The sequence below is a fragment of the Arthrobacter gallicola genome (genome assembly GCF_014836775.1).
In the GTDB taxonomy this organism is placed as follows: domain Bacteria; phylum Actinomycetota; class Actinomycetes; order Actinomycetales; family Micrococcaceae; genus Arthrobacter_B; species Arthrobacter_B gallicola.
Window position 1 is genome coordinate 1 of sequence record NZ_JACSQD010000004.1, and the last position, 55,945, is coordinate 55,945.

55 protein-coding genes and 1 tRNA gene (1 of these 56 cut by a window edge) are annotated in these 55,945 nt (G+C 64.9%); 19 read left to right on the top strand and 37 right to left on the bottom strand.

Translation table 11 applies throughout. The annotated features are described in order from the left end of the window. The 3 genes from H9639_RS09450 to H9639_RS09460 form a co-directional block, all read left to right on the top strand. The coding region (locus H9639_RS09450) for a transketolase-like TK C-terminal-containing protein (RefSeq protein ID WP_404799744.1) at positions 1–1,530 on the top strand (1,530 nt) is incomplete at its 5' end. A gap of 631 nt (positions 1,531–2,161) precedes the next feature. Next, positions 2,162–3,070, top strand: a complete 909-nt coding sequence (gene pucL / locus H9639_RS09455; RefSeq protein WP_191807853.1) for a factor-independent urate hydroxylase — start codon at positions 2,162–2,164, stop codon at positions 3,068–3,070. Positions 3,071–3,300: 230 nt separating this feature from the next. Then, positions 3,301–4,827 (top strand): nucleobase:cation symporter-2 family protein, encoded by a 1,527-nt coding sequence (locus H9639_RS09460; RefSeq protein ID WP_191808125.1) that lies wholly within the window; start codon positions 3,301–3,303, stop codon positions 4,825–4,827. Between the two features lie 80 nt (positions 4,828–4,907). On the opposite strand, the gene H9639_RS09465 is transcribed toward H9639_RS09460, so the two are convergent. Then, positions 4,908–5,663: an IclR family transcriptional regulator gene (locus H9639_RS09465; protein WP_191807854.1), complete on the bottom strand. Its 756-nt coding sequence runs from the start codon at positions 5,661–5,663 to the stop codon at positions 4,908–4,910. A gap of 214 nt (positions 5,664–5,877) precedes the next feature. Between H9639_RS09465 and H9639_RS09470 the strand changes: the two genes are divergently transcribed. The 9 genes from H9639_RS09470 (at position 5,878) to H9639_RS09510 (ending at position 15,256) form a co-directional block, all read left to right on the top strand. Next, positions 5,878–7,284, top strand: coding sequence for an NAD(P)-dependent malic enzyme (locus H9639_RS09470; protein WP_191807855.1), 1,407 nt, complete (start codon positions 5,878–5,880; stop codon positions 7,282–7,284). Between the two features lie 3 nt (positions 7,285–7,287). Beyond that, positions 7,288–8,562 (top strand): DUF6986 family protein, encoded by a 1,275-nt coding sequence (locus H9639_RS09475; protein WP_191807856.1) that lies wholly within the window; start codon positions 7,288–7,290, stop codon positions 8,560–8,562. A 13-nt stretch (positions 8,563–8,575) separates the two neighbouring features. After that, on the top strand, positions 8,576–9,388 hold the full coding sequence (locus H9639_RS09480) for a bifunctional allantoicase/(S)-ureidoglycine aminohydrolase (RefSeq protein WP_191807857.1): 813 nt from the start codon (positions 8,576–8,578) through the stop codon (positions 9,386–9,388). A 189-nt stretch (positions 9,389–9,577) separates the two neighbouring features. Continuing rightward, the gene (locus H9639_RS09485) at positions 9,578–10,378 is read left to right on the top strand and encodes a hydroxypyruvate isomerase family protein (protein WP_191807858.1); all 801 of its coding nucleotides are present in this window, start codon (positions 9,578–9,580) and stop codon (positions 10,376–10,378) included. A gap of 44 nt (positions 10,379–10,422) precedes the next feature. Then, a complete protein-coding gene (locus tag H9639_RS09490) occupies positions 10,423–11,301 on the top strand; it encodes a 2-hydroxy-3-oxopropionate reductase (protein WP_191807859.1) in 879 nt (292 codons plus the stop codon). Between the two features lie 88 nt (positions 11,302–11,389). Continuing rightward, the gene (gene gcl / locus H9639_RS09495; protein WP_191807860.1) at positions 11,390–13,168 is read left to right on the top strand and encodes a glyoxylate carboligase; all 1,779 of its coding nucleotides are present in this window, start codon (positions 11,390–11,392) and stop codon (positions 13,166–13,168) included. A 70-nt stretch (positions 13,169–13,238) separates the two neighbouring features. Further along, positions 13,239–14,423 carry a glycerate kinase gene (locus H9639_RS09500; RefSeq protein WP_191807861.1) on the top strand — a complete coding sequence of 395 codons (1,185 nt, stop codon included), beginning with the start codon at positions 13,239–13,241 and terminating at the stop codon, positions 14,421–14,423. A 46-nt stretch (positions 14,424–14,469) separates the two neighbouring features. Continuing rightward, on the top strand, positions 14,470–14,967 hold the full coding sequence (gene bcp, locus H9639_RS09505; protein WP_191807862.1) for a thioredoxin-dependent thiol peroxidase: 498 nt from the start codon (positions 14,470–14,472) through the stop codon (positions 14,965–14,967). Positions 14,968–14,977: 10 nt separating this feature from the next. Continuing rightward, positions 14,978–15,256 (top strand): putative quinol monooxygenase, encoded by a 279-nt coding sequence (locus H9639_RS09510; protein WP_191807863.1) that lies wholly within the window; start codon positions 14,978–14,980, stop codon positions 15,254–15,256. Positions 15,257–15,336: 80 nt separating this feature from the next. Here H9639_RS09510 and amt read toward each other — a convergent pair whose 3' ends face one another. From amt to H9639_RS09560, 10 genes are all read right to left on the bottom strand, one after another. Further along, complete coding sequence (gene amt / locus H9639_RS09515) at positions 15,337–16,923, bottom strand: ammonium transporter (protein ID WP_318242048.1); 1,587 nt, start codon at positions 16,921–16,923, stop codon at positions 15,337–15,339. Between the two features lie 343 nt (positions 16,924–17,266). Beyond that, positions 17,267–18,493 carry a formaldehyde dehydrogenase, glutathione-independent gene (gene fdhA / locus H9639_RS09520; RefSeq protein WP_191807864.1) on the bottom strand — a complete coding sequence of 409 codons (1,227 nt, stop codon included), beginning with the start codon at positions 18,491–18,493 and terminating at the stop codon, positions 17,267–17,269. Between the two features lie 536 nt (positions 18,494–19,029). After that, a complete protein-coding gene (trxA, locus tag H9639_RS09525; protein ID WP_066296175.1) occupies positions 19,030–19,428 on the bottom strand; it encodes a thioredoxin in 399 nt (132 codons plus the stop codon). 66 nt (positions 19,429–19,494) lie between these two features. Next, positions 19,495–19,941, bottom strand: coding sequence for a MarR family winged helix-turn-helix transcriptional regulator (locus tag H9639_RS09530; RefSeq protein WP_191807865.1), 447 nt, complete (start codon positions 19,939–19,941; stop codon positions 19,495–19,497). A gap of 135 nt (positions 19,942–20,076) precedes the next feature. Then, a complete protein-coding gene (locus tag H9639_RS09535) occupies positions 20,077–22,890 on the bottom strand; it encodes an alpha-L-rhamnosidase (protein WP_191807866.1) in 2,814 nt (937 codons plus the stop codon). Beyond that, positions 22,890–24,623, bottom strand: coding sequence for a glycoside hydrolase family 3 protein (locus H9639_RS09540; RefSeq protein WP_191807867.1), 1,734 nt, complete (start codon positions 24,621–24,623; stop codon positions 22,890–22,892). Before H9639_RS09540 ends, H9639_RS09535 begins: the two co-directional genes overlap by 1 nt. Beyond that, the gene (locus H9639_RS09545) at positions 24,620–25,474 is read right to left on the bottom strand and encodes an ATP-binding cassette domain-containing protein (RefSeq protein ID WP_191807868.1); all 855 of its coding nucleotides are present in this window, start codon (positions 25,472–25,474) and stop codon (positions 24,620–24,622) included. Before H9639_RS09545 ends, H9639_RS09540 begins: the two co-directional genes overlap by 4 nt. Next, a complete protein-coding gene (locus tag H9639_RS09550; protein WP_225219445.1) occupies positions 25,471–27,261 on the bottom strand; it encodes a dipeptide/oligopeptide/nickel ABC transporter permease/ATP-binding protein in 1,791 nt (596 codons plus the stop codon). The genes H9639_RS09545 and H9639_RS09550 overlap by 4 nt, the downstream gene beginning before the upstream one ends. Continuing rightward, on the bottom strand, positions 27,258–28,199 hold the full coding sequence (locus H9639_RS09555; RefSeq protein WP_191807869.1) for an ABC transporter permease: 942 nt from the start codon (positions 28,197–28,199) through the stop codon (positions 27,258–27,260). The genes H9639_RS09550 and H9639_RS09555 overlap by 4 nt, the downstream gene beginning before the upstream one ends. Positions 28,200–28,256: 57 nt before the next feature. Beyond that, positions 28,257–29,786 (bottom strand): ABC transporter substrate-binding protein, encoded by a 1,530-nt coding sequence (locus tag H9639_RS09560; protein WP_191807870.1) that lies wholly within the window; start codon positions 29,784–29,786, stop codon positions 28,257–28,259. A 115-nt stretch (positions 29,787–29,901) separates the two neighbouring features. On the opposite strand from H9639_RS09560, the gene H9639_RS09565 reads away from it, so the two are divergent. Next, complete coding sequence (locus H9639_RS09565; protein ID WP_191807871.1) at positions 29,902–30,510, top strand: TetR/AcrR family transcriptional regulator; 609 nt, start codon at positions 29,902–29,904, stop codon at positions 30,508–30,510. 80 nt (positions 30,511–30,590) lie between these two features. On the opposite strand, the gene H9639_RS09570 is transcribed toward H9639_RS09565, so the two are convergent. Both H9639_RS09570 and H9639_RS09575 read right to left on the bottom strand, forming a co-directional pair. Further along, positions 30,591–30,672, bottom strand: a tRNA-Tyr gene (locus H9639_RS09570). Positions 30,673–30,764: 92 nt separating this feature from the next. Next, positions 30,765–31,145: a hypothetical protein gene (locus tag H9639_RS09575; protein ID WP_191807872.1), complete on the bottom strand. Its 381-nt coding sequence runs from the start codon at positions 31,143–31,145 to the stop codon at positions 30,765–30,767. 136 nt (positions 31,146–31,281) lie between these two features. Between H9639_RS09575 and H9639_RS09580 the strand changes: the two genes are divergently transcribed. Further along, on the top strand, positions 31,282–31,773 hold the full coding sequence (locus tag H9639_RS09580; protein WP_191807873.1) for a YajQ family cyclic di-GMP-binding protein: 492 nt from the start codon (positions 31,282–31,284) through the stop codon (positions 31,771–31,773). A 111-nt stretch (positions 31,774–31,884) separates the two neighbouring features. Here the strand turns inward: H9639_RS09580 and H9639_RS09585 are convergent, their stop codons facing one another. The 4 genes from H9639_RS09585 to H9639_RS09600 all read right to left on the bottom strand — a co-directional run bounded on the left by H9639_RS09585 (position 31,885) and on the right by H9639_RS09600 (position 35,190). Continuing rightward, on the bottom strand, positions 31,885–32,568 hold the full coding sequence (locus H9639_RS09585) for a histidine phosphatase family protein (RefSeq protein WP_191807874.1): 684 nt from the start codon (positions 32,566–32,568) through the stop codon (positions 31,885–31,887). A 54-nt stretch (positions 32,569–32,622) separates the two neighbouring features. Further along, positions 32,623–33,495, bottom strand: coding sequence for a zinc metalloprotease HtpX (gene htpX, locus H9639_RS09590; RefSeq protein WP_191807875.1), 873 nt, complete (start codon positions 33,493–33,495; stop codon positions 32,623–32,625). 147 nt (positions 33,496–33,642) lie between these two features. Then, entirely contained in the window at positions 33,643–34,911 is a 1,269-nt protein-coding gene (locus H9639_RS09595) for an MFS transporter (protein WP_191807876.1), read from the bottom strand. Positions 34,912–34,992: 81 nt separating this feature from the next. Then, positions 34,993–35,190: a hypothetical protein gene (locus tag H9639_RS09600; protein WP_225219446.1), complete on the bottom strand. Its 198-nt coding sequence runs from the start codon at positions 35,188–35,190 to the stop codon at positions 34,993–34,995. A gap of 118 nt (positions 35,191–35,308) precedes the next feature. Here H9639_RS09600 and H9639_RS09605 point away from each other — a divergent pair, with 118 nt between their 5' ends. Then, entirely contained in the window at positions 35,309–36,052 is a 744-nt protein-coding gene (locus H9639_RS09605) for an MBL fold metallo-hydrolase (RefSeq protein WP_191807877.1), read from the top strand. A gap of 62 nt (positions 36,053–36,114) precedes the next feature. On the opposite strand, the gene H9639_RS09610 is transcribed toward H9639_RS09605, so the two are convergent. Together H9639_RS09610 and H9639_RS09615 are read right to left on the bottom strand one after the other, a co-directional pair. Further along, positions 36,115–36,846, bottom strand: coding sequence for an esterase/lipase family protein (locus H9639_RS09610; RefSeq protein WP_225219447.1), 732 nt, complete (start codon positions 36,844–36,846; stop codon positions 36,115–36,117). After that, complete coding sequence (locus H9639_RS09615) at positions 36,843–37,613, bottom strand: alpha/beta fold hydrolase (RefSeq protein ID WP_191807878.1); 771 nt, start codon at positions 37,611–37,613, stop codon at positions 36,843–36,845. Before H9639_RS09615 ends, H9639_RS09610 begins: the two co-directional genes overlap by 4 nt. A gap of 110 nt (positions 37,614–37,723) precedes the next feature. Here H9639_RS09615 and H9639_RS09620 point away from each other — a divergent pair, with 110 nt between their 5' ends. Further along, positions 37,724–38,197 (top strand): Fur family transcriptional regulator, encoded by a 474-nt coding sequence (locus tag H9639_RS09620; protein WP_191807879.1) that lies wholly within the window; start codon positions 37,724–37,726, stop codon positions 38,195–38,197. Positions 38,198–38,238: 41 nt separating this feature from the next. Next, positions 38,239–39,729 (top strand): catalase, encoded by a 1,491-nt coding sequence (locus tag H9639_RS09625; RefSeq protein WP_191747360.1) that lies wholly within the window; start codon positions 38,239–38,241, stop codon positions 39,727–39,729. Between the two features lie 59 nt (positions 39,730–39,788). On the opposite strand, the gene H9639_RS09630 is transcribed toward H9639_RS09625, so the two are convergent. Genes H9639_RS09630 through H9639_RS09650 form a run of 6 tightly spaced genes read right to left on the bottom strand, consistent with a single transcriptional unit; the run spans position 39,789 to position 45,039 of the window. After that, complete coding sequence (locus tag H9639_RS09630; RefSeq protein ID WP_191807880.1) at positions 39,789–40,679, bottom strand: prenyltransferase; 891 nt, start codon at positions 40,677–40,679, stop codon at positions 39,789–39,791. Then, on the bottom strand, positions 40,676–41,011 hold the full coding sequence (locus tag H9639_RS09635) for a lycopene cyclase domain-containing protein (RefSeq protein ID WP_191807881.1): 336 nt from the start codon (positions 41,009–41,011) through the stop codon (positions 40,676–40,678). The genes H9639_RS09630 and H9639_RS09635 overlap by 4 nt, the downstream gene beginning before the upstream one ends. Then, complete coding sequence (locus tag H9639_RS09640; RefSeq protein WP_191807882.1) at positions 41,008–41,388, bottom strand: lycopene cyclase domain-containing protein; 381 nt, start codon at positions 41,386–41,388, stop codon at positions 41,008–41,010. Before H9639_RS09640 ends, H9639_RS09635 begins: the two co-directional genes overlap by 4 nt. Further along, a complete protein-coding gene (crtI, locus tag H9639_RS16840; protein ID WP_225219448.1) occupies positions 41,388–43,055 on the bottom strand; it encodes a phytoene desaturase family protein in 1,668 nt (555 codons plus the stop codon). Before crtI ends, H9639_RS09640 begins: the two co-directional genes overlap by 1 nt. After that, a complete protein-coding gene (locus H9639_RS16845) occupies positions 43,052–43,969 on the bottom strand; it encodes a phytoene/squalene synthase family protein (protein WP_225219449.1) in 918 nt (305 codons plus the stop codon). The genes crtI and H9639_RS16845 overlap by 4 nt, the downstream gene beginning before the upstream one ends. 2 nt (positions 43,970–43,971) lie before the next feature. Further along, positions 43,972–45,039 carry a polyprenyl synthetase family protein gene (locus H9639_RS09650; protein ID WP_191807883.1) on the bottom strand — a complete coding sequence of 356 codons (1,068 nt, stop codon included), beginning with the start codon at positions 45,037–45,039 and terminating at the stop codon, positions 43,972–43,974. A 35-nt stretch (positions 45,040–45,074) separates the two neighbouring features. Here H9639_RS09650 and idi point away from each other — a divergent pair, with 35 nt between their 5' ends. Continuing rightward, positions 45,075–45,605 carry an isopentenyl-diphosphate Delta-isomerase gene (idi, locus tag H9639_RS09655; protein ID WP_191807884.1) on the top strand — a complete coding sequence of 177 codons (531 nt, stop codon included), beginning with the start codon at positions 45,075–45,077 and terminating at the stop codon, positions 45,603–45,605. On the opposite strand, the gene H9639_RS09660 is transcribed toward idi, so the two are convergent. Then, entirely contained in the window at positions 45,553–46,326 is a 774-nt protein-coding gene (locus tag H9639_RS09660; RefSeq protein ID WP_191807885.1) for a glycosyltransferase family A protein, read from the bottom strand. The two genes, idi and H9639_RS09660, sit on opposite strands and share 53 nt — an antisense overlap. Before the next feature lie 95 nt (positions 46,327–46,421). On the opposite strand from H9639_RS09660, the gene H9639_RS09665 reads away from it, so the two are divergent. Continuing rightward, complete coding sequence (locus tag H9639_RS09665) at positions 46,422–47,054, top strand: hypothetical protein (protein ID WP_191807886.1); 633 nt, start codon at positions 46,422–46,424, stop codon at positions 47,052–47,054. Here the strand turns inward: H9639_RS09665 and H9639_RS09670 are convergent. From H9639_RS09670 to exaC, 11 genes are all read right to left on the bottom strand, one after another. After that, the gene (locus H9639_RS09670) at positions 47,013–47,822 is read right to left on the bottom strand and encodes an ABC transporter permease (protein ID WP_318242049.1); all 810 of its coding nucleotides are present in this window, start codon (positions 47,820–47,822) and stop codon (positions 47,013–47,015) included. The genes H9639_RS09665 and H9639_RS09670 overlap by 42 nt on opposite strands. Further along, on the bottom strand, positions 47,795–48,607 hold the full coding sequence (locus tag H9639_RS09675; protein ID WP_191807887.1) for an ABC transporter permease: 813 nt from the start codon (positions 48,605–48,607) through the stop codon (positions 47,795–47,797). The genes H9639_RS09670 and H9639_RS09675 overlap by 28 nt, the downstream gene beginning before the upstream one ends. Then, on the bottom strand, positions 48,604–49,440 hold the full coding sequence (locus H9639_RS09680) for an ABC transporter ATP-binding protein (protein WP_191807888.1): 837 nt from the start codon (positions 49,438–49,440) through the stop codon (positions 48,604–48,606). The genes H9639_RS09675 and H9639_RS09680 overlap by 4 nt, the downstream gene beginning before the upstream one ends. Beyond that, positions 49,441–50,511, bottom strand: coding sequence for an ABC transporter substrate-binding protein (locus H9639_RS09685; protein WP_191807889.1), 1,071 nt, complete (start codon positions 50,509–50,511; stop codon positions 49,441–49,443). A 169-nt stretch (positions 50,512–50,680) separates the two neighbouring features. Next, positions 50,681–51,865 carry a TerC family protein gene (locus H9639_RS09690; protein WP_191807890.1) on the bottom strand — a complete coding sequence of 395 codons (1,185 nt, stop codon included), beginning with the start codon at positions 51,863–51,865 and terminating at the stop codon, positions 50,681–50,683. 181 nt (positions 51,866–52,046) lie between these two features. After that, positions 52,047–52,670 (bottom strand): nucleotidyltransferase family protein, encoded by a 624-nt coding sequence (locus H9639_RS09695; protein ID WP_191807891.1) that lies wholly within the window; start codon positions 52,668–52,670, stop codon positions 52,047–52,049. A gap of 102 nt (positions 52,671–52,772) precedes the next feature. Next, entirely contained in the window at positions 52,773–53,072 is a 300-nt protein-coding gene (locus H9639_RS09700) for a DUF4193 domain-containing protein (protein ID WP_191747393.1), read from the bottom strand. A gap of 196 nt (positions 53,073–53,268) precedes the next feature. Further along, positions 53,269–53,643 carry a YtxH domain-containing protein gene (locus H9639_RS09705; RefSeq protein ID WP_191807892.1) on the bottom strand — a complete coding sequence of 125 codons (375 nt, stop codon included), beginning with the start codon at positions 53,641–53,643 and terminating at the stop codon, positions 53,269–53,271. Positions 53,644–53,754: 111 nt separating this feature from the next. Beyond that, a complete protein-coding gene (locus H9639_RS09710; RefSeq protein ID WP_191807893.1) occupies positions 53,755–54,165 on the bottom strand; it encodes a DUF779 domain-containing protein in 411 nt (136 codons plus the stop codon). Continuing rightward, complete coding sequence (adhP, locus tag H9639_RS09715) at positions 54,165–55,175, bottom strand: alcohol dehydrogenase AdhP (RefSeq protein ID WP_191808131.1); 1,011 nt, start codon at positions 55,173–55,175, stop codon at positions 54,165–54,167. Before adhP ends, H9639_RS09710 begins: the two co-directional genes overlap by 1 nt. 55 nt (positions 55,176–55,230) lie before the next feature. Beyond that, positions 55,231–55,945, bottom strand: partial view of an acetaldehyde dehydrogenase ExaC gene (gene exaC, locus H9639_RS09720; protein ID WP_191807894.1) — the final stretch only. The gene runs 809 nt beyond the window's last position; only the last 715 of its 1,524 coding nucleotides appear in the window; the start codon falls outside the window, past its right edge — the gene reads right to left on this strand; it ends in the stop codon at positions 55,231–55,233.

The window sequence follows — 55,945 nt, forward strand, 5'->3', positions numbered from 1 at the left end:
GTCAAGGGCTACGGCCTGGGCACGCACTTCGAGGGCCGCAACGCGACCCACCAGATGAAGAAGCTGACCCTGGAGGACCTCAAGGCCTTCCGTGATCACCTGCGGATCCCCATTACGGATGAGCAGCTCGAAGCCGATCCGTACGCCCCGCCGTACTACCACCCCGGTGTTGACTCCCCGGAGATCAAGTACCTGCTCGAGCGCCGCCGCGAGCTCGGCGGCAACGTGCCCGAGCGCCGCGAGAAGCACGCCCCGGTCAAACTGCCGGCAGCCAGCTCCTACGCGGTCGCCAAGAAGGGCTCAGGGAAGCAGATGGCGGCCACCACCATGGCCTTCGTCCGCCTGCTCAAGGACCTCATGCGGGACAAGGACTTCGGTGACCGGCTGGTTCCCATCGTGCCGGATGAATCGCGCACCTTCGGCATGGACGCTTTCTTCCCGTCCGCGAAGATCTACAACCCCGATGGCCAGAACTACCTGTCCGTGGACCGCGACCTTATGCTCGCGTATAAGGAATCACCCGCCGGGAAGCTGATCCATCCCGGCATTAATGAGGCCGGAGCCGTCGCGGCCTTCACCGCTGCCGGCACTGCCTACGCCACCCACGGCGAACCGCTGGTACCGGTGTACGTGTTCTACTCGATGTTCGGCTTCCAGCGGACGGGCGATTCGTTCTGGGCGGCGGCCGACCAGCTGACCCGAGGCTTCGTCATTGGCGCGACCGCCGGACGCACCACGCTGACCGGCGAGGGACTGCAGCATGCCGATGGCCACTCGCCGATCCTGGCCTCCACCAACCCCGCGGTGAAGACCTACGATCCGGCTTACGGCTACGAGATCGGGCACATCATGCGCCGCGGCCTCGAAGAGATGTATGGCGAAGGATCCGAGGACCGGAACCTGATGTATTACCTCACGGTCTACAACGAACCGATTATCCAGCCGGCCGAGCCGGAGAACCTGGATGTGGAAGGTGTCATTAGGGGCATTTACCGAGTAGCTGAATCGGCGGCCGAGGGCCCCAAAACCCAGATCCTGGCCTCCGGCGTCTCTGTTCCATGGGCACTGGAGGCGCAGAAGCTGCTGGCCGAGGATTGGGGAGTCTCCGCCGATGTCTGGTCGGTGACATCCTGGACCGAACTGCGCCGCGACGGCCTGGCCGCCGAGGAGGAAGCGTTCCTGAACCCGGGCGCCGAGCGGCGAGTACCCTTCGTCACCCAGCAGCTCGCCGGAACCGAAGGCCCGGTTGTCGCTGTCACCGACTATATGAAGGCTGTTCCGGACCAGATCCGGCAGTTCGTGCCGAACGAGTTCGCGTCACTGGGTGCCGACGGCTTCGGGTTCTCGGATACCCGTGCCGCCGCCCGCCGCTACTTCAAGAACGATACGCACTCCATAGTGGTCCGCACCCTGGCACTGCTGGCCGCAAGCGGCTCCGTTGGCTCGGACATCCCCGCCTACGCCATGGACCGCTACAAGCTCCTGGAGGTCAACGCCGGGACCACCGGCGGCGCCGGCGGCGACGCGTAAACCCAAAACGCCCCCGAAGGGGTGGCCCTGACTCAGGGGCACCCCTTCGGGGGCGTTGCCGGTTCTGCAGGACATCTACTCCGCAGCACGCCGGCGGTTGAATGGGCGCCACTTCAGCCAGCGGAAACGCTCCACGGTACCTTTCCGCCGGATGGGCAGGAAAAAGTCCGGATCTGCACCCCCGCCTGCCGGGAAATAGAATTCCTGGGCCGCCACGGACTTCAGTACCGGCGGCTTAGCTGTCTTCTCTGTTTCAGGGGACACCTTGACTCACTTCCTTCCACAACTTCTTGCTTCCACAAAGTGGAAAAAGATTCTTGTTCTGTGAAAAACAGTAACTCCCGCCGCTTTGACTGGTCAAGGGGTCCGCACGCAAAAGGGATTCTTAAAACACCAGGCAGAAAAACCGGCAGAGGGGATTTACGTGGCAGGGCGCCTCGGGTACTGTGAAGGCTACTTCGTGACCCACGTCACGTAACCTGGGAGCAGCAGGCAGGGTTGTAATGAGCTGACATCTATCGATGTCGGCTCATTTTTTATGGGCCGATCCAAAGGGTGTGTAGATACAGAGCTTCATACCCAATTTCAGTATGAAAACTTGTTTCCATATAGCGGAAGTTTGGAGAAGGTCATGAGCAGCAAAATCATCTTGGGAGACAACCAGTTCGGCAAAGCCGAAGTCCGGGTCGTCAAGATCTCGAGGGACACCGCCCGGCACGAGATCGAAGATCTCAACGTAACTTCCCAGCTGCGGGGCGATTTTTCCGCGGCCCACCTGGAGGGCGACAACGGCCACGTAGTCCCCACCGACACCCAGAAGAACACCATCTACGCCTTCGCCCGGGATGGCATCGGGGCACCGGAGTCGCTGCTTCTGCGCCTGGGCGACCACTTCACCTCCAGCTTCGACTGGGTCACCGGCGGCCGCTGGGAAGCCGAGGCGTACAGCTGGGACCGTATCCAGGCCCAGGGAACCGGGCACGACCACTCCTTTGTGCGCAACGGCCAGGAGGTCCGCACCGCGGTCCTGGTCCGCGAGGGCGACACCAACCACCTGATTGCGGGGCTGCGGGACCTCACCGTCCTGAAGTCGACGGAATCGGGCTTCACCGGTTATCCGAAGGACCGCTACACCACCCTGCAGGAGACCACCGACCGCATCCTCGCCACGGACATCGCCGCCCGCTGGCGCTTCAAGACGGGCACGGACTTCAGCAAGGTGGACTTCAACAAGAGCTACAACGACGTGCGTGGCTTGCTGCTGGAAGGTTTCACCGAGAAGTACTCCCACGCCCTGCAGCAGACACTGTTCGACATGGGAAGCAAGGTCCTTGAAGCGCACAGCGACATCGACGAGATCAAGTTCTCCATGCCCAACAAACACCACTTCCTGGTGGATCTCTCCCCGTTCGGTCTCGATAACCCCAACGAGGTGTTCTTTGCCGCAGACCGGCCCTACGGACTGATCGAAGCCACCGTCACGCGCGAGGACGCCGCCAGCGCAGACATCGCGTGGACCGGCATCGCTGGATTCTGCTAAGCCGGGGGCCGTCCCACTCAGCGGCACAAGCCGCTGCACCGCACCACAAGCAATACGAGCAATACAAGCAGTACAGGCAACACAGCGTGCTTTGAGCACACTCACTCCGCACCACATCCAAAGGGTGCACCGCCGGCACCGGCGGTGCACCCTGCAGCCTCATTTTGTTAGCCAGACCTTTTCAGATAGACGAAGACGTCTGCCATGAACCAAGGAAGTCTGCTATGACCATGAAATCCCGCCGGAACGGCGAAACCCTGCAGCGTCGCAGCCACCAACCCTCCCACCGTCCGGAAGACGAACGGCTTCCCCTCGGAAGCACCTTCGCCTACGGCTTCCAGCATGTCCTGACCATGTACGGGGGCATCATTGCGGTTCCCCTCATCATCGGCCAGGCGGCCGGACTGTCCTCCGCCGATATTGGAATCCTGATCGCCGCGGCGCTCTTTATGGGCGGACTTGCCACCCTGCTGCAGACGCTTGGCATCCCCTTCTTCGGGTCGCAGCTGCCCCTGGTGCAGGGGGTGTCCTTCGCCAGCGTCGCCACCATGGTCGCCATTGTCTCCGGCGGGGGCGGCCTTCCGGCCGTCTTCGGCGCCGTCATTGTCTCCGCAGCGATCGGCCTGCTGATCGCCCCGGTATTCTCCCGGATTGTCCGGTTCTTCCCGCCGGTGGTCACCGGCACCGTCATCACCACCATTGGCCTGACGCTGATGCCCGTCGCCGCGAACTGGGCCATGGGCGGAAACAGGACGGCCGAGGACTACGGCAGTGTGGCCAACATTGGACTGGCCGGCGTCACGCTTGCCCTGGTCCTGTTGCTCAGCAAGGTTGGCAGCGCAACGATCTCCCGGCTGTCCATTCTGCTGGCGATGGTCATCGGCACCCTCATTGCCGTCGTCGCCGGAGTAGCTGACTTCTCCAAGGTCGGCGAGGGCCCGATCGTCGCTTTCCCGACGCCGTTCCACCTGGGAGCGCCCACCTTTGAAGTCGCCGCCATTATCTCAATGCTGATTGTGGTCCTGGTGATCCTGACCGAAACGATGGCCGATATCCTGGCCGTCGGCGAGATTGTGGGCACCCGGACTGATTCCAAGCGCATTGCGGCAGGACTGCGCGCCGACATGGCCTCCAGCCTGGTGGCGCCGGTCTTCGGATCCTTCACCCAGAGTGCCTTCGCCCAGAACGTAGGGCTGGTCGCCGTCACCAAAATCAAGAGCCGCTACGTGGTGGCCGCCGGCGGCGTAATCCTGGTCCTGCTGGGCCTGCTGCCGATCATGGGCCGCCTCATCGCAGCCGTCCCCACAGCCGTACTGGGCGGGGCCGGAATTGTCCTGTTCGGAACGGTCGCAGCCAGCGGCATCCGCACCCTGGCCAAGGTCGAGTACAAGAACAACATGAACCTGATCATCGTGGCCACCTCCATCGGGTTCGGCATGCTCCCCATCGCCGCACCGACCTTCTACGATGCCTTCCCGGCCTGGTTCGGCACCATCTTCCACTCCGGCATCAGCTCCTCCGCCCTCATGGCGATCGCGCTGAACCTTCTCTTCAACCACCTCAAGGCCGGCAACTCGGAGAACTCTTCGGTCTTCGCCGCCGGCACCGGCCGGGTCATCCGGGAAGAGGATCTCAAATGCCTGGCTGAAGGCGACCGTTATGAGAACGGCCAGCTGATCGACTGCGACGGCAACGTGGTTCCCATCGATCCCGAGGCGCCGAAACCCGCCACTGCCCCGGGAACCCCCGGAACGTAAGCGCTTCCCCGCGGAACAGCCCAAGAACCAGTTGAGGCCCTGACCGTATCGATCAGGGCCTCAACTCCACCGCACCGGACTCAGTGCTGGTTGAGTTCCTCGGAAATGGCCTGCGCAGCCTCACGCAGCAGCGGAACGGCCCGTTCCGCGAAGGACCCATCCACGCGGGAAACCGGACCGGAGACGGAAATGGCGGCAGGGGTCGGGGCGCCGGGGATTGCCATCGCAAAACACCGGACGCCTATCTCCTGCTCCTCTTCATCAATGGAGTAACCGCGTTCGCGGATCAGGTTCAGTTCAGCCAGCAATGATTCGATGTCGCCGATGCTTTTCGGCGTGGGAGTGGGCAGGCCCTTGCGGGCAGCGATCCCGCGCACCGTGTCGTCGTCGAGCTCCGCCAGGATGGCCTTGCCCATTCCGGTGGCATGCATAAACCCGCGCCGGCCCACCTCGGTAAACATACGCATGGAGTGCAGCGAGGGCACCTGGGCCACGTAGAGGACCATGTCGGAGTCCAGGACCGCCATGTTGGCGGTCTCGCCGAGCTGGTCCACCAGGGACTTCAGCTGGGGCCGGGCCAGCGCGCCGAGCTGTTTGTTCGCTCCTTCGCCCAGGCGGATGAGCCGGGGGCCCAGGGCATAGCGGCGGTTCGGCAGCTGCCGGATATAGCCAAGCGTGACCAGGGTGCGCAGCAGCCGGTGAATGGTGGGGAGGGGCAAGTCGGTGGAGGCCGAAAGCTCGCTGAGGGTGACATCTCCCCCGGCATCAGTAATGAGCTCCAGCAGCTCGAAAACGCGTTCAACAGACTGCACGCCGCCCGGGGCTTTTTCGCCCATAACGCAGAACTCCTACCAGTTTAGTTTCCGACGCTTATCCACATCGTGAAATTACTCTATCGAGCTTCCCTGCGGAGCGCAGGTTTCCCGTGAACATACTTCCCGAGTGGGTTGTATTTCCACAGAGTAGATAATAATGTCCATAATACGAAATAACTTCGAGATACCGAGCAGACCCAGCCCCCTTCGAGGGCCAACACATGGAGGAATCCCAATGGCAAATCCCGGCCCCGGCAACTCGATCACCCTGCGGGTGGAGGCACCCTCCGGTTTCACCGCCACCAGCGAACTCGCAGCCGCAGCCGCTGCCGCCGGTGCCGCCGTTACCGCACTGGACGTCACCGAGTCCCGCCACGAAACCATCGTCGTCGACGTCACCTGCGACACCACCGGCGATGAGCACGCCCGTCAGGTGGAGGACGCCCTCAACCGCCTGGAAGGTGTCACCGTCCGCAATGTTTCGGACCGGACGTTCCTGATGCACCTCGGCGGCAAGCTCCAGGTAACGCCGAAGGTCACGCTGAACAACCGCGATGATCTTTCCCGGGCCTACACGCCCGGCGTTGCCCGGGTCTGCCTGGCCATCGCCGAAAACCCCGATGCAGCCCGCAACCTGACCATCAAGCGCAACACCATCGCCGTCGTCACCGATGGGTCCGCCGTGCTGGGCCTGGGCAACATCGGACCGGCCGCGGCGCTGCCGGTCATGGAAGGCAAGGCCGCACTGTTCAAGCAGTTCGCCAATGTGGACGCGTGGCCGGTGTGCCTGGACACGCAGGACACCGAGGAGATCATCCGCATCGTCAAGGCGCTGGCACCCGTTTACGGCGGTGTGAACCTGGAGGACATCGCGGCGCCGCGCTGCTTCGAAATCGAAAACCGGCTCCGCGAGGAACTGGATATTCCGGTCTTCCATGACGATCAGCACGGAACCGCCATCGTCACGCTGGCCGCCCTGGTCAATGCGCTGCGGGTGGTTGGCAAGAAGCTCTCCGAAGTCCGGATTGTCGTCTCCGGCGTCGGCGCGGCGGGATCAGCCATCATCCAGCTGCTCAAGGCCCAGGGCGCAGAGCACATCATTGCCGCCGGCCGCTCTGGTGCCATTCACTCCGGCGTCAGCTACGACGACGATCACCGGGCCTGGATCGCCGCGAACACCAATGAGGAAGGGTTCTCCGGCACCCTGCACGAGGCCCTCACCGGTGCAGACGTCTTCATTGGCGTGAGCGCACCCCACGTCATCGGCGAAGAGCAGGTCGCCGCCATGGCGGAGAAGGCCATCGTTTTCGCCATGGCCAACCCCACCCCGGAGATCGACCCCGCCGTCGCCGCCCGGCACGCCGCCGTTGTCGCCACCGGACGCAGCGACTTCCCGAACCAGATCAACAATGTTCTGGCCTTCCCGGGATTCTTCCGCGGCCTGCTGGATGCCGGAGTCTCCGACATCACCCCGGAGATGCTGGTGGCCGCCGCCCAGGCGATCGCGGACCGGGTGGCTGACGATGAGCTCAACGCCAGCTACATCATTCCGAGCGTTTTCGACCCCCAGGTCGCAGCCGACGTCGCCGCCGCCGTCGCAGGTGCAGCCCACTCCGCCCGCACCGCTGAACTGGTCGGCTGAGCCATGGCAAAACACCTCGCGTCCCTGACCCCGCAGGACCTGGACCGGATCAATGCCTCCCTCCAGGAGACGGACCGTTTCCTGGAGCAGAACTACCCGGGTGATGACGGCACCCGGCAGCCAATCCACACCGTTTATGTCCCCGCAGACCGGTTCACGCCGTCGTTTGCTGCTGACTGGGGAGCGCAGGCCGCGGCCGCGGTGGAAGACCACGGCGGCCTGGAACGGCTCGGCGGACTGCTGGGCCTGGAACCGAAACTCGGAACCGCCGTGGCCTCCCGCGTCGCCCGGAAACTGGCCGAAGAACCCATCGAGGATCTCCGCCTGGACTTCGAGGACGGCTATGGCGACCGCGGCGATGACGCCGAAGACGACGACGCCGTCGCCGCAGCCAAAGCGGTGGCCGCAGCGGTGGAGGCCGGGACGGCACCGCCGTTCATCGGCATCCGCTTCAAGTGCTTCGAGGCACCCACCCGCGCCCGCGGGCTGCGGACCCTTGACCTGTTCGTCTCCACCCTGGCCCGCGCCGGGGAACTGCCGGCAGGGCTGGTCCTCACCCTGCCCAAGGTCACCACCGTGGATCAGGTCAGGGCCATGGACGACGCCGTCTCCCGCCTGGAGCAGATCCACTCCCTCCCGGCGGGCCGGCTGAAGTTCGAGGTCCAGGTGGAAACACCGCAGCTGATCCTCGGCGCGGACGGTACGTCCCCGGTCGCACAGCTTCCGCACGCTGTCCCCGGCCGGATCAGTGCCCTGCACTACGGCACCTACGATTACTCGGCGTCACTGCAGATCGCTGCGGAATACCAGTCCATGGAACACCCCGTGGCGGACCTCGCCAAGGAAATCATGCAGCTGGCGGTGGCCGGCACGGGCATCCGGCTGTCCGACGGCTCCACCAACGTGATTCCCGTCGGCGACAACACGGAGAACGCCTGGAAACTGCACGGCAGGCTGGTGCGCAGGTCACTGGAACGGGGTTACTACCAGGGCTGGGATTTGCACGCAGCCCAGCTGCCCAGCCGGTTCACGGCCACCTACGCCTTCTACCGCGAGGGCCTGCCCGCGGCTGCACTCCGCCTGCGCAACTACGTTGAGCAGACCGGAAGCGGTGTGATGGATGAACCTGCCACGGCACGTGCCCTGGCCGGGTTCATTCTGCGGGGTGTCCAGTGCGGGGCTTTGAGCCCAGAGGAAGTCCTGTCCCAGGCCGGCGTCGAGCTGTCCCAGCTCACCACGCTGGCCCACCCGCGGCTCGCCAGCCCGGCCGTCAATTAAGAGGAGCACCTTGATGAGCAATTATTTCTACCCGCAGGGCGGCCTGCCGCCCCAGACCCAGCTCCTGACCGACCGCGCCGTGGTCAAGGAGGCCTACACCGTCATCCCCAAGGGTGTGCTGCGCGACATTGTCACCTCCAACCTCCCGGGGTGGGAGAACACCCGGTCCTGGATCCTCGCCCGGCCCATCGCCGGCTTTGCCACCACGTTCAGCCAGCTCATTGTCGAAGTCGGCCCCGGCGGCGGCTCGGACAAACCGGAACCTGAAGCGGGGGTGGAGGGGGTCATCTTCCTCACCCAGGGCAGCCTGACCCTGGAGCTCGACGGCGAGACACACCACCTGGAAGCAGGCGGCTACGCCTATCTTGCGGCCGGAGCGGACTGGAGCCTGCGCAATTCCTCGGATGAAATCGCCAGCTTCCAGTGGATCCGCAAGGCCTACGAGCCGCTGGAAGGCTTCACGGCGAAGTCATTCGTGACCAGCGACCAGGAGGTGGAGCCCACTCCCATGCCGGACACGGACGGAGCCTGGGCCACCACGCGGTTTGCCGACCCCAATGACCTGGCCCATGACATGCACGTCAACATTGTGACCTTCCGGCCCGGGGCCTCCATCCCGTTCGCGGAAACCCACGTGATGGAGCACGGGCTTTTCGTCCTGGAGGGCAAGGCCGTCTACCGGCTCAACGACGACTGGGTGGAGGTGGAGGCCGGGGACTTTATGTGGCTGCGCGCCTTCTGCCCGCAGGCCTGTTACGCCGGCGGGCCGGGGAACTTCCGCTACCTGCTGTACAAGGACGTCAACCGGCAGATCCGCCTGACCTAACCGCTCTGCGCCTTACTTCTGCACCCCGGCCGCCGCGGCCGGGGTGCAGCTGTTTTAAGCACCGGCGCAGGGGTTGACTCCGCCGCCGCTGCATCCTAGGCTTTTCACATAGCAAGATATTGTTTCCACAATATGAAAAGTATGAAAACAGACGCCGGGGGTACGCCCCCTCCCTCCTGAAGGAACCCAATGACGTATTCCGTGAACTGCTCAATCCTTCTGACCGAACTGCCGCTGCTCGAACGCCCCGCCGCCGCCAAGGCCGCAGGCTTCGACGCCGTCGAGTTCTGGTGGCCCTTCGACACCTCGGTGCCCTCCGACGCCCAGGTCACGGAATTCGAGACGGCAATCACCGACGCCGGCGTCCAGCTCACGGGTCTGAACTTCAATGCCGGCGACATGCCTGCCGGCGACCGCGGCCTGGTCTCGTGGAAGGGCCGCTGCTCCGAATTCAAGGACAACATCGACGTCGTCGCGGGCATCGGCGAGCGCCTGGGCTGCACCTCCTTCAACGCCCTCTACGGCAACCGCCAGGAGGAATTCACTCCGGAGGAGCAGGACACGCTGGCCGTGAAGAACCTGGCCGCGGCCGCACAGGGCGTCGCCCGCATTGGCGGCACGGTCCTGCTGGAGCCGGTCAGCGGCGCCGCCCGCTACCCGCTCCTGACGGCAGCGGACGCACTTGCGGTCATCGCCCGGGTCAAGGAGGAAACCGGCGCGGAGAACATCAAGCTTCTCGCGGACTTCTACCACCTGGCGGTCAACGGCGACGACGTTGCCGCCGTCATCGAAAACCACGCCAAGGACTTCGGGCACATCCAGATCGCGGACAGCCCCGGCCGCGGTGCTCCCGGAACCGGCGCGCTGCCCCTCGGCGAGTGGATCGCCCGCAGCCGCGAACTCGGCTACACCGGCGCCATCGGCCTGGAATACAAGGAACCGGCGCAGACCGCCTTCAGCTGGACCATCCGCCAGCCGGTCTCCAACTAACCCCTGCCTTCCCGGCAGCCACACACTTCAGCAAAGGAAACCTCATGAGCAACGTTGCAGTCATCGGACTCGGAATCATGGGCCTGCCCATGGCCATCAACCTGGTCAAGGCCGGGCACAGCGTCACCGGATTCAACCGCAGCCAGGACAAGATCGACAAGCTCGTCGCCGAAGGCGGCTCCGGCGCCGGCAGCATTGCCGAGGCCGTGAAGGACGCCGACGTCGTCATCACCATGGTGCCGGACTCCCCCGACGTCGAGGGTGTTGTTTCCGGGCCGGACGGCGTTTTCGCCAACGCCAAGCAGGGCACCCTGTGGATCGATGCCAGCAGCATCCGCCCGGACGTTGCCAAGCGGCTTGCCGATGAGGCAAAGGCCGCGGGTATCCGGGCGCTCGACGCACCGGTCTCCGGCGGCGAGCAGGGTGCAATTGATGCGGCTCTGTCCATCATGGTCGGCGGAGAAGCCGCTGACTTCGAAGCCGCCCAGGACGTACTTAACGCCGTCGGGAAAACCATCGTCCATGTGGGCCCGGCCGGCTCCGGCCAGACGGTCAAGGCTGCCAACCAGCTGATCGTCGCCGTCAACATCGAGGTCCTCGGCGAAGCCATCGCCTTCCTGGAGGCCTATGGCGTGGACACCGACGCCGCCCTCAAGGTCCTCGGCGGCGGTCTGGCCGGTTCCAAGGTCCTGGACCAGAAGGGGCAGAAAATGCTGGACCGCAACTTCGAACCCGGTTTCCGGCTCGCCCTGCACCACAAAGACCTGGGCATCGTGACCTCCGCCGCCCGCGAGGCCAACGTTGCACTGCCGCTCGGCGCCATCGCCGCCCAGCTCGTGGCCGCCACGGTCAACCAGGGCGACGGCGGCCTGGACCACTCCGGCCTGTTCAAGCAGACCCTCAAGCTCAGCGGCCGCGACTAATCCCCGGCGTACCCACCCTCCCACCGGCTGCCCCCGGGCCTTCCTGCCCGGCACACCAGCACCCAAGCAGACTTTCAAGGAGAACAGCATGACTAAGATGCGCACCGTAGACGCGGCTGTCGCCATCCTGGCCAAGGAGGGTGCCACTGAGGCGTTCGGCCTGCCAGGGGCAGCCATCAACCCCTTCTATGCGGCCATGCGGGAGCACGGCGGCATCCGCCACACCCTGGCCCGCCACGTGGAAGGTGCCTCCCACATGGCGGACGGCTACTCCCGCGCGCAGGACGGCAACATCGGCATCTGCATCGGCACCTCCGGCCCGGCCGGCACCGATATGATCACCGGGCTTTACGCCGCCTGGGCAGATTCCATTCCGATGCTCTGCATCACCGGCCAGGCACCCGTGGCCAAGCTGCACAAGGAAGACTTCCAGGCCGTGGACATTGAGTCCATCGCCAAGCCCGTCACCAAGATGGCCATGACCGTCCTGGAACCCGGCCAGGTGCCCGGCGCCTTCCAGAAAGCCTTCGCGCTGATGCGCTCCGGGCGTCCCGGACCGGTGCTGCTGGATCTGCCGTTCGACGTGCAGATGGCAGAGATCGAATTCGACATCGATGCCTATGAGCCGCTGCCCGTCGAGAAGCCGAAGGCCTCCCGTACCCAGCTGGAGAAGGCCCTGAACCTGCTCACCGCCTCGAGCCGGCCGCTGATCGTGGCCGGGGGCGGCGTCATCAATGCCCGGGCCTCCGAGCAGCTGGTGGAACTGGCGGAACTGCTCAACATTCCGGTGATTCCGACCCTGATGGGCTGGGGCTCCATTCCGGATGATCATCCCCTGATGGCCGGCATGGTGGGGCTGCAGACCTCCCACCGCTACGGCAACGAGACCCTGCTGGCCTCAGACTTTGTGATCGGCATCGGCAACCGCTGGGCCAACCGCCACACCGGCGGCCTCGAGAAGTACACTGCCGGGCGCACCTTCGTGCACGTTGACATTGAGCCCACCCAGATCGGCCGGGTTTTCTCTCCGGACCTGGGCATTACCTCGGATGCCGGCGCTGCCCTGGACGGGCTGCTGGAACTGGTCAAGGAACGCCAGCGGGACGGGAAGCTGCCGGATTACGCGTCCTGGGTTGCCGAGTGCGCCCAGCGCAAGGGCTCACTGCAGCGCAAAACCCACTTCGAGAACGTCCCGATCAAGCCCCAGCGCGTCTACCAGGAAATGAACCGGTCCTTCGGCCGGGACACCACCTATGTGACCACCATCGGGCTCTCCCAGATCGCCGGTGCCCAGATGCTGCACGTTTACGGACCGCGCCGCTGGATCAACGCAGGACAGGCCGGCCCGCTGGGCTGGACCGGTCCGGCGGCACTGGGTGTGGTCCGCGGCAAGCCGGACGAGACAGTGGTTGCTCTCTCCGGTGACTACGATTTCCAGTTCATGATCGAGGAGCTGGCGGTCGGGGCGCAGTTCAACCTGCCGTACATCCACGTGGTGGTGAACAACTCCTATCTGGGGCTGATCCGGCAGGCCCAGCGCGGGTTCAAGATGGAGCAGAACGTGTCCCTGGCGTTTGAGAACATCAACTCGCCGGAAACGGACGGCTACGGAGTGGACCACCTCAAGGTCGCCGAGGGTCTGGGCTGCAAGGCCATCCGGGTGAAGAACCCGGACGATCTGCCGGCCGCTTTCGAGAAGGCCAAGGCACTGATGGGTGAGTTCCGGGTTCCGGTGGTGGTGGAAGTAATCCTCGAGAAGGTCACCAACATCTCCATGGGCACCGAGCTGGACAACGTCAACGAGTTTGAGGACCTGGCCGAACGCTCCCAGGACGCGCCGACCGCAACCGTGGCGCTGCTGGACTAGCATTTCCTGTCCCGGGGCGGCCCTTCCGGGCTGCCCCGGGACACCTGATTCGTCGAAAGGAAGTACCGGCATGCGCGTGGTCATAGCACCGGACAAGTTCAAGGGGTCACTGACCGCCCCGGAGGTTGCCGCGCACCTGGCCGCCGGCCTCCAGTCGGTGCCGCTGCCGGCCGGACAAGCCTGGGACATTGACGGGATTCCGGTGGCCGACGGCGGTGAAGGCACCCTGGATGCCGCCGTCGCCACCGGCTTTACCCGCCGCAGTGCCCTGGTCAGCGGGCCGACCGGGGAACCGCTGAGAGCGGACTTCGCGGTCCGCGGCGGTGAAGCGGTCATTGAGATGGCCACCGCCTCCGGCCTTGCGGTGCTGCCCGCGGGCGTCAAGGACGCGCTGCGGGCCAGCTCCCGGGGAACCGGGGAGCTGATTCGCGCTGCCCTGGACGCCGGCTGCACCCGGATCATTCTCGGCGTCGGCGGCAGTGCCAACACCGACGGCGGGGCCGGGATCCTGCAGGGACTCGGTGCCCGCCTGCTGGACGCTGACGGAAAGGAGCTGGAAGGCGGCGGCGCTGCCCTGCTTCGGCTCGCCGGCATCGATTCGTCCGGTTTTGATCCCCGTCTGCGGCAGACACACTTTGTGCTGGCCAGCGATGTGGATAATCCGCTGTTGGGACCCGACGGCGCCGCGGCGGTTTTTGGTCCGCAGAAGGGCGCTTGCGCGGAAGACGTCCAGCTGCTCGATGCCGCCCTGGCGAATTTCGTGCAGGTCCTCGGCTCCCACTTTGGACCGCGGGCCCTGGACGCCGCCCACGCTCCCGGGGCGGGAGCCGCCGGCGGTGTCGGTTACGCCGCACTCGCGGTCCTCGCTGCCGACCGCCGGCCAGGCATCGACGTCGTCCTGGAATTCACCGGACTGGCGGACCGGTTGTCCGGTGCGGACCTCGTTATTACCGGCGAAGGCAGCCTCGATGAGCAAAGCCTGCTTGGCAAGACCCCCCTGGGGGTTGCCCGGGCGGCTGCCGCAGCGGGTGTTCCGGCCATCGCGGTCTGCGGGCGCAGCACCCTGCACGATCAGCAGGTCCGGGCGGCCGGGTTCGACCGCGCCTATGCCCTGACCGATCTGGAACCCGACACCGATAAATGCATGGCCGGCGCCGGACCGCTCCTGGAACAGGTGGGGTCTGCCATCGCCGGTCAGCTTATCGGCGGGCCCCTCACCGGTGAATCCCGGCCAGAACCAGCCGAAACCCGCTGACCGCGCCGCTCCGGAACTATCTACCGACCCCAACCAAAGGATCCTCATGGCCACGACACAGTCCCAGTCCCCGCTCCGCCTCTCCCCCGGCAGCGAAGCCCCCGGTTTCACACTGCCTGACGCAACCGGCAGGCAGGTGTCCCTCGCCGATTACCGGGGCAGGAACGTCATCGTCTATTTCTATCCCAAGGCCGCGACGCCTGGCTGCACCACTGAAGCGTGCGACTTCCGCGATAACCTGGCCTCGCTGCAGGGTGCCGGCTACGAGGTTCTGGGTATCTCCCCCGACCCGCTGCAGGCTCTGGCGGACTTTACTGAAGACCTCAGCCTCACCTTCCCGCTTCTTTCGGACGAGGACAACTCCGTTGCCCGTGCCTACGGGGCCTGGGGACCGAAGGTCATTAACGGACAGGAACTCGTGGGTGTGCTGCGTTCCACTGTCGTGATCGATGCCGAGGGCCGGGTCGCCCTTGCCCAGTACCAGGTCGACGCTGCAGGTCATGTCGCTGCCCTGCGTGAGGAACTGGCGGCCAAGGGCATCTAAAGTTGTCCCTATGACTGCACCTGTTGACCTGACCGCCGTTTTCGTCCCCAATCCCGGAGAGTTCTTCCGCGTGAAACTGGCCCTGGATATCGCGATTGAACAAGTTCTTTCCGAGCCCGGCTGCCTGCGCTATGAGATCACGGAAGAGTCCGAGGACCGGATTGTCCTGACCGAACAGTGGGCTTCCGAGGAGGACCTCGCCAACCATGCCAAGGGTGCTGCCAAGCAGGACCTGGACGAATCCCTGAGCGCACTGCTGGCTGAGCCGGTGGCCCTCACGCGCGGCTAACTGTCCCGCGGTACCTCCCGGGGAAGCACAGCACAGCTTCTTCGGGAGGTACCGTCACGGGCTGATCTCCAGCCGGTGACCTACGGGCTGATCTCCAGCCGGTGAATGGAGTCCGGTTCCGCGCCAAACCGGCGCAGTACCGCGGCCACCGCTTCTTCATGTTCGTCGTCCACGGCTGCGTAGACCCGCAGCCGGTCCTCGAAGTCCAGCTTCCGTACCTCGGAACGGAACACCTCGGTGCGGACCCGGCCGGTGTAGACCGTTGTTTCCATCAGTTCCAGTGAGCGGGCGCCCGCCATGAGCAGGGCATCGCGCAGCCCGTCGATCCGGTCGGTGTTCACAATTGCGCTGACCAGGTGCCGCGGCGGCGGAACCGCCCCGGCTGTCTGGCGTCCCGGCCCCGCACCCCGGCCGCTGGTGGTTGGACGGGCCGTAATCCCGCCCAGCGAATACCCAGCCTGCCCCTGCTGCACCCGGTCCAGCGAATCCTGCTCCGGACCGGGTTCGCGCAGTCCGATGGTCCGGCTGATCAGCGCCGCGATGAGCCAGCTGACCACGAAGGAAAACAGGACCACGCACACGATCGCCACGATCTGGTGCCAGAGAAGGTACCCGCCCCCGCCGGCGAACACGCCGTCGTCGCTGACCGGGTTGACGGCGCTGTCGGCAAAGAAACCAAGCAAAAAGGACCCGGTCACCCCGCCGACAAAGTGCACGGCAATGACGTCCAGCGCGTCGTCATAGTGCAGCAGGTGCTTGAGCCGCACGGCGAAGCAGCACACACACCCGGCGATCAGCCCGATGATCAGTGCCGACCCCGTGTTCACGAATCCTGCGCAGGGCGTGATGGTGGCCAGCCCGGCGACAGCACCGGACACCGCACCAACCAGAGTTGCGTACCCGCTGGTCAGCCGCTCCACAAGCAGCCACGTCAGCATCGCCGCTCCGCCGGCAACATGCGTGTTCACCAGCGCCTGCGCCGCTATGGCGTTAGCCTGCAGCCCGTCGCCGGCGTTGAACCCGAACCAGCCAAACCACAGAATTCCCGCGCCCACGAGCATTAACGGCAGATTGTTGGGAGAGGTCTTCAGCTGTGGCCAGCCGCGGCGCCGGCCCACCACGAGCAGGACGGCGACGGCGGCAGCCCCCGCGGACGCATGCACCACCATGCCTCCGGCCCAGTCCTGGGCACCGAGCTGGGCCAGCCAGCCTTTCGGATGCCAGAGCCAGCGGGCCACCTGCGGATACACCAGGATCGAAAAGGCTGTCAGGAACAGCACCCACCCCGCGAACCGCAGCCGCCCCGCCGTCGCGCCCGTGATCAGGGCCGGCGTGATGATCGCGAACATCATCTGGTAGGCCACGAAGGCGAGCGCGGGAATGGTGACCCCGGCTGCCACGGTGTGGAACTGGGGTGTGTCCACGTTGAGCAGCGCCCAGGCGTCGAACTCACCGAACACCGAGGTGCCCTTGTTGCTGAAGGCGAGTGTGTATCCCACCAGGACCCAGGTAAGCGTGATGATGCCGAGCGGGATGATGTTCTGCATCATCATGGTCAGCACGTTCCGCACCGGAACCATGCCGCCGTAGAAGAGCGCCAGCCCGGGTGTCATAAAGAGCACCAGGCCCGCGCAGACCAGGACCCAGGCGGTATCCGCCGCGTTCACCGCATGCCTCCCGTGGCCCGGCCGGCCGAACGACTCACGGTGGAGTGCACTGCTTCCGTTCCGGTGTTATGTCCGGAGACTACTGCCTGAACTGTCTTTGGGAAGTTCTTCAGAAGTTTACTGCCGCCTGCCAGGGGTGCACGCATCTGGTCCCCGCTTCCAACTCGTACCGCATGAGTGGTGGGCCGCCGGATCCCATAGACGTGTCGGGGTATCCCGGCTAAACGAGTTTACGTGCGCGGCACCGGGCAATAGAAGGCAAAAGGACACAACCGGGGCACCGGAGGCCGACACGGTTCAGTGCCGGCTCCGATGCCCCGATATGCCCTGGCGACGGCTGCCGCTAGTTGGCGTTCGCCCCCGTCACACCGTGCGGGTCAATCACGTACTTGCGGGCTGCACCTGAATCGAACTCCCGGTACGCTTCCGGTGCTGCGTCCAGGTTGATGGCGGTGGCATTGACGGCCTTGGCGATCTGCACCTTGTCATTGAGGATGGCCATCATCAGGTCCCGGTTGTACTTCATCACCGGACACTGTCCGGTGGTGAAGGACAGGGACTTCGCCCAGCCGGTGCCAAGGCTCAGCGAGAGGGATCCGACCTTGGCTGCTTCATCCACCCCACCGGGATCTCCCGTGACGTACAGGCCCGGGATGCCCAGGGCGCCGCCCGCCGCGGTGACGTCCATGAGCGAGTTGAGCACGGTTGCCGGAGCTTCGGTTCCCGAGCCGTGCCCATGGCCGCGGGCTTCGAAGCCCACAGCGTCCACACCACAGTCCACTTCGGGAACACCAAGCAGCTGCTCGATCTGGTCCTTGGGATCGCCTTTGGAGATGTCCACCGTCTCGCAGCCGAAGCTGCGGGCCTGCGCAAGCCGGTCCTCGTTAAGGTCGCCGACAATAACGACGGCGGCTCCGAGCAGCTGGGCCCCGGCCGCCGCTGCCAGGCCCACGGGACCGGCGCCGGCAATGTAAACCGTGGAACCGGTGCGTACACCGGCAGTGATGGCACCGTGATAACCCGTGGGGAAAATGTCGGAGAGCATGGTCAGGTCCATGATCTTCTCCATGGCCTGGTCCTTGTCCGGGAACTTCAGCAGGTTCCAGTCGGCGTACGGCACCAGCGCGTACTCGGCCTGTCCGCCGACCCATCCACCCATGTCCACGTAGCCATAGGCGCTGCCCGGCCGGTCCGGATTAACGTTCAGGCAGACCCCGGTCTTACGCTCCTTGCAGTTTTTGCACCGGCCGCAGGAAATGTTGAAGGGCACGGAGACCAGATCGCCTACCTTGATGAACTCCACTCCGGGCCCGGTCTCTACGACCTCCCCGGTGATCTCATGCCCAAGAATCAGGTTAGGCGGCGCGGTGGTCCGGCCGCGGACCATGTGCTGGTCCGACCCGCAGATGTTGGTGGTTACTACTTTCAGGATGGCAGCGTGGGGCAGTTTCCGTCCCACGTTGGCCGGATTCACACCCGGACCGTCCTTGAGTTCAAAAGTGGGATAGTCGATGTCCTGGACTTCCACGACGCCGGGTTCGATATATGCAATTGCTCGATTGCCGCTCATGTATCTTCCTCGCCTTGTTACCTGGGTCTTCGTTGACTGGTTACGTCCGGGCAGGCAGCCGGAGGCAGCCTGCTCCCCCGGGAGCTCAGAGCCTACAGCGGAAGCCAGTGCACGGCTAGGACCAAAAACTTCCGGGCACCCCCACTGCCCGGCGTTCCGTGGGTTTTTTTCGTGGGATCTGTTCCAGGGGATTTGTTCCAGGGGCGGCGTTCCGTGGGTATTCCAGGGGCGGTATTCCATGTTGGCTACCGGCCGCCACGACACGGGTTCCCACTCTTTGTCACCTGGTGTGGCTGGAGTGACCTCATCTGCCACAGCACACAACACAGAGTGGGAACGTGTGTCGGCCAACGCCCGATGTTCCCACTCAGTGTTACGGGAGTGACCCAAGAGAGCCCACCAGCAACAGGGGCAACATTCAGTGGGAACGGCGGCCGTCGGAGCCGCCCGGATCGGACTGGCTTAACGCAAAAACGGGGAGCCCTCCGGTGTGGAGGAGCTCCCCGCCGTCAAAAGGCCGGGTTGAAGGGCCGGCGTTAGTTAACCTGACCGTCCTGGCCGGCAGCGGCCTGGCCCTTTTCCTGGGCAGCGATCTGCTCGTGCACAGCCTTCATGTCCAGGCCCTTAACGGCCTCGACCAGTTCGCTGAACTGGTTGGCGTTGAGGGCGCCGGGCTGGGAGAAGACCAGGACCTTCTCACGGAAGGCCATCAGTGTGGGGATCGAGGTGATTCCTGCGGCAGCGGCGAGCCCCTGCTCGGCTTCGGTGTCCACCTTCGCGAAGGTGATGTCCTCATGCTGCTGCGAGACGGCGTCGTAAACCGGTGCGAACTGCTTGCACGGACCGCACCAGTCAGCCCAGAAGTCAACGAACACGATGTCGTTGTCCTCGATGGTCTCAGGGAACGTTGCCTCGGTGATGTCAATAGTTGCCATAGCTCCAACGCTATCGGTCCCCCGCTGGGATGTCTGCAATTGTTCGCTCAGCGGTGAAGGTCCCGGTTAGCCCACGGAGGAAAAACCCATGCGGGTCACTTTCGCGATGACGGGCAGCGCCTGGCGCAGCTTGTCCCGTTCGGATTCAGCCAACTGGGCAAGCAGGCCGGCCATCAGGGAAGCGCGCCGGGCGGTCTCCACCACGAGTTTTTGCTCTCCGTCGGGGGTGAGAGTCACCCGGACTCCTCTGGAATCGTCCGGGTCCGGAGTGCGCCGAACCAGTCCGGCATGTTCCAGCCGGATGATCTGCTCGGTGGCGCTCGGTACTTTGACACCGAGGTTGCGCGCGATGTCGCTGACCCGCATCCCGTCCCCGGAAACCATCCGCAGGGTAACCAGCTGGTTGCTGGTGAGACCGAACTCCGTGTCCATGTGGCGCACAAGGAAGACGGCTTCGCGCAGTGCTTCCCGGAATTCTTCCGCCAGGGGATCCAGTGCCGTGTCCTCATTCATGCTTAGGAAGACTAGCCTGTCTAGCCAACGCAGGCGCCGGGACGTGCCCAGACCGAACCTTTTTCCAGCAAAATTCTGCCCGCGCGGGACGTATCCTCCTCGTCCCGCGCGGGCAACTGCAGGGATGCAGTGCGCCTAACCCTCACCTGCGGTCTGCAAATGCCCGGCCGCCGGGTCGTCAGCTGCAAGCGCACCCAGAGCGGCGGCAATCCGGCCAGACGCGTCGGGAGGAAGTGCCCACAGCTGCGCGGCGAGAGGACTCCGGGCCGACCAGTCATTGCGGACCCGGAAGAGTCGACCCACCTCCCCATAGGCACCGGCTGCACCAACAACGGCTCGATACGCCTGCTCGTCCTCAACGATGTCCCGGGCAGGCGAAAACAGGGATATCGTTCCCCCGCTCGGTCGTGGTGCACGGGTATGGGAAGGCCTCCTCCACTCGTGCCGGCCAGGTCCTGCCATCATCTCCGCACCGCCTGGCAGATTCACAACGGCTCGTGAGTGCGCCGGCACGTCGAGGAGATAGACAATGTCATTCCCCTCCCGCCGCCAGCCTCCGGCCACGCTCCCCGAGGGAGTTTCAAGTCTCACGCGTGCATGGTCCAGGCTGTGGAACGGCACCGGCGCGAACGTGATCTCCGCGTATCCCGGCCGGCGTGCCGCGACGCCGGCCAGACGGCGGTACATCCAGCTCACAACAGCACCGAAGGCATAGTGATTGAAGGACGTCATCTCGCCGGGGTTGATGGAACCGTCTTCCAACAGAGAGTCCCACCGTTCCCACACTGTGGTTGCGCCCTGGGTCACCGGGTAGAGCCACGAAGGATTCTCCGTCTGCATCATAAGCGCCTCGGCGACCTCGGGCCGGCCCTCGTCGACGAGCGCATCGAGCAGGTGAGGGGTTCCAAGGAAGCCAGTGCCAATGTGGTAACCGTCTCGCCGGATGCATTCCACGAGGCGGTCCACTGCAGCGCGGCGCATTTCGGAGTCATCCAGCAGACCGAATCGAAGGGCGAGGACATAAGCCGTCGGGGCATCCGAGAGCATGCGCCCATCAGGCGTCACATATGCGCGGACAAAAGCATCCCGGAGGCGGCTCGCATCTGCCCGCCATCTGCTCGCCTCGTCCGTCTTGCCAAGCTCTTCCGCAGCGGCTGCGAGCAGGCAGAGTGACCGGTAGCGGTAGGCGTTGGCGACGAGGTCGCGGTCAGCGCGGGCAGCCCCGGCAGCGTCCGGCGGTGCGGTCGGATCGAGCCAGTCGCCGAACTGCGTTGACCCTTCCCATAGGACACTGTTACCTGCGGCACCGTGAAGTACTTCCACCCACGTACGCATGCTGTCGTATCGGCGTGACAACACCTCGACGTCGGCGCTGGCCCACCAGGCTGCGCTGGGTACGAGCGTTGCTGCGTCGCCCCACCCTGCCGCGGGTCCGGGCGGGAACCCCATAACGTCCGGAACGACGAAGGGAACAATACCGCCGTGGCGCTGCTGCTCGATCTCCAGATCGTCGAGCCAGCTGGAGAGAAACGCTGCCGCGTCGAAGAGGGTCAGTGCAGTTGGCGCGAAGACGGCAACGTCTCCCGTCCACCCCATCCGCTCGTCCCGCTGCGGACAGTCGGTGGGGATGCTGAGAAAGTTTGACCGTGTGCTCCAGACGACGTTCTCGTGCAGCCTGTTGAGAAGCGGATCCGAGGAGTCAAACCAGCCGGTTCGCCGCATGTCACTGCTCAGCACCACCGCCTCAATCGCGCCTTCTTCGAACTCGCCGGGCCAGCCGGTCACCTCCGCATAGCGGAATCCATGGAAGGTACCAAACGGTTCAAATGTCTCCTCACCGTTGCCGGCTAGGACGAATCGGTCATGGGCTTCGGCTCGGCGCAAGGGGCGAACGGCAAGTTCATCCCCCTCGAGAACCTCCGCGTGACGTACGGAAATTTCATGACCGGCATTGCCTGCCACCTTCAGTCGAAGGCGGCCGGCAAAGTTCTGGCCAAAGTCGAGGAGAAGCGTGCCGCGGGCAGTCCGCCGAACATCAACAGGCCGTCTCACCTCAACTTCCCGCACAGGCTCGCTGATGCGCGTAACCACGCGGGGTGCAGGGCAGTGCACCTCTGCAGCTGCCCACCCTTCCTCGACGCGCGACCACTGACGGTTCCGTCTCGCATCGATGGTCTCGCCGGCGTAGAGACCAGAAGACGTGATCGCGCCGTCTCCGCGCACATCCCAATCGCGGCCGGTCGCGACGGCCTCAATTCTGCCGCTGGTGTAGGTGATCACGAGTTGAGCCGCGATCAAAGGCTGTTCCCCGTAGACACGACGAGCGTCACCATCGAATCCGTACTCCTCGGTATACCAAGCGCCGGTGGCTTCCAAGGTCAACACCACCCGATCACCCTGTACCCGGTCTGTGACGTCGATGGCGTCCAACAGCATCCGTTCCTGGTAGGACGTCCATCCCGGTGCCAGGACCGCGTCTCCCACCGGCGCGTCGTCGAGGAACGCCCGCACGGCACCCAGCCCCGAAACGTACAGTGTTGCTGCCGCCACCTCTTCGTCCACGGAAACAACCCGCCGCGCAATGAACGGCTGGGCAGTCCGACCGGGGTTGGGCAGCCCCACAAGGGCGGCGTCCCACGTCGCTGGAGCGCCGAGGGAAATCAGCCTCTCTTCCGACCAAGGAGTCCACTCCCCGGCGATGTCCTGGACCCTCACCGCAACGCGGTACTTCCGCTCGGGCAAAATGTCGGCAAACGGCCAGGCGACGTGCAGATGATCGGCCCCGGTGTGGACGGCCACGTCTTCCCCATCCAGCCGGATCTCCGCGCCGCGCGCGGTCCAGGCCGCGTCTGCCTCAGCAACGATCCAGTTCAAGCGGGGCCTCGGAACCGCAACGAACGGACTGTCGCGCCGGCCCTCCGCCCACAGATCTGCTACGTGTGCGCCCATCAGAGCTTCCATCCTTCCGGGAACAGCGGGTCGACCGTATCCCCCGCGACGTCCGGCCGCGAGGCCGCGACAGCGCCCGTAGACCGCGGCAGTTCAAACGGTAACCGTCCCTCGGGCTGCACGCGCCCAAGCAGCACGTCCCATACGGCTGCGTCATCCGCGCCATACTCAGCGATGATGGCGCAGACATGCGGCACGAAGGGGGTCAGGATAGCGGGCCTGCTCAAGGTCACGACGAGTACGACGGGAAGCTTCGCGGCAAGCGTGCTGATGCGCTGCACCTCCTCAGCCGCCGGCTCAAGCGACCCCTGCTGCATCCCTGCCTCGAGGAAATAGTGGTCCCGGAACTCGAAGGGAGCACCGATCCGCACGACTGCTATCTGTGCGGTGTCGGGGGAAGTTACCTGCATCGAAGGATCCACGGTGGATTCATCCATACCGACGACGTGCACTCGTTCGAGATTTCTCAACGGCAGAGTTGCCTGTCCGCCTGGGGTGCGGTCCATCACGATGGTCATCGCCCTGGCCTGAGTAAGGTGACCCAGATCGATATGCTCGCGGATACCAGCGGTTGCCTCGGTCGCTTCGGTCTCCCCAAGGGCGTGCTGCAGAGCAAGCACGCGTCCGGCTGCGGCGGACACCGTTTCCTCGTCGACGTGCCCGGACGCGATCAACTCGCCAACGGCGTCGACATCCGATTCACCGCCGAATTGGTCAACGCCTGCCTGCAACAGGCGGGCGAACCGCTCGTGCCGGCTCAGATGCTCGACGCCCCACGACCGCGCGGGGAAAGGTTTCCCGAAGATCTCGGCGTCAGTGACAAGCCCGAAGTCGCTAAGCACGACGCCGGTGAAACCAAGCTGTTCGCGCAAGAGATCGGTGAGAATAAACCTGTTGAAGGCAAACCCCACTTCCTCTACCCGGCGCCCGTCCAGGTCCAGTCCAATAGGCATACCGTAGTAGGGCATGATGGCGGCCGTTCCGGCCTCGATCGCTGCTTTGAACGGTGCGAGATGATCCTCGAAGCGGCCGCCGGGGTAAACCTGCTCCTTGCCGTAGGGGAAGTGCGGGTCTTCCCCGTCTTTCTGCGGACCACCGCCGGGAAAGTGTTTGGTCGTTGCTGCCACGCTTCCCGGCCCGAGCGTTTCTCCTTGCAGTCCACGGATGTAAGCCGACGTCAGTCGACCTGCTCGCTGAGGGTCCGCTCCGAACGTCTGCGCCTGACGCGCCCAGCGGGGCTCGGTTGCCAGGTCTGCTTGGGGGTGCAAGGCCATACGAATGCCGAGGGCCAGGTAATCGCGCCTGACAATGTCTGCGAACTGTTCCACCAGCTCCTCGTCGTCAAGCGCTCCGAAACCGATCGGTTCGGGCCATCTCGATACGCCCTTAGTGGAGTGGGTGGCCCCTTCAACTTCGAGGAAAGAATGAAGCGGATCAGTAGAGAAGACGACAGGCGGGCCATCTCCGGCATCCCGTGCTACCTGCTGAATGCGCTCAAGCTGTTCCGCGAGCCTGTCCACCGGGGGTATGTTTCCCAGGCACATGAACCGGATGCCTCGCTCCACGATGAGCTCCCGGATGGATGCGCCTCCCCATGCCGGGGCCTCGTCGACGTCGAGGGAGTCTCCCAGCGTGACCAGCGGGTGGAAAAGCAGACCGATGCGCTGCTTGAGCGGCAGCGTCTCAACGGGCGGCGTCGGTCGGCTGGAGTGAGGGGTAAGAAGGGATGTCATATGTCAGAGCTTTCGAGGAATTCTGCGGCTGGCAATTGTTGGAACTCTTTACGGCGGACGCGCTGGGCTGCGGGGTCGGCGAGAGGCGAAGCCAGCAGCAGACGCTGTGTATACGGGTGTGTTGGCATCGTGGAGATTTGCTCTCCGTCTCCGGTCTCGACGATCCGGCCGCGGTACATCACCGCAATGCGGTGACTCATGACTCTGATGACGTCGAGATCATGGGAAATAAACAGGTATGACACTCCTGTTCGACGTTGAACTTCGATCAGCAGGTCGATGACCCTGGCCTGCGTGGACAGGTCAAGTGCCGATACCGGTTCGTCGCAGACTATGAACCTGGGCTCGAGCGCTAGCGATCGAGCGATCGCAACGCGTTGTCGCTGCCCCCCGCTGAACTCGCGTGGCATCCGCTGCAGCGCGTCTGAGGGAAGGTGAACGAGGTCGAGCAGTTCGCCGATGCGCCGGGATGCCTCCGTGCGTGATGCACCGCTTGCACGCAGGGGCTCCGCAAGAGTGTCTCCGATGGTCAGTGACGGGCTCAGGGACGAGTATGGATCCTGGAAGATGACCTGGATGTCGCTCGCCAAGGTTCTTCGGTCCCGCCGCGGGAGGTGCGTGATATTGCGGCCAGCGAACTCGATGCGCCCCGCTGTCACCGGTGCCATGCCGAGGATAGCCCGGCCGATCGTTGATTTGCCGGAACCGGACTCACCCACAAGCCCGATGGTTTCGCCTGATTGAACCTGGAGGTCGACTCCCGCCACCGCCTTGAATGAGGTCCGTCGCAGCCCGCGGGACTGATAGGTCACCTCCAGATCGTTGACCTGAAGAAGGGGTTCCGTCGTCATGGTGCTGTCTTTCCGATTGGGGTAAGCGGTCCACGCGAGGGCGCATCGCCTAAGAGCGCACCGAAGAGATCACGGGTATAAGGATGCCGGGGCTCTGCGAAGACCTGTTCCACCGAACCGGTCTCAACGATTTTGCCCTCTTTCATGACCGAGACGGTGTTGGCGATGTCGGCGACGACTCCGAAGTTATGGGTGACGAGGAGCATGGCCGTCCCGAATTCCAGCTGGAGGTCCCGGAGCAGCTGAAGAATTTCGGCCTGTACGGTGACGTCCAGGGCTGTAGTTGGTTCGTCCGCGATGATGAGGTCCGGCTCGCAGGACACCGCCCCCGCGATCAGGACGCGCTGTGCCATTCCTCCGGAGATCTCATGCGGGTATGAGTCGAAGACCCGGCGGGGTGCCGGGATGCCGACTCTGCTGAGCAGGTCCAGGGATCGAGAGCGTGCTGCCTCACGGCTCAATCCCTGAACGACACGCAGGGGTTCGAGCAGCTGATGCCCAACGGTGTAGGAGGGATCCAGATTGCTCAGCGGTTCCTGCGGCACGTAGCCGATTCGCCGACCACGGAACCCTGTCAAAACGGAGTCATTCGCGTCGGCAAGTTCTGTGCCGTCAAAGCGGATTGATCCGGAAACCACGCGCCCTCCTTGCGGAAGCAGACCAAGGATCGACCAGGCGGTCTGTGTCTTCCCCGATCCCGACTCGCCAATCAGAGCGTGCACTTCCCCGGGATGCACCTTCAAGGACACATCGTGGACGACGGTTCTCCATCCCGCGTCCGAGTGGTAGGCGACAGCGAGGTTGTCCACCTCGAGGAGCGGTGCGGTTGTTGGCTGATCGGTGCGGGCGTGGGTGAGGGCCGCACCGGTCTCGCCGCTCGGTGGTGTCCAGCCTTGGTTTCCGTAGCTGCGGACGGGACCGGTGCGCTCAAGCTCGTCACGCAGCACCGTGCCGAAGAGTGTGAATGCGACGCAGGTGAGTGCAATCGCGATCGCCGGCCAAACCAGCAGCATCGGCGTGCGCGAGATGTTGTAGAAGCCTTCTGAGAGCATCGACCCCCAGGTGGGAAGCTCGGGATCGCCCAGTCCCAGGAAGTCAACCGCCGCTTGGATAGCGATGGCAGCACCAAAGATTCCCGAAGTCAGCAGGATCACGGGAGCCCGAACGGCCGACAGCACGTGCCGTCCGACGATGCGCAGGTCCGAAAGGCCCGCCGCCCGCGCAGCGTCGATATACAGTTCCTCCCGCACGCCTCGTACTGAGGTGAAGACAATGCGGTAGTACGAGGGCGAGATCAGGACTCCGAAAATCGCCATGATCAGCCACATTGACGGGCCGATAACCGAACGCGCCGCGAGGAGGACGACTATCGCCGGCAGCGAGAGCATGACACCTGCGAACCATGCGGAGAGCTCACCGAACCAACCGCCCCGGTAACCGGCGATCAGGCCCGCCGGGACACCCGCTGCGATGGCCACTACCACCGTGATGGCAGCTCCCAGCAGGCTCAACGACGTGGCGTACACCAGCCGGGAAAGGACGTCACGGCCGGCGCTGTCGCCGCCAAGGAGGTGTTCAGCCGAGATGGGACCGAAAACGTTGGATATGTCTGCCTGCGACGGCCCAAAGGAGACCAGGAGCGGACCGATGGCCGCCACGAGGACCAGCAAGAAAAGGTATGAGCCTGCAATGAGTCCCAGCGGATTACGCACCAATCTCATGGGGAGGGAGACGGGCAGACGGTCCGTCCGGTTCTGACCGGACAGAACAAGTGCGGGAGTCATCATGACAGACGTACCTTCGGGTTGAGCCACGCCTGCAAAAGGTCGACGGCGAAATTGACCAGGACGACGACGATCGCAGTGACGATCACGACACCCATAACGAGCGGAACATCGCCTTGGCCGGTGGCGGCAACGGCAGTTTGGCCAAGGCCCGGAATCGCGAATACCTGCTCAACCACGACGGCGCTGCCGAAGATGACCACGAACTGGAGTCCGAGGGTGCTCAGTGCCGGACCCGCTGCGTTTCGCAGGACGTGACGGTTGATGACACGGCTGTAGGGCAGGCCGCGCGCACGAAGAGTACGGACGTAGTCGAGCCGCAGCGCATCGATCATCGCGCCGCGAATCTGTTGGCTGATGGCTGCAATGGCACCGAGCGAAAGGGCGATGACGGGAAGGATAATTGTTGAGAGCCAGCCGACGACGGAGTCTCCCGGGCGAATATAGCCGGTCGCGGGAACCCACCGCAGGGAGATCGCGAAGGTGACGACCAAAACCAGTGCAACCAGAAAGCTGGGAACCGCAGCGGCGGTGACCGAGGTGATTTGGAGGGCACGATCCACCGCCCCCCGCCGCCTGGCAGCAACGGCTCCCAAGGCGACGGCCACGACGGCAGAGAGCAGGACAGCCCCGATGGTGAGGGACAAGGTCACAGGAAGCCTGGTCAGAAGCGCCTCAGCTACAGGCTGACCGGAGTACCAGGACCGGCCGAGGTCTCCTCGCACGGCGCCCGCTGCCCAGTCACCGAATTGGACGACGAGAGACCGGTCAAGGCCGAGTTCGGCTGATTTTCGGTCCACGATCTCCTGGGCCGCGGTCTGTCCGACCAGGTTGCGGGCGGTGTCCCCGGCGCTGAGATAGAGGAGGAAGAAACCGACGGCGCAGATGGCCAGCAGCGTGAGGACACCGGTGACTGCGCGGCGAAGTAAAAACGCGAGCATAACGGAACTTTCGTCTGAGGTTGGGACGGGGACTGCACGCCCCGTCCCAACCGATGATCAGGATGCGGGCCGGAAGCTCGAGATGTAGGGGTATGCGTTCCCCACCTGCAGCTCGACCGTCGTGACGGCGTTGGTGAAGTACGCGGTCTGCGGGCGGTACACCGGCGCAAACCATGCCTGCTCGACCAAATATTCGTTCAGTTCCTGTCCGATTTTCTCCGCTTCAGCCGGTTCCGCCACGCGCATCCGCTCGACGATCTCGTTGACCTGGGCGTCCTCGGTGCGGAACGGATTCCATGTGGCGCTGGGTGTTACCGACAGCTGAGCCGTCTGGAATGCCGTGGGGTCGGTCTGCAGCTTGAAGGGGAATGCGGACCACGATGCCCCGAGCATCCGCGGAAAAAGATCGTCGCCCGTTTTCTGCCATTCAACGTCGATGCCAACAGCACCCAGCTGCTCGGCGTACAAGGCGAACTCAGCCTCGGGAACGAAGTCATTGCTCGGCATGGTCAGCGTGAAACCGTTGGCGTAGCCGGCCTCGGCCAGAAGTTCCCGTGCCCGGTCAGGAGAGTATGGGTAGCGTTCGTCGAGATCGGGGGCATACGCGTCAGAGTCAACCGCGAACACCTGCGTCGTCGGAGTTCCGTAGCCTCCAGCCAGTGCCTGAACCAGGCTTTCCCGATCCAGCGCGTGGTTGATGGCCTGCCGTACGCGCACATCTCCGAGCTCGGGTGTGAGGGTACCGGCACGGTCAACCAACAAGAATCCCGCCCAGTCGCCCTCAGCGGATGTAGAGGTGTAACCGGCGGCCTCGGCTTCAGCATTCTGCGTTGGCGTCTGCGATACAGTGCCGTCGACCTGGCCGCCCTTTACGGCGTTCATCAGCGACGTGGCGTCTCCATAGTAGGTAACGATTATTTCGTCGTAGTGCACCGATTCCGGGTCCCAGTAGTCGTCTTTGGCCTCGTACGTGTAGCTGGAACCGGCGACAGTTGCCGAGGCATCAAGCTCGTACGGTCCGGTGCCAATGGGGGTTGTTTGTGCATCAGCTGACTCCCACATGGCTTCTGCTCCCACCAGGCCCGCGTTCTGCGTGAGGTACACGGGGAAGGATGGGTCAGGTGCCGCCAAGGTGATGACAACAGTCATCTCCGCAGGGGCCTCGACGGATTGGACGCCCGCAAGGAAGGACGCGTTCTCGCTCGTTCCGTCACGGAACCGCAGGAGGCCCTCGGCAACAACGTCGCCCGTCAGCGCGGTGCCGTCGGAAAAAGTCACATCATCACGGAGTGTGAGGGTCAGCACAGTTTTGGTTTCGTCCAACACCCAGTCGGTTGCGAGGCCTTCGATAACTTCACCGTCAGGTGTTGCGCGGAGAAGGGTGTCGTAGACCGGCTGAAGATAAGGCGACTGATTCGCCCAGGATGCCCCCCACGGCGCGAAAGATGCCAAGGGGGTGACCGTGCCGAGGCGGAGAGTGTTGTTGACTTCCCCGTCAGCGTTACCCCCGCTCGTCGAACAGGCGGTCAAGACGAGAGCGGCAGCCATAACCACGGCTCCGGCGCTGAGGGTACGAGTACGGTGCATCGTCGCACGCTTCCTTTCGGTAACAAGTCACCTTCTTTGGTGAACTCGGCACGACGCTAACAGAAAATTCTTTGGGTGCAAAGGTTTTCAGGTGACGACTTGATAACCTCCATGAATGGCAATGACCAAGAAGGCTCGTGGCGAGTATCGAAAAACATCTCGTCGACGCGAAGAAATCCTCGACGCCGCCCTGGAGGTGTTCTCCCGTGTTGGCTATCTGAACGCATCCGTTACCGAGATAGCGCGGTCCGTCAACCTGACGCTTCCCGGCCTGAGCCACCATTACCCATCGAAGGCAGCCCTGTTCTCCGCCGTCCTCGAGCGCCGTGACCTGCAAGCCCAAGAGATCCTCAGCGGCAGACGGGGCGTCGATGTCCTCCTTGGCCTCATCGCTATTGCACAGCGCGATCAGGCAGACCGCCGCGCAACCCGGTTGTTTGCGATCATTGCCGCCGAAGCAACGGATTCCGGGCATCCCATGCATACCTACTTTCGTGAGCGCTACGCCATGGTGCTGAAGGACATCACCCGCACCCTCGACGAGGCCGCAAAGGCAGGACACCTCAAGCCGGGCGTAGATCCCGCAGAGACGGCCCGCCGCTACGTTGCACTATCGGATGGCCTGCAGATCCAGGCGCTCTACGATGACGACGCCTCCGAAGTCACGAGCCTGCTGAGTTATCTGCAGGAAATCGTGACGGTAGACCTGCACGTCGAGGATTGAGGGGAACCGCACCAGACGGAGAGCCACCCCGGACAGCAAAAAACCCGTCCCAGCCAGTGGCTGGAACGGGTTTTCTTCGGTGGCAGATGAGGGATTCGAACCCCCGTAGGCATTGCCAGCTGATTTACAGTCAGCCCCCTTTGGCCGCTCGGGTAATCTGCCGAAGGCCTTCTTGCGAAGACTTTGTCCGCGGTAACCGCGGGCAAGACAACTTTACAGAAAATTCTCCCCAGATACGAATCGGGCCTCCGGAGTCAGAGTCCGCGGGCAATCCGGGCGCTGATCTGAGCGTAAAAACGCTCCGCTTGATCGGCAGTCACACTGCCCCAGGCGACGGCGTTGGCGAGGTCCCGCCGCACCCCGGCGAGGCGCTCCTCACTGCCCGGAACCTGCACGGCACGCACGGCTGCAGCTGTGTCGGTGTGCGCTGCCGAGTCAACCTGGTTGCCGGCAGGAGCGGAAATGGCACCCGCCTGCAGGTCGCTGGCCTGGGCGCTGGCCGCGCCGATTCCCGTGACGGAAACCGCCGCCAGGACAGAGGAAGCCGCCGCAGTCCGGAAGCGGACACCGTTGAACCACCCCGCGGCTGCATGCGGCGGCACAGGCTGGGTGGGGTCGGTGTTCTCATCAAGCATGACTCCACCCTGTCCCGGCCGGATGTGAGGGCGGTGCATGCCGGCTGGACGCGCGCTGTGAACGCAGGACTGCCCGCGGGCGCAGCCCACCTATTAGGCTGGTGAGCAGGAACAACCGAACTACCAAGGAGCCACCATGGCCAGTGAGTCGACATTCGACGTCGTCAGCAAGATCGACAAGCAGGAAGTCGCCAACGCCCTGAACCAGGCGCAGAAGGAAATCGCCCAGCGCTACGACTTCAAGGGCGTCGGCGCGGAGATCGATTTCAGCGGCGAGAAGATCCTGATGAAAGCCAATTCCGAAGACCGGGTTAAGGCGGTGCTGGATGTCTTCCAGTCCAAGCTGGTCAAGCGGGGCATTTCGCTGAAGTCCTTCGACGACGGCGAGCCGTTCGCTTCCGGCAAGGAGTACCGGATCGAAGGCACCATGAAGGAAGGCATCGCCCAGGACCAGGCGAAGAAGATCAACAAGCTGATCCGCGATGAAGGCCCCAAGGGCGTCAAGTCCCAGATCCAGGGCGATGAGCTGCGCGTCAGCTCCAAGTCCCGCGACGACCTGCAGGCCACCATGGCGCTGCTCAAGGGCGCGGACCTCGACGTCGACCTTCAGTTCATCAACTTCCGCTAGGTTTCACCCGGCATTACGACGGCGGCGCTCCCCGGATGGTTTGAATCACCGGGGCGCCGCCGTCGTCGTCTGAGCCGCCGTCGCGATTAAGGGACCGCGAGAGCGGGCCGGTTACGGGGCCAGCTCGACGTCGTCCGCCGCTGGTCCGTCAGTGCCAGCGTCCTCCAGGGCCGGCCCGCCGACAGCCTGTCCCATCCAGGTCAGCAGCTCCCACGAATGCCCGTGCGCCTCGGGCCGGGGCCGGGATTCCAGCACCACGATGCCCGTGTTGCTCAGCGCATTATGGATGATGAAGTCCGGCGCTACGTTGTGTGCCCGGGACGTTGCCCAGGCCCGGATGATCGCGCCGTGGCTGAAGACCACCGGCACCTGATGGCCGGCGCGCTGCAGTTCGGACACCACCTCGTCGAACCGGCCCAGGGTTTCCGCACCGTCCGGACCGCCGGGCATGGACACCGAGAGGTCCCCGTGCACCCACGCATAAACCGTCTGCAGATAGGCGCGGATGGATTCGGGGTCCCCGCGCATCTCCAGGTCACCGGCGGATATTTCCCGCAGCCCGTCCCGCACTTCGACCGGCTGGGCGAGTGCGTCCGCGAGCGGCTCGGCGGTGAGCTGGGTGCGGATGAGGTTGGAGGCAAAAACCGCGCTCACCTGCTCGTGTCCCAGCGCCTGCGGCAGCGCCGCCGCCTGGGCGAATCCAAGTTCGGTGAGGCCGGGACCCGGCGCGGCCGTGTCCAGGAGCCGTTCAATGTTCGACGGCGTCTGGCCGTGCCGCACGAGGATCAAGCGCACCGGTTACCTCCCTGGTTTGCAGTTGGATGCTTGTTTAGCGCTGGATACTGCCGGTTAGGAGCCGAGCGGCCGGCCAGCCATGTTCTCGAGCCGGCGGATCCGGTCCGCCATTGGCGGGTGGGTGGCCAGCAGGCCCTTGACGCCGTTGCGGAACGGGTTGGCGATCATCAGGTGGGAGGCGTTCACCAGCTTTTGGTCGCTGTTGGGCAGCGGTGCCTGCTGTGTTCCGGATTCCAGCTTGCGCAGCGCGGAGGCGAGCGCCAGCGGATCGTCGGTGAGCTTGGCGCCGTCTTCGTCGGCATCGTACTCCCGCGTCCGGCCGATGGCCATCTGGACCAGGCTGGCAGCCAGGGGCGCGAGGATCGCCATGGCGATCATGGCCAGCGGGTTCGCGTTGCGGCGGTCACCGCCGCCGAAGAAGAGCAGGAACTGGCCCAGGGAGGTGATGACGCCGGCAATGGCAGCGGCAACCGAGGAGGTCAGGATGTCCCGGTTGTAAACATGCATCAGCTCGTGGCCCAGCACGCCGCGCAGTTCCCGCTCGTTGAGCAGCTGAAGGATGCCCTGGGTGCAGCAGACCGCCGCGTTCTTCGGATTCCGGCCGGTGGCGAAGGCGTTGGGTGCCATCGTGGGCGAAATATAGAGCCGCGGCATGGGCTGGTTGGCCTTCGCGGAAAGCTCCCGGACAATCCGGTACATTTCCGGCGCCTGGGCTTCGGTCACGGGAACGGCGTGCATCGCGCGGATGGCCAGTTTGTCGCTGTTCCAGTAGCTGTAGGCAGTGGTGGCGAGGCCGATCGCGAGAAAAATCCAGATGAACGATGAGTTGCCCGTACCGCTGGAGAGCAGGCCGCCGATAATCAGCAGCACGGCGAAGAGCACCCCAAAGAGGGCCGCGGTCTTCAAACCGTTGAAATGTTGGTGCACGTTTATCCGATCCTTCCTGAACGGAAGGCCCGGCTGCCCCACAGGCCAGCCGGTCCAAAACCTTCCGCGTTACGTTTCAGTCGTTTCTGTACGGCTTTAACGCTCAAGCGTCCCACACTGTTCCGCGTCACTGCGCGGATTCCGTGCCTAGGGGGCCGGGTGCCGGGCATCGTACCGGGCGAACCCCGGCTGCACTCTGGCCAGGACAGCGACGGCGGCGACGCAGGCCAGTCCCCCGGCAATCGCTGCCCAGCCCTCACCCAGGAAGGAAGCATCCAGGCCGGACACCAGGTCGCCCAGCCGCGGGCCGCCGGCGACGACCACCACGAAGACACCTTGCAGCCGCCCGCGCATGGCGTCAGGCGTTGCGGACTGCAGGATGGTGGAGCGGAAAACTCCGCTGATGGAGTCGGCGACTCCGGCCGCCCCCATGGCGAGCGCTGCCGGGAGCAGCCAGGGCGAGACGCCGCCGTCGTTCTCCCCGGCCAGCACCACCACGGCACCGAACGCCGCCACGGAGAGGCCCCAGGCAACCACCGACCACATCACCGCCAGTCCCTGCCGGCGGACCAGCCCCAGCGGCCCGGAGAAGAGGCCGGCAAGGAAAGACCCGGCAGCTACGGACGCGAGGAGAATCCCGACGGTTTCCGCTCCGCCGCCGAGCATCAGCGCCCCAATGGCCGGCAGCAGCGCCCGCGGCTGGGCCAGCACCATCGCCGCCAGGTCCACGATGAACGTCATGCGGATGTTGGGCCGGGTGCCCAGAAACGCGAACCCCTCCAGGACCGATTTCAGGCCGGCCTTCTGCACCTGGCCCTCCGGGGGCATCGGGTCGAGCCGGTAGAGCGCCCACATGGCAGCGGTGAAGGTCACGACGTCGATCGTGTAGGTCCAGCCGTAGCCCACCTGCCCCACCAGCACACCGGCAAGGAGCGGGCCGGCGGCCATCGCCAACCCAAACGTGATCATGTTCAGCGCGTTGGCTGCCGGCAGCAGTTCCGGGCGGACCAGGCGCGGAATAATGGCGCTGCGGGCGGGATGGTTCAGGCCGGCGGCACCGGAGTTGACCGCGATCAGCGCGAACAGCAGCCAGACGTTACCCACACCCAGCCAGGCCTGCGCAGCAATCCCGATGGTGGTGGCCCACAGGATTACCGCGGAAAAAAGCGCAACCTTGCGCCTGTCGTAGGCATCCACGACTGACCCGCCATACAGGCCGGCCAGAACCAGCGGCAGCAGCCCCACCACACCGAGCATCCCCACATAGAGACTGGACTGGGTCAGGTCATAAACTTCCAGGCTCACGGCCACCAGGGTCAGCTGCGTACCCACCGCTGAGAGGGCTGTCCCGGTCCAGAGCCGGCGGAATTCGGGGCTCTCACGCAGTGGAGTCAGGTCAGCAAGCAGTCTTGGCACCAGAGCAGTCTAGGTGAGCTGAAGCCTCATCCCCGCCGGGTTACGTCCGGTGGAGTCACCGGTATCCGGCGCGGCGCGTCTTTAGAGCCCGGAGCCGTCCCCGGCGGTGCCGCTGCTCTCCTTCGCCATGGCTGGCCGCAGGCGCCGCAGCTCCGCGATACGCAACCGCAGGAAGATAATCGACAGCACCAGCGCCCACACCAGCAGAACGAACAGGGCCACAATTCCCAAGATGTAGAGAAGAAAGAAAAAAGCGCCGATTCCCTGCATTGCCATCATGTGTGTCCCCCGGTTGACGTGAATTCGTTTCCCGATGCTATCCCGGACCGCCCGGACGAAATACCAAGCATGCTTACGGTAGCCTTGGGGTCTGATCGATTACCGAAGGAGGCACTTTATGCTGACCCGCAATGTCGCCGATGGCATCCACCTGATTGAGCACGCCTTCACGAATGTTTATCTGGTTGAAGATGAGCGCAGCCTCATGATCGTGGACAGCGGCCTGCCCGCCGCCCAGCACGACATTTCCAGTGCTGTGCGGTCGCTGGGCTACGGGCCGGGATCAGTCAGCGCCATTGTGCTCACCCACGGACATTTTGACCACACCGGCACCGCCGCGAAGCTGCGTGCCGAATTCCGGGCCCCGATCCTGGCCCATCCCGCGGACCACTACATTGCCGCCCACCCCTATCGGTACGCCCACGAGCGCAGCCGCTGGACGTACCCGCTGCGCTTCCCTGCCTCGCTGCGCTCACTTGGAGCCATGACGCTGGCAGGAGCCCTGCTGGTCCGGGGTGTTGCCGATGTTCAGGATCTTGGTCCGGAAAGCGGAACCGCTCTCCCCGGCACCCCGAACCTCCTGCACACTCCGGGGCATACTGCCGGGCACATCGCCCTGCACTTCCCCGAGCGCGATGCCTTGATCTGCGGTGATTCCATCGTGACCTTCAACCCGTACACCGGGCACCGCGGACCGCAGATTGTTTCCGGTGCTGCGACGGCGGACAGCGGCGTCGCGCTTGCGTCACTGCAGGCCCTCGCAGATGCCGGCGCCAAGACCCTCCTGACCGGCCACGGCGACCCGTGGACCGGGGGAGCCGAGGCCGCCGTCGAGCAGGCACTGGCCCGCGGGGCGTCGTAGCGGCCCGGCGTCCGCAGCAATCCAGGCCCGCAGCAGCCCGAAGCCGATTCGGTCCCGCAGCCCTAAGCGGTTCCCCGCTCCAGCTCCTCGGCGACAATCCGGTGCAGCACAGGATCCCCCACCGGACGGAAATGGCCCATGGCCTCCAGGACGATGTTCCGCGCCCCCTCCAGCTGACTGCCGCCCGGTATGTGCGGATCAAAGGACGCATAGACCGAGGTGATGCGTGAGTTGGTCTCAAGGTTCGCCTGCAGCCTTCGCAGATGAAAGTCCCGCGGAGAGAAGGCCCGGATGGAGCGGAGCGGAAAGAGCCGGGCATACGGCGAACCGGCAAAGGGGGTGTTGATGGCCACCAGGTGGCTGATCCGGTGCCCCTCGGGTCCCAGCAGCAGCTTCTTTCCGATGAGCCCGCCCTTGCTGTGCGCCGCGATGGCAGCGCGTTCGATACCCTGGTGCCGCAGATACGCCTCTACCCGCCGGGCCATCTCCTCCACAGTCCCCCGGTTGTAGCCCAGGGACCGGACCGCGTGCACGGGATGCCCGCGGCCGGCCAGATACTGTGCCAGCGGGCGCAGGAACTGCCAGTTCTCATAGACCCCGGGGATCAGCAGAACCGGTTCCCGCGGATCCACCCCGGCAGCGGGCTGCAGGAAGACGGCTGGATCCGACTGGAAGATGAAGCCCTGGATCTGCCAGCGGACCACGTACGCGTAGTCAGCGGCCCAGGCCGCCGCCAGCAGCAGCCGGCGGCGGACCCCCGCACCCAGGCGCGCCTCCTCAGCCTGCGGACTCAATCCTCCGCCTCTCCCATCCTGCGCACCCACGCGGCGGCATCCGCCGGACGGTTCCACATCAGCACGTGCGGGGAGTCCGGAATTTCGCCCAGCAGTGTTCCGGGGCGGGCCTTTTCCAGCCGGGCCAGCCAGGATGGCGGAACGATGGGATCTTTCGCCCCGCGCACCACACCAACGGGAGCCTGCACCATGGCAAGGCGTTCCTCCAGCCGGTGCTCCATCATCCGGCGCAGCGTGGCCAGGTACCAGCGCGGCCCGGCGCGGAGATAGTCAGTGAAGACAATCCGGTTGACGTCCAGGGTTTCATGCAGCGTGTCCTGCGCCAGCCGAAGGGCCTGGAGCGCAGCATTGCGCTGGGCCCGGTTGACCGTGGGTGCCAGGAGCAGCACTGACGACACCAGGTCCGGCGCCAGGAGGGCAGCCTCCACTGTGACCTGGCAGCCCATGGAGTGCCCCACCAGCTGGGCCCGGGCAATCCCTGCCCTCCGCAGGGCCTGGATCACGACGTCGGCGTAGCCCGCCATGGTCAGCGCCTCCGGCGGGCGCGGCAGCCCGCCATGCCCGGGCAGCTCTACGCAGTGCACCCGGTGGTCCGTGGACAACGTGTGGGCCAGCCGCTCGAAATACCGGGCCGACGCGCCGATCCCGTGGATCAGGACAATGTCCGGGCCGCTGGCCCCTGAGGTGCGCAGGCCGACGCCGTACTCCACCACCCGCAGGTGCTGCACCCGCGTCTGGCCCCGCGTGTCTGACCCCGTTCCGGGCATCCTGACTGTCTCCTTTACGCGTCTGCCGACACTGCCGTCCCCACCACCCTAACGCCAGCTTAGGCTGACCTTATTATGAATTAGTCAGAATAAGAGCGTATGCTCGAGTCATGACTTCCACAGCAGCCTCAGCGGCGGCCACTGACAAGTGGTCGGCCGAGTTGCGTGCACACGGACGCCGGGTCACCAAGCAGCGCCTGGCAGTGTTGGAGGCCGTCGACTCCGCTCCGCACGCCGGAGCGGACGACGTCGCGGCCGCGGTCCGGGCCACCCTTCCGGACATCAGCCTGCAGTCCGTTTACGTAGTGCTGGCCGACCTGACCGACACCGGACTCCTCCGCAGGATCGAGCCGCCGCATTCCCCGGCGCGCTACGAAACCCGAGTGGATGACAACCACCATCACGCGATCTGCACCGGCTGCGGGCGGATCGAGGACGTGGACTGCGCTGTCGGGCACGCACCGTGCCTGACCCCCAGCGACACCCACGGCATGACCATCCAAATTGCCGACGTCCTGTACCAGGGCCTCTGCGCGGACTGCGCAGCCAACGCCGGCGCGGAGAACGCAGCAAAAACGTCCTGACCCACATCTACTTACCAGTTCATCCACAAGAAAGAGAGAGAATGTCGAACTTCACCACTACCCAGACCGGCACTCCGGTTGCCAGTGACGCACACTCGCTGAGCAATGGTGCCGACGGCGCGATCGCACTCCACGACCGCTACCTGGTCGAGAAGCTGGCCCAGTTCAACCGGGAGCGCATCCCGGAGCGCATCGTGCACGCCAAGGGCGGCGGCGCGTTCGGCGAATTCACCGTCACCGAAGACGTTTCCAAGTACACCCGTGCGGCTGTCTTCCAGCCCGGCACCACCACCGAGACCGTGCAGCGGTTCTCCTCGGTTGCCGGCGAGATGGGCTCCCCGGACACCTGGCGCGACGTGCGCGGCTTCGCTCTGCGTTTCTACACCTCCGAGGGCAACTACGACATCGTCGGAAACAACACCCCGGTGTTCTTCATCCGCGACGGCATCAAGTTCCCCGACTTCATCCACTCGCAGAAGCGCCTCCCGGGTTCCGGCCTGCGTGACGCCGACATGCAGTGGGATTTCTGGACCAACTCCCCCGAGTCCGCACACCAGGTGACCTACCTGATGGGCGACCGCGGCATCCCGCGCTCCTGGCGTGAAATGCCCGGCTTCGGTTCGCACACCTACCAGTGGATCAACGCCGCCGGTGAGCGCTTCTGGGTGAAGTACCACTTCGTCTCCAACCAGGGCAACCACGAAATCACGGGTGCCGAGGCTGAGAAGATCGCCGGCGCGGACGCTGATTACTACCGCCGCGACCTGTACGAGAACATTGCCAACGGCAACTTCCCGTCCTGGGACCTGCACGTCCAGGTTATGCCGTACGAAGACGCGAAGACCTACCGGTTTAACCCGTTCGACCTGACCAAGGTCTGGCCGCACGCGGACTACCCGCTGATCAAGGTGGGCACCCACACGCTGAACCGCAACCCGGAGAACTTCTTCGCGCAGATCGAGCAGGTTGCCCTGTCTCCCGCGAACCTGGTCCCCGGCATCGACGCCAGCCCGGACAAGATGCTGATGGCCCGCATCTTCTCCTACCCGGATGCCCAGCGTTACCGCATGGGTGCCAACTACAACCAGCTGCCGGTGAACGCACCCAAGGCTCCGGTGCACAACTACTCTCAGGACGGCGCCCAGCGCCACTTCTTCAACTCCCCCGAGACTCCGGTTTACGCACCCAACACCCTGGGCGGCCCCGTGGCTGATCCGGCTCTTGCCGGTGAGGGCGGCTGGGAAAGCGACGGCGCGCTGGTGCGTTCCGCCGCTACCCTGCACCCCGAGGACAGCGACTTCGGTCAGGCCGGAACGCTGTACCGCGAGGTCTACGACGACGCCGCCAAGGAGCGTTTCCTGGAGACCATCACCGGTGCCGTCTCCGGTGTGCAGCGCCCGCATATCCGCGAAGCTGCCATCCAGTACTGGACCAACGTGGACGCCGATCTCGGTGCGAAGCTGCGTGCCAGCCTCGCAGCCGGCGAGACGACGGCCAACGAGCAGGCCGAGTACGTAGGCGTCGCGGAGTAATCTGCGCGCCTGACGCGGAAGCGGCCGGTTCCTTCGGGGGCCGGCCGCTTTGTCGTTGTTTACCGGGAGGGCCAGTACCAGATCAGCAGCATGGTCACGAGGAACCCGGTGAGGAAATTCAGCTTCAGGAAGCGCCGCCAGCCGGCATTGGCTTCTTCCGACCGTTCATCGGTGATGGAGAGGAACGGCAGCAGGTTCAGCAGATACGGCACCGCCAGCAGTGAACCCAGCAATGCCGGCCACGGTGCCAGGAGCATCAGCAGCCCGGCAGCCAAATAGGCCGCAGCAGCGAACCAGACGACGGTCCTCGCCCCCAGGACGGTCGCGATCGATGAGATCCCGCCCTCCCGGTCCGGCAGCACATCCTGCACGGCCCCGAAGGCCTGGCTGGCCATCCCCCACAGGAAGAAGGCACCCAAAACCGCCCACAGCCCGGGGGTGAACTCCGCTCCCGCAAGCACCAGCGCGTAAAGCGCCGGGGAGACGAAGTGCGTACTGGAGGTCATCGAATCCAGGAACGGCCGTTCCTTGAACCGCAGCCCGGGCGCGCTGTAGGCGACGACGGCGAACACGCTCACCGCCAGAACCAGCCAGGACAGCGGGGAGCCCAGCAGGACCAGCGCCGCGAGGAACGGCACATTGGACACAACTGCGGCCAGCAGCGTGATCCGGTGGAAGCGCCGGTCAAGCAGCGCTCCCTCAACCCCGCCCTTGCGGGGATTGCGCAGGTCCGATTCGTAGTCGAACACATCGTTGATGCCGTACATCGCCAGGTTGTAGGGAATCAGGAAATACAGGGTCCCGATGATCCACGCCAGATCGATCTGTCCGGCCGTCAGCAGGTACGCGGCAGCAAACGGATAGGCCGTGTTGACCCAGGACAGCGGCCGGGAGGAAAGCAGCAGCATCCGCAGCGTGGATCCGGGCGCCCTGGTGGCTGGTGCACTCATGATTTTTCCTCCCGAAGGGGTTTACGGGACCCCAGCAGTTCCCACAGGGCCGGCAGCAGCAGCACCGCGGCCAGCGGATAAGCGAAGTCCTCCAGCGGAGCGAGCCCCAGGAAGGCTCCGGAGATCCGGTCCGGGTTGTAGCCAAAGAGTCCGGCGGCGATCATCAGGTTGTCAAAGACGGCCGTCAGCAGCAGCAGGATGCCGGCACTTCCGGCCACCGCGGCGAGGAAAGCCCGGTTGCTGCGGTTCCTCCTGCGCCGGCGGATCAGGGCAGCGGTCAGCACCAGCGCGGCCGGGACCAGGAAGCACAGGTTCAAAAGCCAGTACGTCATCGCTGCACCTCACTGGAGCTGCGCAGCCTGCTGCCGCGGCGCCTGCTGCTGCGGGAACGGCCGGCCAGCTGTCCGGGCAGGACCCGCAGAAGGCCATACAGCACCATGGTCAGGTAGCAGAGGAAGGCCAGGAAGAAGGCTTCCTCGACAGGCAGGTGCGGCGCCAGTTCCACGCCAAGCATGAACCGGGTTTCGCCCCGGTAGAAGATATCCAGGCCGATCCCGAACAGGTCCCACACCAGGAAAAACGCCAGGCCGGCACCAAGCACCGCGGCAGCCCGCCAGGGGGCGGCGAAAAAGAACAGCCGGAACCGGTGATCCAGCAGCACCATGCAGCCAATCGAGGCCAGCAGGCACAGCAGGTACAGCGCGCCCACTAGGCCGCACCGTCAGCCGGGTGGGCGGTGCGGGCTGCTGCTGCCGGTTCGGGAAGCGCTTCCGTGCCCGTCTCACCGCGCAGCCGCTTCAGCACCAGTTCGGCGCTGATCAGGCACATCGGCAGACCGATGCCGGGCAGGGTGGACCCTCCGGCGTACAGGAGTCCGTCCACCTTCCGGCTGGCGTTGGTTCCGCGGAAGAAGGCGCTCTGCTTGAGCACGTGCGCGGGGCCCAGGAGGGTCCCCCGCCAGGAGTTGAAGTCGGCGGTGAAATCGCCCGGCCCAACGGTGCGCCGCACGGTGATGCGCTCGGCGAGGTCGGGAATATCCGCCCAGGCGGCGATCTGTGCAATAACGGCGTCGGCCAGCGCTTCCAGTCCCGGGTCCCCGGCACCGTCGATTCCGCCGCTCCCCAGGGCGGGGTCGGAGGGCACGGGCACCAGGACAAAGAGGTTCTCGTGTCCGGCGGGCGCCGCCCCCTCGTCGGTGGCGCTGGGTTTGCAGACATAGAGCGATGCCGGCTCCGGCACCTGGGTGTCCGGCCCAAAAATCTTCTCAAAGTTCGCTTCCCAGTCCCGGGTGAACAGCAGCGTGTGGTGCAGCAGCTGCGGCAGTTCACCCTTGACCCCCAGATGCAGCAGGATGCCTCCGGGCCCCGGCACCCGGCGCTTCCAGTACTTTTCCGGATAGGTCTGCAGTTCCGCCGGCAGCATCGCCGTCTCGGTGTGGTGCAGGTCGGCGGCGGAAACAACCAGGTCTGCTTCCAGCAGCACGCTGGCCCCGGAGGCGTCAGTGTAGTGAACCCCGGTGGCCCGGGGTTTTCCCGGTCCCGGGGTGGTGCGGATCGAGGTGGCGTTGGCGTTCAGCAGGACCTTCACGCCTTCGGCTTCGGCCAGGCCGGCCATCGCGGTGATGATCCGGGAGAAACCGCCCTGCGGGTACAGCACTCCGTCGGCGAGATCCAGGTGGCTCATTAGGTGGTACATGCTCGGCGTGATGAACGGCGAGGAACCCAGGAACACCGCCGGGTAGCCCAGGATCTGCCGCAGGTGCGGGTCCGTGAAGCGTTTGGCCACGAAGGAGCTCAGCGGCTGCAGCAGCAGCCGCGCCAGCCGGGGTCCACGGGTCAGCACGTCGCGGCGGAGCAAGGGGGTGAAGGACGCGAAGGTGCTGTAGAGGAAACGCTTTTTGGCCAGTCCGTAAACCTCGGCCGCTGAATCCAGATAGGCTGCCAGCCGAGCCCCGGCGCCCGGCTCCAGCGAGTCAAACAACGCAAGGTTCTTTTCCCGCGTGGCCTGGATATCCACCGGGTTCCGGTCCCCCTCGAAGTACACCCGGTAGCCGGGGTCCAGCTGCACCAGATCCAGCTGCTCTGCCGCAGTGGTGCCCAGAAGGCGGAAAAAGTGGTCGAAGACTTCGGGCATCAGATACCAGGACGGGCCGGTGTCGAACCGGAATCCGTCCTTCTCCCAGCTGCCCGTCCGCCCGCCGATGCTGCCGTTCTTCTCCAGGACTGTCACCTCCAGGCCTTCGCGGGCCAGCAGGGCCGCGGTGGCGATGCCGGTAATGCCGGCCCCGATCACGACGGCGGTGCGGGGCTGGGGTTCGCTGCTGTGTTTTGTCCCCTGGTTTTCAGTCTTCCAGCGGGAGGTGATGGTGCGGATCATGGCGCCCTCTCGGCGTCGGGTGCGGACAGGCCCGGCGCAGTGCGGCGCAGACCATGGGCGAAGACAGTTTCGGCGGCCAGCCGGAGCTTGATGGCATTGGGCACCCGGATTCTGGTGGTGCGCAGCTGCGCAGCCGGGGTGCGGCGCAGCCGGCGGGCCAGTTCCGCGAAGAGCTCCTGTGCCAGGGCGACGGCGGCGCGGCAGTCCCGAGGCAGCTCGGCAATGGCCGCCCCGGAGACCAAAAGATCCGCTTCAATGTCATCCAGGAGCCGGTGCTTGTCAGCTTCAGTAAACGCGTCCACGGTGATCCCCGGGAAATAGCTGCGGCCCAGGGATTCGAAGTCCTCTGCCAGGTCACGCAGGAAATTCACCTTCTGGAACGCCGCTCCCAGCCGCCGTGCACCTTCGCGAAGGCGCTTCTCCTGGTCTGCCGGCACCTCCCGGCCATCCAAAAAGCACTGCAGGCACATCAGCCCCACGACTTCGGCGGACCCGTAGACGTACTCGTCGAAGGTCGCCTGTGTGTGCTCGGCCCGGTCCAGGTCCGCACGCATCGAAGCGAAGAATGGGGCAGTCAGATCCGTGCCGATGCCGGTCCGGCGGGCGGTCAGCGCGAAGGCATGGACCACCAGGTTGACGCTGTACCCCGTGCGCAGAGCCGCAGCGGTCTCCGTTTCCAGGCCGTCAAGCAGGCGCCGGATCTGGTCCGCGGGAATCTCAGCAGCGGAGGCAACACCGTCAACAATCTCATCGGCCAGCCGGACCAGCGCATAGATCGTTTCGATCTGCCGCCGGGTCTGTGGCGCCAGGAGCCGCGACGCCAGCCCGAACGACGTCGAATAGGCCTTGATCATCACGGCAGCGGTTTCTGCCGCCGCCCGGTTGTACAGGCGCAGCCCGGTTTCCTGCGCCATGCTCACCGCCCCCGGTTCACGGAGGAGGAGACGACGGCGTCCAGCATCGCGGCGAGCCCGGCCGGCAGCTCCGCACAGTCAAGGTGGCTGCGGGCGCTGGCAGCGTAGTCGGCCGCCAGGTTCTGGGCGTAGTCCCTCGCCCCGCAGTCCACGAGGATTTTCCGCGCCCGGTCGGCGTCGGCCGTGTCCATGTCCGGACGCCCGATAATCCCGGACAGCTCGGCCCAGAACGGAGACTGGGCGGCATAGGCGATCAGCACGGTCCGTTTGCCTTCCCGCAGGTCCCCCATGCTGGACTTCCCGGTGGCGCTTTCGTTGCCGAAGACGCCGAGCAGATCATCCACCACCTGGTATGCAATTCCGGTATCCCTGCCGAACCGGCCCAGGGCGGCGACGGCTTCGGGGCCGGCTCCGGCCAGCACTGCACCGGCCCGCAGCGGAGCTTCGAAGGAGTACACGGCGGTTTTCAGCCGTTCCATGTCCAGAATGTCGCCGACTGGCGGAGCGCCGGGTTCAAAGGAGAAATCGACGTCGATCAGTTCACCCGCCGCTGAGGCAAAGACCGCGTCGTCCAGGATGCCCGCCAGGGTGTCCCGGGTAAAGGGATCAGTGGTGACGGAGTCCAGCATGCGGAAGGCACCGCTGAGGGCCAAGTCGCCGGCGATGATTCCCACGGACAGTCCCCGGTGCCGGGCCGTCTCGGGTGCTTCGCCCGAGGCCTCGGCCCGCCGGCGGTACACTCCGGGAACGTTGTCCTGCCCGCGGCGGACAAAGTCGAGATCGATCACGTCGTCATGAACGATCAGCGCGGTGTGAAGCAGTTCGAAGGCTGCACCAACCCGGGCAGCAGCAGCTATGTCCCGTCCCCCGAGATGCGTGTAGGCCGTCATGACAATCCGGGGACGCAGGCGTTTGCCGCCCGCTGTGGATTTTTCGAGCGCTTCCCAAAGGCTAAGGTAGCTGGGACTGATACGCTCCGCGCGTTCCTTGGCCGCGGCAAAGTACCCATCCAGGACACGTTCGACCTGCTGATGCGCAGTTATCTCGTCAAGCAAGTGTTCTGTATCCATGCATAAAGTAAACACTCTGATCGTTAGGGGAAGAAATGCCGCAACGCCGGGAAGAGGTCATTCTCGTCGATAACGAGGGCCAAAGGGTAGGTACCGCAGACAAATATTCGGTGCATACAACGGATACTCCGCTCCACCTGGCCTTCTCCACGCACGTCTATTCGCCGGACGGCCGCATTCTCGTGACGCGCCGGGCCCTGGGAAAACTGACCTGGCCCGGAGTCTGGACCAATTCCTTCTGCGGCCACCCGGGTCCGGGCGAAACCAACCAGGACGCAGTGGTGCGCCGCGCTGACCGCGAGCTGGGCCTGGAGCTGCGGGACATCGCCGTCGCTCTGCCGGATTTCCGCTACCGCGCGGTGGACGCCTCCGGCATTGTCGAAAACGAGATCTGTCCCGTGTTCACCGCGGTGGCCGAGAAAGACCCGGTGCCGGCAGCGGATGAAGTCATGGACTGGACCTGGACGGATCCGGCTGAGCTGGTGCAGTCGGTGCGCCTGACACCGTGGGCGTTCAGTCCCTGGCTGGTGCTGCAGCTTCCGCTGCTGTACCCCGAAAGCGCCTGACCCAGCGCCCCCACGGTGCCTCCTGGCGCCAGTGCACGGCCAGGGTGTGGAACGCCCGGCGGAACCGGCGGCGCAGATTCGCCCCGCCGAGCACCGCGCGCGGAGCCATACCCACCACCAGGGACCGCTCCCAGCCGCACCGGTAGTCCAGGCCCACATGGGCGCTGAGGCAGACGTCGTCGTGCTGTTCGGCGTCCTGGGTGTGGACAGCGGCGCGGACGGATTTCCACACGGCAGTCCGGATGGCCAGGTTCGAGCCGAAGAGCGGGCGGTGGGCCAGGGCCAGGCGCATCGCCTGATAGTAAGACCCCAGGTACAGCCAGGTCACCACCGGCCCCACCCCGCGGGGAAATCCGTAGAACCGGCCAGGTCCGCTGAGCACGGCAAGATCCGGCTCCTCCGCGAACCGCGCGGCGATGCGTTCCACCCAATCGACAGGAAGGACGCAGTCAGCGTCACACCGCGCAATAATTTCCGCCGCAGCGGCGTCGTAGCCCGCTGCCGCGGCTGCCGGGATCCCCGGGCGCAGTTCGCGGATGACGCGCGCGCCGTACCCGGCGGCGACGTCGGCGCTGTTGTCGGTGCTGTTGTTATCCACCACCACAATTTCTGCCGGCTGTTTCGACTGCACGGCCAGAGACGCGAGGCAGGCCTCCAGCGCCCCGGCATCGTTGAGGCAGGGGATAACAACACTGACACCGGGCAGCAGGGGGGAAGGCATGCTGGAGATTTTACGGGGAACCGGCAGAGAGGCCTGCAGGCTGCTGCGCTGACGGGTGCTGTGCCTGCCGGTAGGCGCTCGGATACCGTAAATACATGATCGATTCCCTCCTCCGCCGCCCGGCCACCACTGCGGAGTTCGCCTCGGACGGGGTCCGCGTCCTGGGCGCGGTCAGCCTGCTGGCAGCCCTGCTCTGGTACGGGCCGGTGGAGGCGGCGCTGTTTGCCCTGGTGGCCCTGGGGCTGCTGGTGTCCCGTGCTCTGCCCGCCGCACCCCTGTTCTCCTCCCTGTACGGTCTGACGCTGCTCGCGGCAGCCTGGAGCAGCGTACTTGATCTCTACGCCCGGATCAGCTGGTGGGACCTCGCCGTGCACTTCGCTGCAACCGGCGGCATCGCAGTGATGGCTTGGTATCTACTGGCTGCCTTCGGTGCGGTGACGGCGCGGCCCTACGGTCGGCAGCTGCCTTCCTTCGTTGTTACCGCCCTGGTCACCGCACTGGGCCTGGCCCTCAGCGTGCTCTGGGAATTCGCGGAATGGTGGGGACACACCTTCGTGGATGAAACCGTCAACATTGGGTACCAGGACACCCTGGGCGATCTCGCGGCCGGCGGCCTGGGCGCGCTGGCCTCCGGGTACCTGCTGGAGCGGATACTCCGCCGGTCCCCGGAGGCTGCCGCACCTGTGTCAGGTGCCGCTGCGCCGCTTCACCGCCGTTTCCAGCGCTGAGACCAGCGTGTACAGCAGGATCGAGGCCAGCGTAACAACGACGACGCCGGCCCAGACCTGGTCATAGCGCGCCCGGGACACGGCGGAAACAATTCCGTAGCCGATGCCCTGGCCGGTTGCCAGCCATTCCGCCAGCAGTGCCCCCGTGAGTGCACCGGGAATCGACACCCGAAGGGCAGTGAAGAACGCCGGCGCGGACGAGGGCAGGGCAACCTTGCGGAAGGAATCAAAACGTGAGCCGCCGTACACCTGCACCACCTCCAGCATGGCCGGCGACGCCGACCGCAGGCCCAGCATGATGGTGACCAGTGCCGGGAAAAGCACCACGATCCCTCCCATGGCTGCGACGGTGGCTTCCTGCCGCCCGAAAATCAGGATGATCATGGGTGCCAGGGCCACCAGGGGAACGGACCGCAGCAGCATGGCCATCGGCATCAGGGCCTGCTCGACGCCGCGGAACAGCGTGAAGATGCAGGCACCCGCGACGGCTGCCAGCATGCCTGCAGTGAACCCGAGGCCGGCGTCGAGCAGGGTCTGTCCCAGCTGCCCCATGATCAGCGCACGGTTCCCCGAAGCATCGCTGTCCAGGACCAAGTAGCTCCAGACGTCCCCAGGGCCCTTGCCGACATAGCTGGACACATCGAAGACCTTCAGCAGTCCGATCCACAGGACGCCGGCGGCGGCCAGGGAAAGCGCCAGGCCGGCCAGCAACCGGATGGCGGAGTGCAGCGCCCCGCCCATCAGATGCCGCCCGCCCGGAAGGCCCACGGCGCTGCCCGCCGCGAAAGCATGCCTAGTGCGGCATATACTCCTCCGGCCAAGGCTGCGCAGACGAAGGCGACGCCCCATACCCTCGCGACCTCGAGCGTCTGCTGGGCATTGACCATCGCGGGCCCCAGGCCACGGTCCACTCCCCCGACGTACTCGCCGAGTATCGCACCCAGGAGGGCTGCGGGGGCGGCGATTTTCAGGGCCGCCAGGACGGCCGGAACCGCGGCAATCATCCGTACTTTGACCAGCTGATGGATCCGCCGGCCACCGAAGACTTCCACCACGTCCAGGCAGGCCCGGTCAGCTGCTTTCAGCCCAGCCAGTGCGCTGACCATGGTGGTGAAGAAGACGGACAGTGCAGCCAGGGCGACGGCGGTTCCTGAGGGCTCCCCCGAGCGCGGCGGTCCCAGGACAATAAAGATCACCGGGCCGACCGCGACGACAGGCAGGCAGTAGCTGACCACCGCCAGCTGAGTGGCGAGGCGTTCCACACGCGGGACCAGCAGCACCAGGAAAGCCAGCGCCAGTGCCAAGGCGTTTCCCCAGGCATAGCCGGTACCTGCCTCCGCCAGTGTCACCGAAGCGTTGCGCCAGTAGAATCCCCAGCCGTCCTCCCCCATCTGGGACAGGATCTGCCCCGGTGTCGGAATAGCTCCCGGCGCGCCGGCACCTGGTGAACCGATGCCGCGCAGGAACGTGGCTGCACCGACCCACCACAGCCCAAGAGCGGCAGCTGTGCCCAGCAGTCCCACGGCCCAGGGCGGCAGCTTGACCCGGCTCATGGCCGCTGCCCGCCGGACCCGAAGAGCAGGTCCGAAGCATGGTCATGCAGGGCATGGAACTCCGGGGTGCGCATCATGTCCGGGGTCCGGGGTCGCGGCAGGTCCACGGAAATGACCTCTTTCACCCGGCCCGGACGCGGGCTCATCACGGCCACGGTATCGGACAGGAAAATCGCCTCGGATATCCCATGGGTGACCATCAGGGTGGTGGCGGGTTTCTCTGTCCAGATCCGCAGCAGCTCCAGGTTCAACCGCTGCCGGGTCATGTCATCCAGCGCCCCGAACGGCTCATCCAGCAGGAGTACGGAGGGTTTGAGGACAAGGGCCCGGGCAATCGATACGCGCTGCCGCATGCCGCCGGAGAGCTGGGCCGGCCGTGCCTTTTCGAATCCGTCCAGACCCACCAGGCTGATCAGTTCCCGGATGTAGGCCTCGTCCGCCGGGCGGCCGGACACTTCCAACGGCAGCCGGATGTTGGCATGGACGCTGCGCCAGGGCAGCAGCGCCGAGTCCTGGAAGGCAATTCCGAGCTCATGGCCGCGGCGCAGGTCCTCGGGTGTTTTTCCGTCAACCAGGACGTCCCCGGTGGTGGGGGTCTCCAATCCGGCCAGGATCCGCAGGACGGTGGATTTACCGCATCCGGACGGACCCAGCAGGGACAGAAATGATCCGCGGGCCGTACTGAGGTTGGTCTCCTCCAGAGCCGTGACCATAGTTCTGCCCGCCGGGAACGTCTTACCCAGGTTCCGCAGCCGGATACCGCTTCCGCCGCCGGCCTCTGCCGGCAGCTGGATGCCGGCAGAGACCGCAGTGGGTGAGGCGTTGCCGGCCATCTACTTGAGCTCCGGGTTCTCGTCATAAACCTCTGCCAGCAGGCTCAGATCGAAAATGTCCTCGGCGGCCAGGTCGTATCCGGCCAGTTTCAGGATGGCCAGGTTGTCCTCAATCAGCGAGTCACTGATGGTGAAGAGCCCGTTGGCTTCCGTCTCGGCGGAAACCACCAGCTTGGTGTTCTGTTCCTCGGCCTGCATCTTCTCCTTCGCCGGGTCCAGGTTCAGGTCCGCACCATAAACCTCGACGGCGAGCCGAGCCGATTCCTCAGCATCTGCCACGGCATCTTTCCAGCCGCGCAGCGTGGCCAGCAGGAACGCTTTGAGCTCCTCCCGGCGGGTCTCAATGCTCTCATCCGTGGCCACGAAACTCTCCGCGATGAACGGCAGCCCGTTGTCAGCAAACGGCAGCACCGCCGTCTTGTGGCCGGCCAGTTCCAGGGTCAGGACCTCATTGGTGAGATACCCAAAGAACCCGTCCACGTCGCCGTTGACCAGCGGCTGCGGGTCGTACTGCACCGGGACCTTCTCCAAGGAGCCCGGATCGATGCCGTTGACCTCTAGCAGCGCGTCGAAAAGCGTTTCGTTGACGCCGGCCTGCACACCGATCCGCTTGCCCGCCAGGTCCGCGGGCGTGGTGATGGGAGCCCCGGTGAGAGACACGATGACGAAGGGGTTTTTCTGGTAGGTGGTCCCGATGATCTTCAGCGGCGCCTCTTCCTCCACAATGACGGGAGCCACCCCCATGGGGCTGGAGGTGCCAACGAGGGCGCCCCCGGAGAGGACCATGGTTTCGGAGGATGCTCCACCGGGGCCGCCGGCAATGAGGTTTACATCGGAAAAACCTGCCTCAGCGTAGTACCCGTTCGCGTCGGCAAAATACTCGCCGGCGAATTCTGCGTTCTTGATCCAGGACAGGTTCAGGTCCAGCGTGCCGTAGTCGGCGGCCTCTGTTCCGGCTTCTGCCCCGGATCCTCCGCAGGCGGCAACCAGCAGCAGGCTGGACGCGGCCAGAGTGGCGGCAAGGAACCGGAAGGGTGTGGAACGCTTCGTCAATCGTGGTGTGCGGCTCATGGCTACCTTGGACTTCCCGTAGGTGCGGACGTGGTCAGCCCGAGCCTAGAAACGGATTGTTTCTGTGGCCGGCCAGGTGCGTTACGTTGCGGTAAACGGGTGTTTCGGCAGGTAAAAAAGGGCCGGCCGCAGCTGGAAAGGTGCGGCCGGCCCAATGCTTCAATAAGCGTTAGTTGCTCGTGTAGCGGGCGTGTTCCTCGTGTGCCCGGGCCACCTCTGAGCGGATGTCCTCAATGTCCTTGACCTTATTGCGGTATTTCAGATCCATCTGCTCGATCTGGCGCTCTTCCTCGCAGAGAGCCGTGTAGATCCGCTCCCGCTCACCCTCGTCAGCGGTGTAGGAGAGGTCCAGGTAGGCATTGGCGTGGCGGCGCGCATTGTTGACGGCGGTCTGGGCCTTCCCGGCCGGGCTCACCAGGGACGCAATGATCGTGATCACCAGGATGCCGATAATGACGCTCAGGGAGAGCTGCGTGCTGATTTCCACAACCTCGACGTGCTCGCCGTCGTTGATGAACCACAGCGTGTTCTCATGCAGCGCGTGCAGCACCAGCTTCACACCGATGAACGCGAGGATCGCCGCGAGGCCGAAGGAGAGATAGATGAGGCGGTCCAGCAGTCCGTCGATCAGGAAGTAGAGCTGGCGCAGGCCCATCAGGGAGAACGCTGTGGCGGTGAAGACAATGAAGGTGCTCTGTGTCAGGCCGAAGATTGCCGGAATGGAATCCAGTGCGAAGAGGATGTCAGTGCCGCCAATGGCCACCATGACCAGCAGCATCGGCGTCAGGACCTTTTTGCCGTTCTCCACGGTGAACAGTTTGTCGCCGTCGTAGTGGTCGGTGGTGGGCAGCACCCGCTTGGCGATCCGGATGATGAAGTTGTTCGCTTCATCGTGCTCACCCTCGGGCTTGAGCAGGTTTCCGGCGGTGATCAGCAGGATCAGGCCGAAGATGTAGAAGATCCAGGAGAAGGAGTTGATCAGGGCCGCACCCAGGAAAATAAAGCCGGTGCGGGCAATCAGTGCGAAAACAATGCCGAAGAGCAGCACCTTCTGCTGGTCTTCGCGGGGCACCCGGAAGCTGGCCATGATGATCAGGAAGACAAAAAGGTTATCGACTGACAGGGCTTTTTCCGTGATGTAGCCCGCGAAGTACTCGGTGCCGGCGGTGCCGCCGCCGAAGACCAGGACCAGGATGCCGAAGATGATTGCCAGGCCCACATAGATGGCTGACCAGATGGCAGCCTCTTTGAGCGTGGGGATGTGCGCCTTGCGGATGTGGAAGAAGTAATCGAAGGCCAGCAGGCCGAGGATGACGACAATCGTCACGCCCCAGACCAAAGGGGAAACCGTCATGGATTCTCTGCTTTCGTAGGGTATGCCAAATGGCCGCAAGTCTCTCCGGCGGCCTGTGGCCACCCGCTGTCCCCGGCTGGGCGTCGGTGCCCTACGTGTTGACGAACTACAGCGTGGAAGGATACTCCCCTACGAACGCACCACTCTACCTGATCCGTCGGCCGGTCCGGGTCCCGCACGTTCAGGCTCCCGTTTCGTTTCCGCTGCCAGGTTCCAGCAGCGCCAGGTCCGCCGGCGTATCGATGTCGCGTCCGTCCAGCTCGGAGCCGCAGTCCACCAGGTCCACCAAACCGGGGTGCGCTGCGAGGAAAGCGCGTGCACCGGCGTCACCCAGGGCGGTGGCGGCAGCGGCGCGTGCGAGCTGCGGGGCGAACAGCACCGGGTGTCCCCGGCGCATCCCGCCGGTGGGCAGGCGGTAACCGGCACACGAAACACGCGCCGGTGCCGCATGCGCAAGCAGCCGGGCCACGGTACCGGCGGTGAGTCCGGGCTGATCGGCCAGTGCCAGCAGCACCGGTTCCCGCGGTGCCAGGCGCAGCGCTTCGGCCACGCCCGTCCGGAACGATGAACCCATCCCGGATTCCCAGTCAGGATTGGTGAGCGGAAGTGTGCCGCTGAGGTCCGCGGCCGACTTCACCCGCCAGGATTCTGCGCCAAGGACAACGATCACGCGGGAGCACCCCCCGTCCCGCAGCGCGGCGGCCAGGTGCTCGATCAGGGGACGGCCCTTGAAAGGCAGCAGTGCCTTCGGGCCCAGGCCCAGCCGGGCACCGGCGCCCGCTGCCAGGAGGACGGCATTTACCATGCAAGTGAGAAAAGCACACCGGTGCGTTAACCACAACCGCCGCACCGGAGCATCCGGGGCGGCGGTTGGATACCGGCGGCAGCCGGCAGCTGGGCGGAGAACTCAGCCCTCGCAATCCTTGCAGTACTTGGTGCCGTTTTTTTCCACGGCGAACTGGGAGCGGTGGCGCACCAGGAAACAGGAACCGCAGGTGAACTCGTCCTCCTGGGCAGGCACCACCCGTACCAGCAGTTCCTCCCCCGAAAGATCGGCACCGGGCAGTTCGAACGCCTCGGCGGCCTCGGACTCGTCAACGTCCACTACCGCTGACTGTTTGTCGGTGCGCCGGGCCTGCAGCTCCTCGATGGAAGCAGTTCCGGTGTCCTCTTCCGCTTTTCGCGGTGCGTCATAATCCGTAGCCATCTACAGGCTCACTCTCCAATGTTGATCGGTGGTTCGATCCAGCTCCCCGATGGTAACCGCTCCGTCAGCCCACAGCGGCGCGGATGCGCAACATGAGCGAAATATTGGACCGAATAAAGCGCGCACACAGATGCCCGCCGGTTCACCCCGGCGGGCATCTATGGGTTGCAGCTCAGGGCAGCATCAGCGGTTCAGGCTACGGGCGGCCTTCGGGCTGCGGGTGAGCCGGATCCATGGTGTTTTCGCCGCCCGAGGTGTGCGACCGGTCTGCTGGGTTAGCGGTTCCTGCAACCGAGGAGGCACCGCTGCCGCCACTCTGGCTGCCACTCTGGCTGCCGCCGCCGGACACACTATCCTTGGCCTGCGAGGCGGCGTCCTTGGCTGACTCCGCGGCGTCCTTGGCGGCACCGGTGACCTTTTCCTGCAGTCCGGGTGCCTTGTGCTTGGCCCACTCTGTGCCCTGGTTCACGGTGTCCTGCACCTTGGGATCGTTCCACAGGGATTTGATCTTTTCCCGGCCTGCCTTGGAACCGATCAGGTAGCCAACGCCGATCCCTGCCAGAAATGTCATCTTCTTAACCATGGTGTTCCTCATTCCCGCCTTGTTAGAGGCATCATGATGTACCGTCAATCCCGCAGCCGGTGCCGCAAGGAATTAAACAGCAACCTTACTACTTGATGACTATCCGGGCACAACCAGCAGGCGGGACCTGATCAGGAAGCGCTTCCCTTCGGGCGCCTCGAGGGAGAAGCCGCTCCCCCGGCCGGTCACGACGTCGACCGTCAGGTGGGTGTGTTTCCAGTACTCAAACTGTTCGGCGGACATCCAGAAGCTGATCCCTTCACCGTCCAGATCAAACGTTCCCAGCCGCACATCAGCCTCGGAGGTGATGAAGTCACCGTCCGGATAGCACATGGGCGAAGACCCGTCACAGCAGCCCCCGGACTGGTGGAACATCAGCGGACCGTGCTGCGCGCGCAGGGCACGGAGCAGGTCACAGGCCGCGGCTGTCAGCCCCACCCGGGAAGTTTCCTCCCCGGGCAGGGCTGGTGCAGCGTCCAGGACCGATACTGCTTCCTGGCGTGCGTCCATCAGTACTGGACCACCACGCGTCCATCCACCTTTCCGGCTTCAAGCTCTTCCAGCACTGTGTTGATCTCCTCCAGCCGGCGGGTGCTCACCTTCGGTTTGATGAGTCCGCGGTCGTAGAAGTCGATCGCTTCGATCATGTCCTGCCGGGTGCCCACGATCGACCCCCGGATGGTCAGCCCCTTCAGGACAATGTCAAAGATGGGTGCCGGAAAGTCCCCCGGCGGGAGGCCGTTGAAGACGATGGTCCCGCCGCGCCGCGCGATGGCGATGGCCTGCCCGAATGCGGTGTGGTGCACGGCGGTGACGAGAACCCCGTGCGCGCCGCCGATTTTCTCCTGCAGCACCACAGCGGGATCTTCCTCGCGTGCATTGACCGTCACCTCGGCGCCGAATTCGCGGGCCAGGGCCAGCTTCTCCTCCGCAATGTCGATCGCTGCCACCCGCAGCCCCATGGCTCTGGCGTACTGCACGGCAATGTGCCCCAGACCGCCGATGCCGGAGATGGCCACCCACTGGCCCGGCCGGGCCTCGGTTTCCTTGAGCCCCTTGTACACCGTGACGCCGGCGCAGAGGATGGGAGCGATCTCCACGGGATCGGCGCCCTCGGGGATACGCGCTGCAAACCGTGCGTCCACCAGCATGTACTGTCCGAACGAGCCGTTGACGGAGTACCCGCCGTTCTGCTGCTGCTCGCAGAGTGTCTCCCACCCGGTGCGGCAGTACTCACAGACACCGCAGGCCGACCAGAGCCAGGCGTTGCCCACTCTGTCTCCCACCTTGATGTCCGTGACGCCCTCGCCCACCGCAACAACTTCGCCCACTCCCTCGTGGCCGGGGATGAACGGCGGGGTGGGTTTTACCGGCCAGTCACCGTGGGCCGCGTGAAGGTCGGTGTGACAAACGCCGGTGGTGATCAGTTTGACCAGGGCCTGTCCCGGTCCGGGGGCAGGGATATCCGTTTCCTGGACATCAAGGGGCTTACCGAGGCTGTTGACTACTGCTGCCTGCATGGTTTCCATTGCTTTCCTGTTCTGTTCGGGAGGGCTGACGGTGTAGCGGGCGGGTCTAGAAGAAACCCTGCTTGGATTCGGCGTAGCTGACCAGGAGGTTTTTGGTCTGCTGATAGTGGTCCAGCATCATGGCGTGGTTCTCCCGCCCGATTCCGGACGACTTGTACCCGCCGAACGCCGAGTGCGCCGGGTAGGCGTGGTAGTTGTTCACCCAAACCCTGCCGGCCTGGATATCCCGGCCCGCGCGGTAGGCGGTGTTGCCGTCCCTGGACCAGACACCCGCACCCAGGCCGTAGAGGGTGTCGTTGGCAATGGTGAGTGCCTCGCCGTAGTCAGAAAACCGCGTCACGGAGACCACGGGACCGAAGATCTCCTCCTGGAAGATCCGCATGTTGTTGGTCCCCTCGAACACGGTCGGCTCGACGTAGTAGCCGCCGGCAAGGTCGCCGCCAAGGATGTTCCGCTGGCCGCCCGCGAGGACCTTTGCCCCTTCCTGTCCCGCGATGTCCATGTAGGAGAGGATCTTTTCCAGCTGATCGTTGGAGGCCTGCGCGCCAACCATGGTGTTGGTGTCCAGCGGGTTTCCCTGAACTATCTGGGCAGTCCGGGCCAGCGCATCTGACATAAAGCTGTCATAGATGGATTCCTGCACCAGGGCACGGGAGGGGCAGGTGCAGACTTCGCCCTGGTTCAGCGCGAACATGTTGAAGCCTTCAAGCGCCTTGTCGTAGAAGGCGTCATCGTGGGCTGCCACATCGGCAAAGAAGATG

What these genes read in the sequence shown, in the direction of transcription:
- pucL (WP_191807853.1), top strand. Translation starts at nt 2,162, where the DNA reads ATGAGCAGCAAAATCATCTTGGGAGACAACCAGTTCGGCAAAGCCGAA.
- H9639_RS09460 (WP_191808125.1), top strand. Translation starts at nt 3,301, where the DNA reads ATGAAATCCCGCCGGAACGGCGAAACCCTGCAGCGTCGCAGCCACCAA.
- H9639_RS09465 (WP_191807854.1), bottom strand. Translation starts at nt 5,663, where the DNA reads ATGGGCGAAAAAGCCCCGGGCGGCGTGCAGTCTGTTGAACGCGTTTTC.
- H9639_RS09470 (WP_191807855.1), top strand. Translation starts at nt 5,878, where the DNA reads ATGGCAAATCCCGGCCCCGGCAACTCGATCACCCTGCGGGTGGAGGCA.
- H9639_RS09475 (WP_191807856.1), top strand. Translation starts at nt 7,288, where the DNA reads ATGGCAAAACACCTCGCGTCCCTGACCCCGCAGGACCTGGACCGGATC.
- H9639_RS09480 (WP_191807857.1), top strand. Translation starts at nt 8,576, where the DNA reads ATGAGCAATTATTTCTACCCGCAGGGCGGCCTGCCGCCCCAGACCCAG.
- H9639_RS09485 (WP_191807858.1), top strand. Translation starts at nt 9,578, where the DNA reads ATGACGTATTCCGTGAACTGCTCAATCCTTCTGACCGAACTGCCGCTG.
- H9639_RS09490 (WP_191807859.1), top strand. Translation starts at nt 10,423, where the DNA reads ATGAGCAACGTTGCAGTCATCGGACTCGGAATCATGGGCCTGCCCATG.
- gcl (WP_191807860.1), top strand. Translation starts at nt 11,390, where the DNA reads ATGACTAAGATGCGCACCGTAGACGCGGCTGTCGCCATCCTGGCCAAG.
- H9639_RS09500 (WP_191807861.1), top strand. Translation starts at nt 13,239, where the DNA reads ATGCGCGTGGTCATAGCACCGGACAAGTTCAAGGGGTCACTGACCGCC.
- bcp (WP_191807862.1), top strand. Translation starts at nt 14,470, where the DNA reads ATGGCCACGACACAGTCCCAGTCCCCGCTCCGCCTCTCCCCCGGCAGC.
- H9639_RS09510 (WP_191807863.1), top strand. Translation starts at nt 14,978, where the DNA reads ATGACTGCACCTGTTGACCTGACCGCCGTTTTCGTCCCCAATCCCGGA.
- fdhA (WP_191807864.1), bottom strand. Translation starts at nt 18,493, where the DNA reads ATGAGCGGCAATCGAGCAATTGCATATATCGAACCCGGCGTCGTGGAA.
- trxA (WP_066296175.1), bottom strand. Translation starts at nt 19,428, where the DNA reads ATGGCAACTATTGACATCACCGAGGCAACGTTCCCTGAGACCATCGAG.
- H9639_RS09530 (WP_191807865.1), bottom strand. Translation starts at nt 19,941, where the DNA reads ATGAATGAGGACACGGCACTGGATCCCCTGGCGGAAGAATTCCGGGAA.
- H9639_RS09535 (WP_191807866.1), bottom strand. Translation starts at nt 22,890, where the DNA reads ATGGGCGCACACGTAGCAGATCTGTGGGCGGAGGGCCGGCGCGACAGT.
- H9639_RS09540 (WP_191807867.1), bottom strand. Translation starts at nt 24,623, where the DNA reads ATGACATCCCTTCTTACCCCTCACTCCAGCCGACCGACGCCGCCCGTT.
- H9639_RS09545 (WP_191807868.1), bottom strand. Translation starts at nt 25,474, where the DNA reads ATGACGACGGAACCCCTTCTTCAGGTCAACGATCTGGAGGTGACCTAT.
- H9639_RS09550 (WP_225219445.1), bottom strand. Translation starts at nt 27,261, where the DNA reads ATGATGACTCCCGCACTTGTTCTGTCCGGTCAGAACCGGACGGACCGT.
- H9639_RS09555 (WP_191807869.1), bottom strand. Translation starts at nt 28,199, where the DNA reads ATGCTCGCGTTTTTACTTCGCCGCGCAGTCACCGGTGTCCTCACGCTG.
- H9639_RS09560 (WP_191807870.1), bottom strand. Translation starts at nt 29,786, where the DNA reads ATGCACCGTACTCGTACCCTCAGCGCCGGAGCCGTGGTTATGGCTGCC.
- H9639_RS09565 (WP_191807871.1), top strand. Translation starts at nt 29,902, where the DNA reads ATGGCAATGACCAAGAAGGCTCGTGGCGAGTATCGAAAAACATCTCGT.
- H9639_RS09575 (WP_191807872.1), bottom strand. Translation starts at nt 31,145, where the DNA reads ATGCTTGATGAGAACACCGACCCCACCCAGCCTGTGCCGCCGCATGCA.
- H9639_RS09580 (WP_191807873.1), top strand. Translation starts at nt 31,282, where the DNA reads ATGGCCAGTGAGTCGACATTCGACGTCGTCAGCAAGATCGACAAGCAG.
- H9639_RS09600 (WP_225219446.1), bottom strand. Translation starts at nt 35,190, where the DNA reads ATGATGGCAATGCAGGGAATCGGCGCTTTTTTCTTTCTTCTCTACATC.
- H9639_RS09605 (WP_191807877.1), top strand. Translation starts at nt 35,309, where the DNA reads ATGCTGACCCGCAATGTCGCCGATGGCATCCACCTGATTGAGCACGCC.
- H9639_RS09615 (WP_191807878.1), bottom strand. Translation starts at nt 37,613, where the DNA reads ATGCCCGGAACGGGGTCAGACACGCGGGGCCAGACGCGGGTGCAGCAC.
- H9639_RS09620 (WP_191807879.1), top strand. Translation starts at nt 37,724, where the DNA reads ATGACTTCCACAGCAGCCTCAGCGGCGGCCACTGACAAGTGGTCGGCC.
- H9639_RS09625 (WP_191747360.1), top strand. Translation starts at nt 38,239, where the DNA reads ATGTCGAACTTCACCACTACCCAGACCGGCACTCCGGTTGCCAGTGAC.
- H9639_RS09630 (WP_191807880.1), bottom strand. Translation starts at nt 40,679, where the DNA reads ATGAGTGCACCAGCCACCAGGGCGCCCGGATCCACGCTGCGGATGCTG.
- H9639_RS09635 (WP_191807881.1), bottom strand. Translation starts at nt 41,011, where the DNA reads ATGACGTACTGGCTTTTGAACCTGTGCTTCCTGGTCCCGGCCGCGCTG.
- crtI (WP_225219448.1), bottom strand. Translation starts at nt 43,055, where the DNA reads ATGATCCGCACCATCACCTCCCGCTGGAAGACTGAAAACCAGGGGACA.
- H9639_RS16845 (WP_225219449.1), bottom strand. Translation starts at nt 43,969, where the DNA reads ATGGCGCAGGAAACCGGGCTGCGCCTGTACAACCGGGCGGCGGCAGAA.
- H9639_RS09650 (WP_191807883.1), bottom strand. Translation starts at nt 45,039, where the DNA reads ATGGATACAGAACACTTGCTTGACGAGATAACTGCGCATCAGCAGGTC.
- idi (WP_191807884.1), top strand. Translation starts at nt 45,075, where the DNA reads ATGCCGCAACGCCGGGAAGAGGTCATTCTCGTCGATAACGAGGGCCAA.
- H9639_RS09660 (WP_191807885.1), bottom strand. Translation starts at nt 46,326, where the DNA reads ATGCCTTCCCCCCTGCTGCCCGGTGTCAGTGTTGTTATCCCCTGCCTC.
- H9639_RS09665 (WP_191807886.1), top strand. Translation starts at nt 46,422, where the DNA reads ATGATCGATTCCCTCCTCCGCCGCCCGGCCACCACTGCGGAGTTCGCC.
- H9639_RS09675 (WP_191807887.1), bottom strand. Translation starts at nt 48,607, where the DNA reads ATGAGCCGGGTCAAGCTGCCGCCCTGGGCCGTGGGACTGCTGGGCACA.
- H9639_RS09680 (WP_191807888.1), bottom strand. Translation starts at nt 49,440, where the DNA reads ATGGCCGGCAACGCCTCACCCACTGCGGTCTCTGCCGGCATCCAGCTG.
- H9639_RS09685 (WP_191807889.1), bottom strand. Translation starts at nt 50,511, where the DNA reads ATGAGCCGCACACCACGATTGACGAAGCGTTCCACACCCTTCCGGTTC.
- H9639_RS09690 (WP_191807890.1), bottom strand. Translation starts at nt 51,865, where the DNA reads ATGACGGTTTCCCCTTTGGTCTGGGGCGTGACGATTGTCGTCATCCTC.
- H9639_RS09695 (WP_191807891.1), bottom strand. Translation starts at nt 52,670, where the DNA reads ATGGTAAATGCCGTCCTCCTGGCAGCGGGCGCCGGTGCCCGGCTGGGC.
- H9639_RS09700 (WP_191747393.1), bottom strand. Translation starts at nt 53,072, where the DNA reads ATGGCTACGGATTATGACGCACCGCGAAAAGCGGAAGAGGACACCGGA.
- H9639_RS09705 (WP_191807892.1), bottom strand. Translation starts at nt 53,643, where the DNA reads ATGACATTTCTGGCAGGGATCGGCGTTGGCTACCTGATCGGTTCCAAG.
- H9639_RS09710 (WP_191807893.1), bottom strand. Translation starts at nt 54,165, where the DNA reads ATGGACGCACGCCAGGAAGCAGTATCGGTCCTGGACGCTGCACCAGCC.
- adhP (WP_191808131.1), bottom strand. Translation starts at nt 55,175, where the DNA reads ATGCAGGCAGCAGTAGTCAACAGCCTCGGTAAGCCCCTTGATGTCCAG.